At 62.1% G+C, this 55,758-nt stretch carries 60 protein-coding genes; 50 read left to right on the top strand and 10 right to left on the bottom strand.

Features of this window, described 5'->3' with window-relative positions:
* Positions 1–145 precede the first annotated feature (145 nt).
* The 11 genes from HOY34_RS15985 (at position 146) to HOY34_RS15940 (ending at position 11,614) form a co-directional block, all read left to right on the top strand.
* Positions 146–310 (top strand): hypothetical protein, encoded by a 165-nt coding sequence (locus tag HOY34_RS15985; protein WP_010335706.1) that lies wholly within the window; start codon positions 146–148, stop codon positions 308–310.
* Positions 311–506: 196 nt separating this feature from the next.
* Positions 507–1,055 (top strand): hypothetical protein, encoded by a 549-nt coding sequence (locus HOY34_RS15980; protein WP_172364613.1) that lies wholly within the window; start codon positions 507–509, stop codon positions 1,053–1,055.
* Positions 1,056–1,119: 64 nt separating this feature from the next.
* Positions 1,120–1,536 (top strand): hypothetical protein, encoded by a 417-nt coding sequence (locus HOY34_RS15975; RefSeq protein ID WP_172364611.1) that lies wholly within the window; start codon positions 1,120–1,122, stop codon positions 1,534–1,536.
* Positions 1,529–2,173, top strand: coding sequence for a DUF8835 domain-containing pootine (locus HOY34_RS15970; protein ID WP_172364610.1), 645 nt, complete (start codon positions 1,529–1,531; stop codon positions 2,171–2,173). Before HOY34_RS15975 ends, HOY34_RS15970 begins: the two co-directional genes overlap by 8 nt.
* Before the next feature lie 158 nt (positions 2,174–2,331).
* Positions 2,332–6,654 (top strand): strawberry notch family protein, encoded by a 4,323-nt coding sequence (locus HOY34_RS15965; RefSeq protein ID WP_172364608.1) that lies wholly within the window; start codon positions 2,332–2,334, stop codon positions 6,652–6,654.
* Positions 6,654–7,691 (top strand): DUF7146 domain-containing protein, encoded by a 1,038-nt coding sequence (locus HOY34_RS15960; protein WP_172364671.1) that lies wholly within the window; start codon positions 6,654–6,656, stop codon positions 7,689–7,691. The genes HOY34_RS15965 and HOY34_RS15960 overlap by 1 nt, the downstream gene beginning before the upstream one ends.
* A gap of 307 nt (positions 7,692–7,998) precedes the next feature.
* Positions 7,999–8,925 (top strand): DUF2493 domain-containing protein, encoded by a 927-nt coding sequence (locus tag HOY34_RS15955; RefSeq protein WP_172364606.1) that lies wholly within the window; start codon positions 7,999–8,001, stop codon positions 8,923–8,925.
* 151 nt (positions 8,926–9,076) lie between these two features.
* A complete protein-coding gene (locus HOY34_RS15950) occupies positions 9,077–9,517 on the top strand; it encodes a hypothetical protein (protein ID WP_172364604.1) in 441 nt (146 codons plus the stop codon).
* Between the two features lie 568 nt (positions 9,518–10,085).
* Positions 10,086–10,412: a DUF736 domain-containing protein gene (locus tag HOY34_RS15945; protein WP_172364602.1), complete on the top strand. Its 327-nt coding sequence runs from the start codon at positions 10,086–10,088 to the stop codon at positions 10,410–10,412.
* A gap of 406 nt (positions 10,413–10,818) precedes the next feature.
* A complete protein-coding gene (locus HOY34_RS22460) occupies positions 10,819–11,034 on the top strand; it encodes a transcriptional regulator domain-containing protein (RefSeq protein ID WP_082006073.1) in 216 nt (71 codons plus the stop codon).
* Positions 10,967–11,614 (top strand): DUF2285 domain-containing protein, encoded by a 648-nt coding sequence (locus tag HOY34_RS15940; RefSeq protein ID WP_253944505.1) that lies wholly within the window; start codon positions 10,967–10,969, stop codon positions 11,612–11,614. The genes HOY34_RS22460 and HOY34_RS15940 overlap by 68 nt, the downstream gene beginning before the upstream one ends.
* Positions 11,615–11,621: 7 nt before the next feature.
* Here HOY34_RS15940 and HOY34_RS15935 read toward each other — a convergent pair whose 3' ends face one another.
* Positions 11,622–11,918, bottom strand: coding sequence for a DNA -binding domain-containing protein (locus HOY34_RS15935; RefSeq protein WP_013368638.1), 297 nt, complete (start codon positions 11,916–11,918; stop codon positions 11,622–11,624).
* A gap of 461 nt (positions 11,919–12,379) precedes the next feature.
* Here HOY34_RS15935 and HOY34_RS15930 point away from each other — a divergent pair, with 461 nt between their 5' ends.
* Both HOY34_RS15930 and HOY34_RS15925 read left to right on the top strand, forming a co-directional pair.
* Positions 12,380–12,652 (top strand): helix-turn-helix transcriptional regulator, encoded by a 273-nt coding sequence (locus HOY34_RS15930; RefSeq protein WP_172364600.1) that lies wholly within the window; start codon positions 12,380–12,382, stop codon positions 12,650–12,652.
* Entirely contained in the window at positions 12,653–13,819 is a 1,167-nt protein-coding gene (locus tag HOY34_RS15925; RefSeq protein ID WP_172364598.1) for a replication initiator protein A, read from the top strand.
* 248 nt (positions 13,820–14,067) lie between these two features.
* Here the strand turns inward: HOY34_RS15925 and HOY34_RS15920 are convergent, their stop codons facing one another.
* Positions 14,068–15,126 carry an IS110 family RNA-guided transposase gene (locus HOY34_RS15920; RefSeq protein WP_172364596.1) on the bottom strand — a complete coding sequence of 353 codons (1,059 nt, stop codon included), beginning with the start codon at positions 15,124–15,126 and terminating at the stop codon, positions 14,068–14,070.
* Between the two features lie 194 nt (positions 15,127–15,320).
* Here HOY34_RS15920 and parA point away from each other — a divergent pair, with 194 nt between their 5' ends.
* The 9 genes from parA to HOY34_RS15875 all read left to right on the top strand — a co-directional run bounded on the left by parA (position 15,321) and on the right by HOY34_RS15875 (position 22,383).
* A complete protein-coding gene (gene parA / locus HOY34_RS15915) occupies positions 15,321–15,974 on the top strand; it encodes a ParA family partition ATPase (protein WP_172364594.1) in 654 nt (217 codons plus the stop codon).
* Entirely contained in the window at positions 15,971–16,225 is a 255-nt protein-coding gene (locus HOY34_RS15910; RefSeq protein WP_172364592.1) for a hypothetical protein, read from the top strand. The genes parA and HOY34_RS15910 overlap by 4 nt, the downstream gene beginning before the upstream one ends.
* Positions 16,222–16,740, top strand: coding sequence for a DUF2840 domain-containing protein (locus tag HOY34_RS15905; RefSeq protein WP_172364590.1), 519 nt, complete (start codon positions 16,222–16,224; stop codon positions 16,738–16,740). Before HOY34_RS15910 ends, HOY34_RS15905 begins: the two co-directional genes overlap by 4 nt.
* Positions 16,737–17,282, top strand: coding sequence for a S26 family signal peptidase (locus HOY34_RS15900; RefSeq protein ID WP_172364588.1), 546 nt, complete (start codon positions 16,737–16,739; stop codon positions 17,280–17,282). The genes HOY34_RS15905 and HOY34_RS15900 overlap by 4 nt, the downstream gene beginning before the upstream one ends.
* A gap of 35 nt (positions 17,283–17,317) precedes the next feature.
* A complete protein-coding gene (locus HOY34_RS15895; RefSeq protein ID WP_172364586.1) occupies positions 17,318–17,653 on the top strand; it encodes a DUF736 domain-containing protein in 336 nt (111 codons plus the stop codon).
* A gap of 4 nt (positions 17,654–17,657) precedes the next feature.
* Positions 17,658–18,368, top strand: coding sequence for a transglycosylase SLT domain-containing protein (locus HOY34_RS15890; RefSeq protein WP_172364584.1), 711 nt, complete (start codon positions 17,658–17,660; stop codon positions 18,366–18,368).
* Between the two features lie 313 nt (positions 18,369–18,681).
* Positions 18,682–20,754: a relaxase/mobilization nuclease domain-containing protein gene (locus tag HOY34_RS22455; protein ID WP_172364582.1), complete on the top strand. Its 2,073-nt coding sequence runs from the start codon at positions 18,682–18,684 to the stop codon at positions 20,752–20,754.
* Positions 20,755–21,038: 284 nt separating this feature from the next.
* On the top strand, positions 21,039–21,755 hold the full coding sequence (locus tag HOY34_RS15880) for a dimethylarginine dimethylaminohydrolase family protein (RefSeq protein ID WP_172364580.1): 717 nt from the start codon (positions 21,039–21,041) through the stop codon (positions 21,753–21,755).
* A 28-nt stretch (positions 21,756–21,783) separates the two neighbouring features.
* Positions 21,784–22,383: a TetR/AcrR family transcriptional regulator gene (locus HOY34_RS15875; RefSeq protein WP_172364578.1), complete on the top strand. Its 600-nt coding sequence runs from the start codon at positions 21,784–21,786 to the stop codon at positions 22,381–22,383.
* A 6-nt stretch (positions 22,384–22,389) separates the two neighbouring features.
* On the opposite strand, the gene HOY34_RS15870 is transcribed toward HOY34_RS15875, so the two are convergent.
* Entirely contained in the window at positions 22,390–22,989 is a 600-nt protein-coding gene (locus tag HOY34_RS15870; protein WP_172364576.1) for a TetR/AcrR family transcriptional regulator, read from the bottom strand.
* 147 nt (positions 22,990–23,136) lie between these two features.
* Between HOY34_RS15870 and HOY34_RS15865 the strand changes: the two genes are divergently transcribed.
* Positions 23,137–23,499 carry a DoxX family protein gene (locus HOY34_RS15865; RefSeq protein ID WP_172364574.1) on the top strand — a complete coding sequence of 121 codons (363 nt, stop codon included), beginning with the start codon at positions 23,137–23,139 and terminating at the stop codon, positions 23,497–23,499.
* Between the two features lie 25 nt (positions 23,500–23,524).
* On the top strand, positions 23,525–24,946 hold the full coding sequence (locus tag HOY34_RS15860; RefSeq protein ID WP_172364572.1) for an MFS transporter: 1,422 nt from the start codon (positions 23,525–23,527) through the stop codon (positions 24,944–24,946).
* Between the two features lie 69 nt (positions 24,947–25,015).
* Here HOY34_RS15860 and HOY34_RS15855 read toward each other — a convergent pair whose 3' ends face one another.
* The 4 genes from HOY34_RS15855 to pdxR form a co-directional block, all read right to left on the bottom strand.
* Positions 25,016–26,212: an MFS transporter gene (locus HOY34_RS15855; RefSeq protein WP_172364570.1), complete on the bottom strand. Its 1,197-nt coding sequence runs from the start codon at positions 26,210–26,212 to the stop codon at positions 25,016–25,018.
* Positions 26,209–27,012, bottom strand: coding sequence for a YggS family pyridoxal phosphate-dependent enzyme (locus HOY34_RS15850; protein WP_253944504.1), 804 nt, complete (start codon positions 27,010–27,012; stop codon positions 26,209–26,211). Before HOY34_RS15850 ends, HOY34_RS15855 begins: the two co-directional genes overlap by 4 nt.
* A 40-nt stretch (positions 27,013–27,052) precedes the next feature.
* Entirely contained in the window at positions 27,053–28,357 is a 1,305-nt protein-coding gene (locus HOY34_RS15845; RefSeq protein ID WP_172364566.1) for a serine hydroxymethyltransferase, read from the bottom strand.
* 131 nt (positions 28,358–28,488) lie between these two features.
* Entirely contained in the window at positions 28,489–29,982 is a 1,494-nt protein-coding gene (pdxR, locus tag HOY34_RS15840; protein WP_172364564.1) for a MocR-like pyridoxine biosynthesis transcription factor PdxR, read from the bottom strand.
* A 143-nt stretch (positions 29,983–30,125) separates the two neighbouring features.
* Between pdxR and HOY34_RS15835 the strand changes: the two genes are divergently transcribed.
* The 9 genes from HOY34_RS15835 (at position 30,126) to HOY34_RS15795 (ending at position 37,877) form a co-directional block, all read left to right on the top strand.
* Positions 30,126–31,325 carry a benzoate/H(+) symporter BenE family transporter gene (locus tag HOY34_RS15835; RefSeq protein ID WP_216654792.1) on the top strand — a complete coding sequence of 400 codons (1,200 nt, stop codon included), beginning with the start codon at positions 30,126–30,128 and terminating at the stop codon, positions 31,323–31,325.
* Positions 31,325–32,164 carry a pyridoxal kinase gene (pdxY, locus tag HOY34_RS15830; protein ID WP_172364560.1) on the top strand — a complete coding sequence of 280 codons (840 nt, stop codon included), beginning with the start codon at positions 31,325–31,327 and terminating at the stop codon, positions 32,162–32,164. Before HOY34_RS15835 ends, pdxY begins: the two co-directional genes overlap by 1 nt.
* A gap of 54 nt (positions 32,165–32,218) precedes the next feature.
* A complete protein-coding gene (locus HOY34_RS15825) occupies positions 32,219–33,214 on the top strand; it encodes a LysR family transcriptional regulator (protein ID WP_253944503.1) in 996 nt (331 codons plus the stop codon).
* Between the two features lie 91 nt (positions 33,215–33,305).
* Positions 33,306–33,698: a MerR family transcriptional regulator gene (locus HOY34_RS15820; RefSeq protein ID WP_253944502.1), complete on the top strand. Its 393-nt coding sequence runs from the start codon at positions 33,306–33,308 to the stop codon at positions 33,696–33,698.
* A 22-nt stretch (positions 33,699–33,720) separates the two neighbouring features.
* A complete protein-coding gene (locus tag HOY34_RS15815; RefSeq protein ID WP_172364558.1) occupies positions 33,721–34,917 on the top strand; it encodes an MFS transporter in 1,197 nt (398 codons plus the stop codon).
* A gap of 13 nt (positions 34,918–34,930) precedes the next feature.
* Positions 34,931–35,614, top strand: a complete 684-nt coding sequence (locus HOY34_RS21855; RefSeq protein ID WP_216654791.1) for a hypothetical protein — start codon at positions 34,931–34,933, stop codon at positions 35,612–35,614.
* A gap of 36 nt (positions 35,615–35,650) precedes the next feature.
* Positions 35,651–36,370 (top strand): cysteine hydrolase family protein, encoded by a 720-nt coding sequence (locus HOY34_RS15805; protein WP_216654790.1) that lies wholly within the window; start codon positions 35,651–35,653, stop codon positions 36,368–36,370.
* Complete coding sequence (locus HOY34_RS15800) at positions 36,363–36,896, top strand: RidA family protein (RefSeq protein WP_253944501.1); 534 nt, start codon at positions 36,363–36,365, stop codon at positions 36,894–36,896. The genes HOY34_RS15805 and HOY34_RS15800 overlap by 8 nt, the downstream gene beginning before the upstream one ends.
* Positions 36,897–36,995: 99 nt before the next feature.
* On the top strand, positions 36,996–37,877 hold the full coding sequence (locus HOY34_RS15795; protein ID WP_172364556.1) for a LysR family transcriptional regulator: 882 nt from the start codon (positions 36,996–36,998) through the stop codon (positions 37,875–37,877).
* Positions 37,878–38,076: 199 nt separating this feature from the next.
* Here HOY34_RS15795 and HOY34_RS15790 read toward each other — a convergent pair whose 3' ends face one another.
* Together HOY34_RS15790 and HOY34_RS15785 are read right to left on the bottom strand one after the other, a co-directional pair.
* Positions 38,077–39,000: a DMT family transporter gene (locus HOY34_RS15790; RefSeq protein WP_172364554.1), complete on the bottom strand. Its 924-nt coding sequence runs from the start codon at positions 38,998–39,000 to the stop codon at positions 38,077–38,079.
* On the bottom strand, positions 38,997–39,515 hold the full coding sequence (locus HOY34_RS15785; RefSeq protein WP_172364552.1) for a MarR family winged helix-turn-helix transcriptional regulator: 519 nt from the start codon (positions 39,513–39,515) through the stop codon (positions 38,997–38,999). The genes HOY34_RS15790 and HOY34_RS15785 overlap by 4 nt, the downstream gene beginning before the upstream one ends.
* A gap of 81 nt (positions 39,516–39,596) precedes the next feature.
* Here HOY34_RS15785 and HOY34_RS22450 point away from each other — a divergent pair, with 81 nt between their 5' ends.
* From HOY34_RS22450 to HOY34_RS15700, 17 genes are all read left to right on the top strand, one after another.
* Positions 39,597–40,214: a GNAT family N-acetyltransferase gene (locus HOY34_RS22450; RefSeq protein ID WP_366926973.1), complete on the top strand. Its 618-nt coding sequence runs from the start codon at positions 39,597–39,599 to the stop codon at positions 40,212–40,214.
* Between the two features lie 25 nt (positions 40,215–40,239).
* Entirely contained in the window at positions 40,240–41,178 is a 939-nt protein-coding gene (locus HOY34_RS15775; protein WP_253944500.1) for a LysR family transcriptional regulator, read from the top strand.
* Between the two features lie 80 nt (positions 41,179–41,258).
* The gene (locus HOY34_RS15770; protein WP_172364548.1) at positions 41,259–41,951 is read left to right on the top strand and encodes an aspartate/glutamate racemase family protein; all 693 of its coding nucleotides are present in this window, start codon (positions 41,259–41,261) and stop codon (positions 41,949–41,951) included.
* 192 nt (positions 41,952–42,143) lie between these two features.
* The gene (locus HOY34_RS15765; protein WP_172364546.1) at positions 42,144–44,132 is read left to right on the top strand and encodes a conjugal transfer protein TraG; all 1,989 of its coding nucleotides are present in this window, start codon (positions 42,144–42,146) and stop codon (positions 44,130–44,132) included.
* 14 nt (positions 44,133–44,146) lie between these two features.
* Positions 44,147–44,608 (top strand): ribbon-helix-helix domain-containing protein, encoded by a 462-nt coding sequence (locus HOY34_RS15760; protein ID WP_172364544.1) that lies wholly within the window; start codon positions 44,147–44,149, stop codon positions 44,606–44,608.
* 194 nt (positions 44,609–44,802) lie between these two features.
* On the top strand, positions 44,803–45,735 hold the full coding sequence (gene trbB, locus HOY34_RS15755) for a P-type conjugative transfer ATPase TrbB (RefSeq protein ID WP_436645208.1): 933 nt from the start codon (positions 44,803–44,805) through the stop codon (positions 45,733–45,735).
* Positions 45,732–46,064: a TrbC/VirB2 family type IV secretion system protein gene (locus tag HOY34_RS15750; RefSeq protein WP_172364541.1), complete on the top strand. Its 333-nt coding sequence runs from the start codon at positions 45,732–45,734 to the stop codon at positions 46,062–46,064. Before trbB ends, HOY34_RS15750 begins: the two co-directional genes overlap by 4 nt.
* Positions 46,064–46,345 (top strand): VirB3 family type IV secretion system protein, encoded by a 282-nt coding sequence (locus tag HOY34_RS15745; protein ID WP_015740165.1) that lies wholly within the window; start codon positions 46,064–46,066, stop codon positions 46,343–46,345. The genes HOY34_RS15750 and HOY34_RS15745 overlap by 1 nt, the downstream gene beginning before the upstream one ends.
* A 10-nt stretch (positions 46,346–46,355) precedes the next feature.
* The gene (gene trbE / locus HOY34_RS15740) at positions 46,356–48,812 is read left to right on the top strand and encodes a conjugal transfer protein TrbE (protein WP_172364539.1); all 2,457 of its coding nucleotides are present in this window, start codon (positions 46,356–46,358) and stop codon (positions 48,810–48,812) included.
* Positions 48,809–49,585, top strand: coding sequence for a P-type conjugative transfer protein TrbJ (gene trbJ, locus HOY34_RS15735; RefSeq protein ID WP_172364537.1), 777 nt, complete (start codon positions 48,809–48,811; stop codon positions 49,583–49,585). The genes trbE and trbJ overlap by 4 nt, the downstream gene beginning before the upstream one ends.
* A 20-nt stretch (positions 49,586–49,605) precedes the next feature.
* On the top strand, positions 49,606–49,893 hold the full coding sequence (gene trbK-alt, locus HOY34_RS15730; protein ID WP_172364536.1) for a putative entry exclusion protein TrbK-alt: 288 nt from the start codon (positions 49,606–49,608) through the stop codon (positions 49,891–49,893).
* A 3-nt stretch (positions 49,894–49,896) separates the two neighbouring features.
* Positions 49,897–51,264 (top strand): P-type conjugative transfer protein TrbL, encoded by a 1,368-nt coding sequence (gene trbL / locus HOY34_RS15725; protein ID WP_172364534.1) that lies wholly within the window; start codon positions 49,897–49,899, stop codon positions 51,262–51,264.
* Entirely contained in the window at positions 51,261–51,950 is a 690-nt protein-coding gene (gene trbF, locus HOY34_RS15720) for a conjugal transfer protein TrbF (RefSeq protein WP_172364532.1), read from the top strand. Before trbL ends, trbF begins: the two co-directional genes overlap by 4 nt.
* Complete coding sequence (gene trbG, locus HOY34_RS15715; protein ID WP_172364530.1) at positions 51,947–52,960, top strand: P-type conjugative transfer protein TrbG; 1,014 nt, start codon at positions 51,947–51,949, stop codon at positions 52,958–52,960. The genes trbF and trbG overlap by 4 nt, the downstream gene beginning before the upstream one ends.
* Positions 52,957–54,090 carry a TraB/TrbI/VirB10 family type IV secretion system protein gene (locus HOY34_RS15710; protein WP_172364528.1) on the top strand — a complete coding sequence of 378 codons (1,134 nt, stop codon included), beginning with the start codon at positions 52,957–52,959 and terminating at the stop codon, positions 54,088–54,090. Before trbG ends, HOY34_RS15710 begins: the two co-directional genes overlap by 4 nt.
* A gap of 2 nt (positions 54,091–54,092) precedes the next feature.
* Positions 54,093–54,314, top strand: a complete 222-nt coding sequence (locus HOY34_RS15705) for a DUF2274 domain-containing protein (RefSeq protein WP_172364526.1) — start codon at positions 54,093–54,095, stop codon at positions 54,312–54,314.
* Between the two features lie 127 nt (positions 54,315–54,441).
* Positions 54,442–55,182 carry a hypothetical protein gene (locus HOY34_RS15700; protein ID WP_172364524.1) on the top strand — a complete coding sequence of 247 codons (741 nt, stop codon included), beginning with the start codon at positions 54,442–54,444 and terminating at the stop codon, positions 55,180–55,182.
* A gap of 310 nt (positions 55,183–55,492) precedes the next feature.
* Here the strand turns inward: HOY34_RS15700 and HOY34_RS21850 are convergent.
* Positions 55,493–55,758 (bottom strand): hypothetical protein (locus HOY34_RS21850; protein WP_216654789.1); only part of this gene is annotated, 266 nt, incomplete at its 5' end.

The following is a 55,758-nucleotide window of genomic DNA, read 5'->3' as shown; positions in this document are numbered from 1 at the left end:
AGGGGTCGGCTTACGCGCGCGTGCCGCCCTCGGGGATTCGGAAAAAGTCCGAACGCCCTCGGGTGATTGCAGATCCGGTCAGACACTTCGGGCGCCTGTCGCGCGGGGGATGATCCCCCGCCTCCAAAGACAGGAGCCGGAACCCATGTCCTATGCAGATGCCACTGCCTTCGCCGCCAGCCTCGCCACCACGCTGATGGTTTCGATCGTTGTGTTCCAGGCCGGAGACGGCACCCACGCCGCTTGCCCCGCCGCCGAGTTCGACGGCGACGACGACATGGTGAAGCTGGAGCTGGACCCGTGGGAGTAAGGCGCGAAAGCGCCTCATCCCCGACGGCCCGAGCGCGACACTCGCGATCGGGCCTTCAGCCTTGCGATGCTTGCCCATCACAGGCAGCGGAACCGGGAACATGCCCGGTCAGAGAGGAAGAGTGCGGGCCGTTCGGCCGTGACGGGTTGAGGGTCGGAGAGAGAGGCTCGCCGGCGCCCGTCATGGAGTAATCCCGATGACCTTTGCCCGTTCCGAAACCTTCCGTTCCATCGGTCAGATTCTGGCTACTGATGTTCTGCCCGCGCTTTATCGGGCGCAAAAGCTGCCGCTGCGCATCTCGTGCCTCGGCATCGCCAGCTATGACGCCAGTGATGCGGCGAACAGCTTTGACCGCGTGATCCCGCTTGGCGAATGCCCGTCACCGGAAGAGGCCATTCAGGCGGCGACCTTGCGCCTGTCGAGCGGTGATGTTTACACGGGGCCGGACAGCTTCCCGTATTTTCAGCCGCGCATCATGCTCATTCAGGACCGCGATCAGCGCCTGGTCCTCGCCGGCGAAATCCGCGCCGACATTATCCTCTGGGAACAGCCCGTCGCATCCGATGCCGAAGCACGCAGGATCGTGACCGAGGCCAGCCGCCTGCGCGGTATGGCATTCCGGACATCAGATCCCGCAGAGGCGAGACGGCTGCGTTACCGCGCCGCTGCGCTGGAGGCACGGCTGGTCGATCCCTTCTGGCGCGATGCCGCGGCTGATCTGCTCCACCTGCCACAGGCCGCGTGACCGTTACCCATCCCCGTCATTTCGCCCGGTGCCATGCCGGGCTTTCTTGTTTCAGGAGGCTGATATGGCCGATTACCACACCCACTTTTCCTGCCTGCTCGACGTTGGGACACATGAGAATGCCGTCCGTGCCGTCGATCTCTATAAAGCCTTGCCGGACGGAAGCAGCGCCGAACATGAACCCGCCAACAGCTTCCTGCTCTCGATCCAGCCTGAGCATGACGGTACGCAGCTCTGGATACGCGACGATGACACCGGCGACCCCGAGCATGTCATCCGGTTCGTCATACACTGCGCGGCCACCCTCGGCCTGACTGGATTATGGGGACTGCAATGGGCAAACAGTTGCTCTCGACCCCGCCTGGATGGGTTCGGCGGCGGCGCGCATGTCCTCGATCTCGCAACCGGCGAGACGGTGGACTGGATCGACACCAATGGCTGGCTTTCCTCGGTTCTCGAAGGGAGAGATCCCTATGCCTGAGATCATCGAAACCCCCGTCTATCGCTTGGGCGAATTGTCCGATGCGGCGAAGGACAAGGCCCGCGCCTGGTATCGTGAGGGAGGCTTCGATTATGACTGGTACGATGCCGTCTATGAGGATTTCCAGCGTATCGCAGAAATCCTCGGGCTGAACCTCAAGACCCGCACCGTCCGGTTGATGGGCGGCGGCACACGGCAAGACCCCTGCATCTGGTTCCGCGGCTTCTCCTCGCAGGGGGACGGGGCTTGTTTTGAATGCTGGTATTCCTACCAGAAACATGGGCCGCGCCAGATTAGGGAATACGCCCCGCAGGACATCGAACTGCACCGCATCGCCGACGCCCTTCAGGCGATCCAGCGCCGCAACTTCTATCAGCTTCGCGCCGAGGCCAGCCATCGCGGCCATTATTATCACGAATACTGCATGGCGATCTCGGTCGAGCGAGACAGCCCGACCTGGCAGGACATGACCGCCGATGCCGAGGAGACGATCATCGAGGCGCTGCGCGATCTGGCTCGATGGCTCTACCGCCAGCTTGAACGCGAATATGACTATCTATCCTCGGACGAGGCGGTCGATGAAACCATCGCCGCCAATGAATACACCTTCACCGAAGCCGGTCGCCGCTTCGGATGATCCTGAGATGACACTGACAAGCGCCCCGCCGTCCGGTCGGGGCGCTTTTTTCATGCTGCGGTTTGAGAGTCAGAGGCTGGCCGGAAGGGGTTAAGTCCGGGTGGTCGAGAGAGAGCGCCGTCCGGATTTGTCCTTCCCGCTCTCCTGAGGTTCCCGACATGAACATGGTGTTTCCCGTGGCCGATGCGGTCACGCCGCTGGCGGCTGCGCCCGCGATTTTGGCTGCGGCCAGTCATTTGCTCCCCCATCTAGAACGCGGTGAGCGCGTCGATGCCGCCACCTTGCGCGGCGCGATGGAAACGGCCTTCGGCGCGTCCGACGCTACTGGCGTCTGGGACTGGAAGCTGGCCTATGAGGCCTGCGAAGTCGCCACAGTTCTCTTCCTTCGCAAATACGGAAAGGCGCTTTTCCGTAAAGCCGCTTCTCCGGCTGCACGGATTTCCGTGCTGGCAAAGATCGCGGGGCTGTTGCCCACGCAGACCCGGCGCTCCGAGGAAAGCCAGAACTTCCAGCAGTTTTCGACGCCGATCCCGCTCGGACTTGCAGCTCTGACGGCCGCCGCGATCATGCCTGATGACAGGGTTCTGGAACCCTCGGCTGGCACCGGCCTTCTGGCGATCCTGGCGCAGACCATAGGCGGTGCGCTGATCCTCAACGAACTCGCTGATACCCGAGCCGATTTACTGTCCTCGCTCTTTCCGGCCTTCGCCGTCACCCGGTTCGACGCCGCCCAGATCGACGATCATCTGGCCGCAGATGCCGTGCCGTCCGTGGTGCTGATGAACCCGCCATTCTCGGTCATGGCCAATGTCAGCGGACGTGTCGCAGATGCGGCCTACCGCCATGTTGCCTCGGCGCTGGCCCGTCTTGCTCCGGGCGGTCGGCTGGTGACGATCACCGGCGCTGGCTTTGGCCCCGAAGCTCCGGCTTGGCGGGAGGCTTTCATCCGCTTGCAGGCGCGTGGCCGTGTGGTGTTCACCGCCGCCGTCGATGGTGCGGTCTATGCAAAGCACGGCACCACGATCGACACGCGGCTGACCGTGATCGACAAACTGCCCGCCGACGATACTGGTATTTTTCCGGCCTCACCGGGCATCGCGCCTGATGTTGCCACGCTGATCGGATGGATCGAGGCGCATGTCCCGCAGCGTTCGCCAGTATCATTGCCGAAGATTGCGGTGCCCGGTTCAACCGCCGCGCCGAAGACCGTGCGAGGCTATCTGGCCCGCGCGACAGCTGCGCGGCCTGCCGCGGCTCCCGCCAACGATCCCGAGGGCGTCGAACTTGCCTATGAGACCGTGGACTGGACGCCACCGGAAGGCGCTCGCCTGTCCGACGCGATCTATGAGGAATATGCGCTGCAATCGCTGCACATTGCTGGCGCGCAGCCTCATCCGACCAAGCTGGTGCAGTCTGCCGCCATGGCCTCGGTCGCACCGCCGAAGCCGTCCTACCGGCCCATGCTGCCCGCTGACATCTGCGCGCGTCTGTCGAACGCCCAGCTTGAAACGGTGATCTATGCCGGGGAAGCCCATGCCGATCATCTCGCCGGCGCATGGACCGTGGATGAGCATTTCGACACTGTGAGCGCCGCGCCCGAGGATGCTGCCGGATCGATCCGCTTCCGCCGCGGCTTCATGCTCGGTGACGGAACCGGCGCTGGCAAGGGCCGCCAGTCCGCCGCCATCATTCTCGACAACTGGCTGCGCGGACGCCGCAAGGCGATCTGGATTTCCAAATCCGACAAGCTGATCGAGGACGCGCAGCGCGACTGGTCGGCGCTGGGCATGGAACGGTTGCTTGTCACGCCTCTGTCACGCTTTCCGCAGGGCGCAAAGATCACGCTGTCGGAAGGCATCCTTTTTACCACCTATGCCACGCTACGCTCCGACGACCGGGGCGAGAAGGTTTCCCGCGTCAAGCAGATCGTCGAATGGTTGGGGTCCGATTTCGATGGAGCCATTATATTCGACGAGAGCCATTCCATGCAGAATGCCGGTGGCGGAAAAGGCGAACGCGGCGATGTCGCCGCCTCGCAGCAGGGACGTGCGGGCCTGCGGCTCCAGCACGCGCTGCCCGATGCCCGCGTGGTTTATGTCTCGGCAACCGGGGCCACCACAGTACACAACCTTGCTTATGCACAGCGCCTCGGTCTCTGGGGCGGTGAGGATTTTCCGTTCCAGACCCGTGCCGAGTTCGTCGAGGCGATCGAAGCCGGTGGCGTGGCGGCCATGGAAGTGCTGGCCCGCGATCTGCGATCTCTCGGCCTCTATACCGCCCGCTCGCTTTCCTATGATGGCGTCGAATATGAACTGATCGAGCATCAGCTCACGGACGAACAGCGGCACATCTACGACTCATATGCTGCCGCCTTCGCCGTCATTCACGGGAATCTGGATGCGGCGATGGAAGCCGCCAACATCACCGGCAGCGAGGGAACGCTGAACCGGCAGGCCAAATCCGCCGCCCGTTCGGCCTTTGAAAGCACCAAGCAGCGCTTCTTCGGCCATCTGCTGACCTCCATGAAAACCCCGACCCTGATCCGGTCCATCGAGGCCGATCTGGAAGCGGGCCATGCCGCCGTCATCCAGATCGTTTCGACCGGCGAAGCCCTGATGGAACGGCGGCTGTCCGAGATCCCGACCGAGGAATGGAACGATATTTCCGTCGATGTCACGCCGAGGGAGTATGTCGGCTCGTATTTGCAGCATTCCTTCCCGGTGCAGCTCTATGAGCCGTTTACCGATGGCGAGGGCAACCTGTCGTCACGCCCCGTCTTCCGTGATGGTCAGCCGGTGGAATGCCGCGAAGCCGTGGCCCGGCGCGACGAGATGCTGGAGCAACTCGGTTCGCTTCCACCTGTCCCCGGTGCGCTCGACCAGATCGTGCAGCGCTTCGGCACGGATATGGTGGCCGAGGTCACAGGCCGTTCGCGCCGGATCGTGCGCAAGGGTGACGGGGCATCGGCACGTCTTGCGGTCGAGAACCGTGCGCCTTCTGCCAATCTTGCCGAGACCTCGGCCTTCATGGATGACCAGAAGCGCATCCTCGTGTTCTCGGATGCCGGTGGCACGGGGCGCAGCTATCACGCCGAACTCTCGGCGAAAAACCAGCGGCTGCGCGTACATTACCTGCTGGAGCCGGGCTGGAAGGCAGATGCCGCCATTCAGGGGCTGGGCCGCACCAACCGGACCAATCAGGCGCAGCCGCCGCTGTTCCGGCCCATCGCCACGGATGTCAAAGCCGAGAAGCGCTTCCTCTCGACCATCGCCCGCCGCCTCGACACGCTGGGCGCGATCACGCGCGGCCAGCGCCAGACCGGCGGCCAGGGGCTGTTCCGTCCCGAGGATAATCTGGAATCCGCCTATGCCCGCGACGCGTTGCGACAGCTCTATCTGCTGATCGTGCGCGGCAAGGTCGAGGGATGCTCGCTCGAACGGTTTGAATCCGCCACCGGCCTGAAGCTGATGGACAGCAATGGTGTGAAGGACGAGCTGCCGCCGATCACCACATTCCTCAACCGCCTGCTGGCGCTGACCATCGAGTTGCAGGGCATCCTGTTCTCGGCCTTCGAGCAGCTTCTGCAGGCGCGGATCGATGGGGCGATTGCATCCGGCACCTATGACATGGGGCTGGAGACGCTGAAGGCCGAAAGCTTCATCGTCACGGACCGGCAGGTGATCCACACCCATCCGGGCACAGGGGCAGAAACCCGGCTCCTGACGCTCACCGAGCGCAAGCGCAATCAGCCGGTCACGCTCGATGCAGCCCTCGCGGAACTGGATGATCCACGTGCCAAGCTGCTCATCAACGAGCGATCCGGTCGTGCGGCCGTGCAGATCTCGACCACCAGCGTCATGCTGGATGATGGTGAGATCGAACGGCGTGTGCGGCTGATCCGGCCCATGGAGGCGATGAACATTCCGGTGCGGGCGATGGGCGAGACCCACTGGATCGAGGCCGACCGTGCCGCCTTCACCGTGGCCTGGAAAGCCGAACTGGCAGAGGTGCCGGAGTTCACCGACAGCATCCTGCATATGGTGACAGGGCTACTTCTGCCGATCTGGAAACGCCTGCCGCAGGACTCCTCCCGCGTCTATCGTCTCCAGACCGACGAGGGCGAACGCATCATCGGTCGCCGGGTATCGCCGGCCTGGGCTGCCAATGCCTCGACCAGTGGCGTTACCAGCAGCCTGACACCGGATGCCGCATATGCCGCGCTGATCGAAGGCCGCACAATCCTTGATCTCGCCGAGGGGCTGCAACTGCGCCGCGTCCGGGTCATGGGCGCCAACCGGATCGAACTGACCGGCTTTACTGACGCGATGCGCGACCGGCTGCGAGCCTATGGCCTCTTCAGCGAGATCATCTCGTGGAAGCTGCGTTTCTTCGTGCCCGTCGATGCAACGGGACCGGCGATCATCGGCAAACTGCTTGACCGCTTCCCGGCCCTGCGCATCGGTGAGCGGGAGGCCGCATGATGGCGCGTCTCAACGCTTCGGAACTGGCACAGCGTCTCGGCCGACAGGCCGAGGCGGTGTGCCGCCACTATCTGTCGAATGGCCGCAAACAGGGCAATTACTGGCAGGTCGGCGATGTACGAAACACGGCGGGCCGTTCCATGTTCGTCCGGCTGCACGACAGCGTGAAAGGCATTGCCGGTAAATGGCAGGACTCGGCCACGGGTGAATATGGCGATCTGCTGGACGTGATCCGGGACTCGCTCGGTCTGATCGACTTCGCGGACGTTGCCGAAGAAGCCCAGCGGTTCCTCAGCCTGCCGCATCCTGAACCGCAGCCGCCATCCCGTCAGTCCCGAACGCCAGCACCATCGGGATCATCCGAGGCCGCACGCCGCCTCTGGCGCATGACAGAGCCGCTGATTGGCAGTATCGCAGAAGCGTATTTACGCGGACGCGGCATTACGGATTTACGCCAGACCGCAAATCTGCGCTTTCACCCCAACTGCTACTGGCGGCCCGAGGACGAGGGCCCGACCGAAACATGGCCCGCCATGATCGCCGCCGTCACCGACCTCGATGGCAGGATCACCGGCGCACACCGCACATGGCTGGCCCCTGACGGTTCCGGCAAGGCACCCGTCGATCCGCCGAGGAAGGCAATGGGCGACCTGCTCGGACATGCGGTTCGTTTCGGTGATGCGCAGGATGTCATGGCAGCGGGGGAAGGTATCGAAACCATCCTGTCGCTACGTCAGGCTCTGCCCACCATGCCGATGGTTTCCGCACTCTCGGCCGGACACCTCGCGGCCATGCTGTTCCCGCCGCAACTGCGCAGGCTCTATATCGTCCGCGACAACGATCCGGCAGGTGACAGCGCCCGCGATAGCCTGGTGGACCGGGCGCACAAGGCCGGGATCGAGGCCATCACGCTCTCGCCCATGTTGGGGGACTTCAACGAAGATCTCGCAACTTACGGGCTGGATGCCGTTCGGGCAGAGATCCGGGTGCAAATCGCTCCCGAGGACGTCAGCCGCTTCATGGCTTCAAGTGCATAGCCGGTACGGGGCCGTGATCGGGCCGTTCCGATCCTGTCATGCGCATTGGCTGCATCCTGTCATCAGCAGAGGACCGCGCCTTGGCCTTCCGAGAGGGCGATCGGCCCACAAACGCTCCGGTCAGGCAATGGCGGCGCCCGACTGATTTCCGTCGGCGGGCCAGCCCGCCTTTACAGCGCGAAACAAATCAGCCGGGCTTTGCCATCAAGGCACTCGCCAGAGGCTCGCGCTGCCAGACAGGAGCGCCCGTGGGCTTTCGTCGCCATGAAGGCCGCGACGGTCGCGGTCCAACTGACGGAAGCATCCCATGTACGCGCACGACGATTTCGAACCCGATCACAGCACGTCCCCGACCGGCCATGCGATCGAAGAACTCGAACTCTACGGCTACCGCCCCTCGGAAGACGAGGCCGATCCCCGGATCACACCCGAAGATCACGTCATCCAGGGTGCAGTCTCCGACATCTTCGACGCCCTGATTTCCACCATGGCCGACACCAGCCTCGATTTCGACCTCGACGAGATCCTCTGGTCCACCGTCAACACCTTCCACCGCGCTGTCGAGCGGATCGAGACCAAACTCGACGATAACGAGCAGGCACAGAAGCGCCTTCAGCGCGAACAGGACGGCAGCGAGGTCAAATCCGTCCAGCTCGAAACCCTGATCGGCGCGGGCCAAAGCCTGATCGAGCGCCGCGACAGCATGGAAACCTTCCGCGATACCGCCGCCGACATCTATCTACGCACCACCGGCACGCCCTGGTCGCAACGCTCCGGCTCCCGGGTCAACCATCGCCAGATGACCTCGGCCATGATCGACAGCCGCGACTTCATCGCCGCAAAACGCCGGGCCGACAATGAGGTGCTGCTGCCCGCCGGACCAAAGATCGCCTTCTCGGGCGGTGACACCACCGATCACCGGACGATCTGGGTCAAGCTCGATCAGGTCCACGCCAAGCACCCGGACATGGTCCTGATGCACGGCGGATCGCCCAAGGGCGCGGAACGTATCGCGGCCACCTGGGCCAATAACCGCAAGGTCGCACAGGTCGCGTTCAAACCCGACTGGGCAAAACATGCCAAGGCAGCACCCTTCAAGCGCAACGACCAGATGCTCGCCACGATGCCGATCGGAGTCATCATCTTCCCCGGCACGGGCATTCAGGACAACCTGGCCGACAAGGCCCGCAAGATGGGCATCCCGGTCTATCGCTTCGGGACCGGCAGCGCGTGAGCGCTGCCTTCCCACCTCATCATGTGCATGACGACAGCGCCCGCCGATCATTCCGTGTCGCCTGGACAGGCATATTCATGCTATATGTCGATGTGCGCCATGGTGGTGGTGGAAGGCGCAACCGTCCAACCTTTTGCACGGAGACACCACCATGATCGTTCTCGGAATCCTCGTTTCCATCGCAGCCATCGGCACCATGTGCTGGTTGCTGTTCAATCTCGCCGTATTCGCCCTGCCGTTCTTCATCGGTCTGAACGCAGGCATCTGGGCCTATGGCACAGGGGCTGGCTGGCTCGGCGGCATCGTCGTCGGTCTTCTCGCCGCCGGTCTGACACTGGCCGTCGGTCAGGGCCTGCTCATGCTGGTCCGCCCGATCTGGGCGCGTTTGCTCATCGCTCTGGCCTTCGTCGCTCCGGCGGGGCTGGCCGGGTTTTACGCGACGCTCGGTATCGTCAAGCACATGATGCCGTCTGAGACATGGCAGCTCATCTTCTCGGTGATCGGAGCGATTGCGGTGGGCGTGACGGCGTTCCTGCGCGTTGCAGGCATGGCGGCAGCCGGTCCAGCGGACGGGAACCTTGCACGCACCTGAACCGCAATGATCCGTTGACGGCGACCAGACGCAGATTCGGATATTCTGCCATCTTCGTCAGGAGCATGGGACAGATCACGGGCAAGCACCGGATCAGCATGAGGCACAGACGCGCCCATAGGAGCGCAGAACGGTCAGCGCCAGCGTCTGCGGATTAACCAGAACTCGGTTGGGGGCAATGCCGGTAGAACAGGCCGGGAAGAGAGATGCGCATGGCCTGAGATGGCGGGGTGACAAAAAGGCCGGTGTTACCGGTCTGGTCTTCATGATGGAGCCTCAAGGTCGCCACCGTCTCCGTTCAGCCCCCGTGTCTCGACCGCTCCAAACGGCCTCTTCAATGGCCTGATCTGGCCGAAGACCAGCGCGATGCGCTTCGACCGCTTTAGCGCAACAGCGTCGTCACAACTTTCTTCCCCTGACGGCAGAGCCGCCATTCCGCGCGGAACAAGAAAGTTTCTCCTGTGCTGTCCAGCCCCCAATGGGGGTGCGCCAGCGTTCGCCTCCGGCCGGTCGATCGCCATCGAGGCCGCAATGGTGCGGGCTCGGAAACGGAAAACGGAGACTTAAAATGGCAACCATCGGCACCTTCAAGAAGACCGGCTCGAACGAATTCACCGGCGACATCGTCACCCTCAGCGTCCAGGCCAAGGGCGTGCGCATCATCCCCGACCTGCGCGCCACCGGCGAGAACGCCCCCAGCCACCGGGTCCTGGTCGGACGCGCCGAAATCGGCGCCGCCTGGTCCAAGCGCTCCAACGAGGGCCGCGACTATCTGGGCCTCAAGCTGGACGATCCGAGCTTCAACGCCCCGATCTACGCCAACCTCTTCGATGACGAAGAAGGCGAAACCTTCTCCCTCATCTGGTCCCGCCCCAACGGTCGCCGCAGCGACTGAAGCGCGGAACAAAGGCCCCGACCGCAAGGTCGGGGCCTTTGTCATACCCGCAGGAAAGCCGTCACGCCCACCGCAACTGCTACACCCGGTTCTCCGCCCGCTCCAGCTTGGCGCGGACCTGCCCGAAATGGGCGGCCGCCTTGTCGCCCTGCGGGCCGCGCGCTCGTCTGCGCCGGAACCGCGCAGTCGCGCGTTTCCGCCATTCGGCTTGGATCACTGACACGGGAATGTCGTCAGGGTGTCTCCCATGTGATGCGCAACAGTGCTAACGAGAGATTCTTTAATGGATTGATCAGGTTAGGCGATCCACTTATCGCGTTAGATACGCTACCGCAAAACCATTCAATACCGCAGCCTTTTCAGGTCGGACGTGGCCTTGTGCCCTTCGGCTTTGGGAGGACGCGCCATGCAGAGCATAGATTGGCGTACTCCGGCGGCCTATAAACGCATTAAAGACCTTCCGCCCGCCGGTTTCGCCTGGGAATATCTTCGTCGCAACGAAGACTATCGCCGTGACGTCGAGAGACTCACGCAGAGGAGAGAACCCGCGGGAGATGAGGTTGACGCCTTTGCTTCCCGCTGGGGGGTGCGATTTCGCACACGACCCCGACGCGCAGCCTGACGGCGCACCGCCTTTCTGGTCGCCGCATTTCAATCCGCAGGCCATTATTCTGTCTCCGGTCGAGCAGAACGATGCCGATGGCGGGCGGCTTGTCGCTCTTGCACATCTCGATGGCCTGATCCTGCGCCGCGCGCCGGATGGCTGGCACGCAATCTGGCGTATCGGTGGGATGGAGCATCAATTCTGGCTGCCACAGGGCGCGATCGATGCGGCAGCTTTCTATGCTGCAATCCTGCCCATGGATGAGTTCATGGAGTTACGCGCCCATGCGGCCCGCCGCCTCTGGAGGTGCCTGACAGGCCGCTCTCCGGGGCCGGGTATTCGCTCCATGCCAGCGCAGCTTCGGCAATGGCACCTTCTGTCGCTGCGGGCGCTGGACGCACGGCTACATGGCGAAAGCTATCGCGCCGTTGCCGAAGTCCTGCTCGGCTTCCGTGGTGACAAGGAAGATTTCGAGACTGATCCGCGCAAGAACAAGGCACGTCGTCTTGTTGCCCACGGCATCAGAATGATGCGCGGGGGCTATCGGCTGCTTTTGCATTATCCGGTCAAGCCGATTCCACGATCAAAAGGCAAATGACGCAATCTCAACGATTCCTGTTTGCCGCAGCCTGTTCCAGTATTTGCCTGTAACCTTCCCGCGACAGCCATTGAGCGCGTTCCAGATGGCTCTGCCAGCATCGCCGGGTGCGCATCTCATCTGATGCCGGATCGCGGTGCAGAACTATTCGCGCCACTTCCTTCCAGTCGGCTTCTTCGGACTTGGCGTCCAGAATACGCAGATAGGTCACAAAGTGCTGCTCGTCATAGGCGGTGATGATATGGCCGGACGGAGCCAGATCATCCACATCGGGGTCAAGTTCGACGGGTGCTTTCACGGTCATTCCCCTTCTTTCAGAAGAGTTTCTGCGGTTCGCCCCCGCAATAAAACTCTCTGACTCCTGGTGATCGGGGAGTTAGTAACCGTGTTGAACGGCCCCATGGCCTTTAGCTGGAAAGCCTGTTGCATACGCCACAGGCTCCCCGACCATAGGGTCAAGGAGTGTGGTGCCGTCACGGCCGACACCAACCGTCAACAGGGGTTACTAAGCCCCGGAGCAGTGCGTCTGCTCCATCTGCATTCATAGCCGAACTGTGTGCGGATGTCTTGGGCGAATCCGCATCGGGCTCACTGAGTTGCTGAAATCTCACGTCTTTTCGCGCTGACATAGCCCCTTTCGGGGGTGCCGTCTGCGTATGTACGCAAATGCGGCACGCTACACGCCGCCGATCACTTCCCATGGTTCGCCATAGCGCGCCGCCGTCTCCGGCAGCCGCATCAACCTGACGAACCGGAGGTGATCTCATGGCCGAGCGCCGAAACGCGGACCTGCCACCGCGCATGCTGCGTACTCAGGAGGCTGCACGTTTCCTTGGTATTTCTCTTCGCACGCTGGAAAAGCACCGGACCTACGGGACCGGTCCGACCTATCGCAAAATCGGTGGCCGGGTTCTCTACACGGTCGAGGATCTTCAGGCCTGGGCCGACATCGGCGCACGCAAATCCACCAGTGACAAGGACGCCGGCACGGTCTTTCCGGCTCGCCCCCTGACTGCTGAAGAGCGGAGCAAGCTCTGAATGCGGCGCGTCGATCACCCTGACGCCCTGCGACGAGAAGGCGGTAGCGAGCGCAGCCACCTCGATCCATTTATCGTCGCAACCGGCGATGCCAGTCCGCGCGACCAGCGCGATCTGATGGAACGGCCTTTCTTCTCGCTGGCGAAGACGCCGCGCACGAAGCCCATCCTCTACAAGACCGCCGATGTCGAGGTGCAGGTGTTCGGGATGCCCGAACATGGCATGGCGACGATCTGGGATGCCGATGTGCTGATCTGGGCTGCAAGCCAGATCGTTGCCGCCGCAAACAACGGCATCAAGACATCCCGCTTCTTCCGCTTCACGCCCTATCATCTGCTGCGCGCCATCGGCCGCGACACCGGAAACCGGCAATATCTGCTGCTGAAGGCAGCGCTTGCCCGGCTGCAATCCACGGTCGTCGCCACGACGATCCGTAACGGCAAGCATTGGCGCCGCCGCCAGTTCTCCTGGATCAACGAATGGGAAGAGATGACCACGCGCGACGGTCGCGTTGAGGGCATGGAGTTTGTCCTGCCCGAGTGGTTCTACAACAGTGTCCTTGACCGTTCGCTGGTCCTGACCATCGACCCGGATTATTTCCGGCTGACCGGTGGTATCGAGCGCTGGCTCTACCGTGTTGCCCGCAAACACGCCGGACATCAGCCGCATGGCTGGCTGTTCGAGGTTGCGCACCTTTACCAGAAATCCGGCAGCATGGCCCGGCCATCGGACTTTGCACTGGACTTGCGCCGCATTGCTGCCCGCCAGCCGCTGCCCGGCTACCAGCTCAAGATCCTGCGCGAGGATCGCCGCGAACTGCTGCGAATCCGCCCCGAAAATCTATCCACAGTGCCTGTAGATAACATTGTGGATGCCGTCGGTACATCAGGCGCAAAGGGTATCGGTACATCAGGCGCAGCACTATCGGCACATCAGGCGCACGAGCCCCAGTTAAGCCTTTGTAACGAAAAGAAGAATCCGACTGCTAACTTAGAATCTAACATAGAATCTTCTTTAACTGTTTCTGTGGGTGTGAAGCACGCGCCCAGTGCCACCCGCGATCATCTTGCCAATGATCGCGCGCGTTCGCAACAAGCAGCGAAAGAACCATCCCGAGCTGTCCGTCTTCCGTGGATCCCAGGCATCGAGCCGGAGGACACGCCATGAGCGGATCATCGATATCACCCCGAGCGGCTCACGCTTCTTTCCGTGGTCGATATCAGGATCGCCACAAGCAGGGATCGGAAGGTCGGGCGGCCAAGCTAACTCGCGTCTTCGCGGTCGCAGAATGCGATGCGGACAAGATTCTGAACGTGCTCACCCGAACCCTCGTCCCCTCGGGGGACATCTCTCCGCCGCAGCGGAACTCTCAGCCTATGTCAGCCGGCCTCCATGCGGATGACAGGCAGGTGGGCTTAAACGCCGGGAGCAGGCTTCGGCGCGATTGCCAAACCGTCACCCGTTTTCCAGATGAAGGTGGTTCCCTCGACCCAGATGCGGTGCATCAGCACGGCCATCCGGCGTGCAAGCGCGGTGACGGCGCGTTTATGCCCCCGGTTCTTGACCAGCCGCATGCCCCATGCCTTGAGCGACGACCAGCGCTTCACGCGGATGAGCAGGATGTGCGCGGCCTCGTAGAGCGCCGCCCGTGCCATAGCATCGCCGCTCTTGGACACGCGCCCGGTCCGTTCAACCTCGCCAGACTGGTAGGCGCGCGGCGTCAGTCCCAGATGTGCGCCTACCGATTTGGAGCGCCGGAACCGCGACGGCACGTCGATGGTCGCACGATAGGTCAGCGCCACGATGGGCCCGACGCCGGGAACGGTCATCAGCCGGCGGCACACGTCATCGTCACGGGCGAAGTCCATCGCCACCTTTTGCAGGTTGGCGTATTCGACAGCCAGAGCACGCCTCGCGGTCAGCATTGGATTGAGCGCCCGCATCAGCATCGCACGGTCGCCGGCGAGTTCCAGAACGCGCGCCTCGAAGTTGCGTTTGGACACCACGCCCATCTTCAGACCGAAGCTGCGCAGCATTCCTCTGATCGCCAGTTCGATATCCATAAGCTTGCGAACCAGCGTCTGCCTGGCCACCAGCAGGAAGCGCAGCTCCTGTGCGGTCTGCGTCTTTACATGCACGGCGCGGAACCAGCCGGTGCGCATGATGTTGGCGATCCCCCGCGCATCGTTGCGGTCAGTTTTGTTCGGCATGGCCGACAGCGCCGCCTTGGCATGCCGGGTCTCGATACACACGACCGGCAGACCGGTATCCGCCATGCCGCCGTAAAGCCATTGCGACGGAGCACCAGCCTCAAGGCCGATCCGCTTCATTGCCATGCCGCATTGCGCGAAGAACGCAACGAGGTCGTCTGGTTCGGAAGCAACCTTCGCCTCCTTCATCACGACCCCATCAGCATCAACGATGCAGATGCTCGTCATCTCAAGGGAAACATCCAGTCCTGCGTAGTAGTCCATCTTCTCTCTCCATTCCGGTTGATGGTGGACCGGCATGAGCCGGTCAGATCACCGTTCACGGTATGGCAAGAGGCGCTTTCTCCACACGCGACGAGAACAGAAACAGTTACCCCAGCTAACTTTTCTTCTTTGACGCGCGCGCATGAAAGGCACGGTGCCAGTGCCACTTCCCGCCGACCTGGGCGGGGTACGCCATGATCGTCGCGCTCCTCAATCAGAAAGGCGGCGTGGGCAAGACCACGCTCGCGCTGCATCTCGCCGGAGCCTGGGCTGCGCAAGGCAAGCGGGTCATCCTGATCGACGCCGACCCGCAAGGCTCCGCACTCGATTGGTCCGAGCGGCGCAGCCATGAAGGGCTGCCAAGGCTGTTCACCGTCATCGGCCTTGCCCGCGATACGCTGCACAGGGAAGCGCCGGAACTGGCGCGTGACGCCGATCATGTCGTCATTGATGGTCCACCCCGTGTCGCTGGCCTGATGCGCTCTGCGCTGCTTGCAGCCGATCTGGTGCTGATCCCGGTGCAGCCATCTCCTTTCGACGGCTGGGCCTCGGCCGAGATGCTGGCGCTTCTGAACGAAGCGCGCATCTATCGACCGGAGCTGTCCGCCCGTTTTCTGCTGAACCGGTGCGGTGCGCGCACCGTCATCGCCCGCGAAACGGCAGAGACACTGGCGGACCATGATCCGCCCTTGCTGGCCACGACGATCGGCCAGCGTGTCGCCTTCGCCGAAGCCGCACAGACCGGGCGACTGGTCTCCGAGACTGATGGCGGCGAACGGGCCGCACAAGAGGTCACAGCGCTGGCGGCCGAAATCAATGGCCTCGGTATCGGGAGGATCGTGCCATGACACGGCCGCCCGTCAAATCCGGCTTCGCATCGCGTCCGGGCAATCCCGATAGCTGGGTCCGAGCCGCCGATGCGCCGGCAACCGGCAAGACGGCTACGGAGGCGTTCACCGCGCGCTTGACCATCGACATCACGCCCGAACTGCGCGGACGCATCAAGGTTGCCGCTTTCCGGCGCGGTGTCACCGTCGCCGTGATGCTGCGCGAGCTGCTGGTCCGCGAGTTTCCAGCCATCGAAGGAGATCAGCCATGACCGGCAAAACCGTGCGCGCTGCGCATGAACATCCGCCGTCGGACGGGCCAGCACCCTTCACCACAATGGTCGAACTGACCTTCCAGAAGAAGAAGGTCGAGCGATGGATCAGGTTCGGTCACAAGAGCTTGGAGCAGATCATCGACCGCCGCCGCAGTCTGATCGGTTTTGCGCCCGAAAGCATCTTCGCCTTCGTCCGTTGGGCCTCCAACGATTACGGTACCATCGTCTCGCGGCTCGACATCCTGCGCGCTGTCGGGCGTGGCGAACCGTACCAGACCGTGCCCTTCGTTCGTCCTGGCGGCGAGATCCTGCTGCGTATCGACGGCTGGCGACAAGTCCAGCGGGTGCTGGCCCTGATTGATGCCGTGGACGCGCTTGGCGTCGATCCGGCAGATGTTGCGCCGGATCATTGGCGACACGTTCACAACCGTTTGAGTGCTGGTCAGGAACCCAATCCCTACACCCCGGAGCGCCATGCCGCGTGGATCAGTCGCCGGAGGATCGCGCCGTGAGCCGCCGTCATATCCTTGCCGTGTCCATGCTGGCCGTCGGCACGCTTGTCGCCACGGCGGTTGCCGATCTGCCAACCCGGCTGATCTGGAATGCGACTGCCAGCGCGCCCATCGGCTTCTACACAATTGCTCCCGCCGATGCGCTCGAAGTTCCCGAACTGGTCGCCATCATGCCGCCCGAACCGCTGGAGCGGTTCATGGTCCAGCGCGGTTATATCGGACGCGGCGTGCCGCTGCTGAAGCGTGTCCTCGGCCTGCCGGGACAGCGCGTCTGCCGCAGCGGTGCAACCATTACCGTCGATCATGTCGAGATGGGGGACGCGCTGGAGCGCGACCGCATGGGCCGCGATCTGCCCGCCTGGCAGGGCTGCCGCATCATCGGCGACGGTGAACTCTTCCTCATGAATTGGGAAATCCGGGACAGCCTCGATGGCCGTTACTTCGGACCTGTTCCCGCCAGTTCCGTCATCGGCCGGGCGCTTCCGCTCTGGACCGATGAGGAAGGAGATGGCCGCTACGAATGGCAGGCGGCCACGCATTGAACCCACGCCGAAACCTCAACGACAGGAGATTTTTCATGCCAAAGATCGGATTGTTCACGCGCGATGAAACGGGCTTTTCCGGGCGCGTTCACACGCTCACGCTCTTCCGTGAGCTTACCATCCTGCCAGCCGAGCATTCAGACGCCGAAAATGCGCCGGGCTACCGTGTCCATCACGGAGCTGATGACGGCCCCGAGGTCGGCGCTGCATGGAAACGCACCGGCGAAAAGGCTGGTGAGTATCTCTCGGTGCTGCTCGATGATCCCGCCTTGCCGCAGCCGATCCGCGCCAATCTGTTCCGCGACGACGATGCAGGATCGTCATGGTCACTGCACTGGAGCCGCCCGCGGCCCCGCGAAGATCGGGACTGAGATCATGCGATCCCGCGCCCTTCTTCTCTTCACGGCTCTTCTGTCGGCGGGCAGCGGATTGACGCCAGCGATTGCGCAGGTTACGCCGCAACCTGCGCCTGTCACTGCGCATCCCCATGCTGCTTTCATTGCCGAGGCGTCACAGCGTTTCGGCATTCCAGAGCACTGGATTCGGGCCGTGCTGCGTGTGGAAAGCGCGGGCGATGTGCGCGCCATCTCATCGGCGGGTGCAATGGGACTGATGCAGGTCATGCCCGATACCTGGGCGGGCCTGCGCAGCCGCCATGGCCTCGGACGCGATCCCTACGATCCGCGCGACAACATCCTCGCAGGTACAGCTTATCTGCGCGAGATGTGGGACCGCTATGGCAATGTCGCGGCCATGCTTGCCGCCTACAATGCCGGTCCCGGTCGCTATGATGAGCATCTGGCGACAGGCCGCACTTTGCCCGCAGAAACACGCGCCTATGTCGCCACGCTCGCACCTGTTCTCGGGCATACGGCTGCGCCTGATGTGCCGACGATTGTGCCGCCGCCACCTGCGGATTGGCGCGAAGCTCCGCTCTTCGTTGCGCAATCCAGCGGCAATTCGGCGGCGGCCAATCAGCCGCCGAGCGACGTCCGCGCAACCGTTCCTCTGCGCGATTCCGTCGATCAGGAGCCGCAGGACGGCGGCATATTCGTGGCCCGTGCGAGCAATGGAGATGCGCCATGAGCAAGGCGTCTCCACGCGCCTTCGGTCCGCTTCCGGTGTGCAGTCAGGCAGGGGAGCGCCTGGCTGTATTCCCGGCAGGGAGGGCAAAAAGGGAAAGAAAGGCGGAGGGCAAGATAAAGGAAACCGGCACCCTGTCGGGCCGGTTTCTGGACAAGCCCTTGTCTGCACACTGTTTTGGGGCGCGGCGCACGGCACCCTGCTTTTGGGCCTCGCGTGCCGCGATATGGCGCAGAGCCTTGGCTTTGCTGGGTTTTGACCGGCACTATAGCCGAATATCTGCCTTTTGCGTGCCTAAACGGCATGGGATGCGCTCATGAGCGCCGACGATGAGAACCGCTTTCGCCCCAGGCCAGGCCGGATCAAATCCGACGTGCCAAAAGCGGGCAAGGCGAAGAGTTTTCTGACGCAGGCGAAGAAGCTGGCGCGTCAGCATAGCAACAGCCCAGGCAGATCATCGTCATTCGCATCATGGACGTCCTCGTCGCCTTCATCTGGTTCGGCCGTAAAGAGCGGGAAGGCATCGCGGGCTGGCAAAGGTCCTGGCGTCAGGCGTGGCCGCGGCGCGGCCTTTGTCCGCGCCCGAACCCTGTCGGGCGGTTGGCGTCACAGTGCGGCCAGCGTGCGCCGCGTCGTCGTCAAAACCCGGTACGTCCAGAGCGCGGGGAAGAACGGCAAAGGGGCTGCCCACCTGCGCTATATCCAACGTGATGGAACCTCGCGCGATGGCGAACGTGGCCAGCTCTATTCGGCGACCGACGATCGCGTTGATGGAGATGCTTTCCTTGATCGCGGCAAGGATGATCGACACCAGTTCCGCTTCATCGTTTCGCCCGAAGATGCCGCCGATCTTTCCGATCTCGCCGAGCACACCCGCGATCTGATGAGCCGCATCGAGGCCGACCTTGGCACGAAGCTCGATTGGGTCGCGGTCAATCACCACAATACCGGCCATCCCCATGTCCATGTCATCGTTCGGGGCAAGGACGATCTGGGCGAGAACCTGGTCATCAATGGTGACTATCTCGCCAATGGTATTCGTGAGCGGGCGAGCGAACTGACCACGCTGGAACTCGGCCCCGTGACCGAGATCGAGCAGAGCCGGAAGCTATCTGCCGAAATCGATCAGGACCGATTCACGCGCATCGACCGCGCTATGGCCGAGGAGGCCGACGAACGGTTCCTTGATCTGCGCCATGAACCGGCAGATGCACGCCGCCAGTTCAACCGCACGCTTCGCCTGCGCCGTCTCGCCAAACTGGAAAAGATGGGGTTGGCCACGCAACATGCACCCGGCGTCTGGGAGCTTGGCGCGAAGATGGAACCGGCGCTGCGTGAACTCGGTGAGCGCGGTGACATCATCCGCAACATGCACAAGGCGCTGAAGGCTGATGGGCAGGAGCGTGATCCGATGACCTTCCAGCTTCACGATGCAGCACCCGCGGCACCCATCACCGGCCGCGTCGTGGACAAATATCTCACCGACGAGATGGGCGAGAACCTGACGCTCGTGGTGGACGGCATCGACGGGCGAACGCACCATCTTCCCGGCATTGATCCGGCCCGCGTCGAAGATGCCCGGATCGGCAGCATCGTGGAAGTCGGCCCCGCCGATACAGCACAACGTCCCTCTGATCGCACCATCGCTGCGATCTCGGAGAATGGTATCTACCGACCAAGCCGCCACCTCGAACAGGCGAAGTTCGAAGGACGTGTGCCAGGCGGCGATTACGAGGGCTATGTCGATGCCCATGTCCGGCGACTGGAGGCGCTACGCCGTTCCGGGATCGCTGAGCGGATCGACGCTGACCAGTGGCGCATCCCGGAGGATTTCGAGCGCCGCGCTACCGCTTATGATGCCGGTCGCAACCGACACGCCAGCATCCGTGTCGTCTCGACCTTCGATCTGGAAAAGCAGATCGGCGCCGATGGTGCGACCTGGCTTGACCGGCGACTGGTTACACCGGACGCTTCGGACCTTACCCCGGCGGGGTTCGGGCAGCAGGTGCGAGAGGCTATGGACCAGCGCCGCGAGCATCATATCGCACAGGGCGATGCTACACGGCAGGAGAATGGGCGCATCCTCTATCGGCGCAACCTGCTCGCCAATCTGCGTGAACGGGAAGTGATCCGCGTCGGTGCAGAAATGGCCGTGAGCAAGACGCTGCCCTTCCGGGCGGCGGCGGACGGCGAGAAGATCAGCGGCAAGTTCAACGGCACCGTCCAGTTATCGAGCGGCAAGTTCGCCATCGTTGAACAGAGTCATGAGTTCACGCTGGTCCCGTGGCGGCCGGTCATCGACCGCCAGCTCGGCCGCGAGGTCATGGGCGTCGTGCAGGGCGGTACGGTGTCGTGGCAGTTGGGGCGACAACGGGGATTAGGAATTTAACACAGAAGCAGCGGCCACTAATTAATAGACAGATTGGTCGGTTAATGATATATCGCCTCCCTCCGGTCGCTAAGCGAGGCGCCGGGGGTGAGACGCAGTTACTGAGACCAAGCGAAATCCCATGATTATTATCTCCAACCCTTCTGATATCGCACCCCTGAAAGAGGTGGTTGTCGGCCCCTACAAGCGCTTTGGCTGGTGGTCTCTGATCATGGACTATCTTCGCCATCCCGATCTGGTGAGCTTCCGCTACCTGGCCAACAACTCGGTCGAGGTGCCGCGGCATGACTTGGCCGCACCTCAGCATGCCCGGTTCGTGGAGCTTTTGCGGGAGCGGCGTGATCGTGCATACGCTTGGGAATGTCCACGATGTCATGCTCCAGCTCTATCCGCGCGACATCGCCTTTGCGGTGGATGACGTGCTGTTCCTTGCGCGTTCGGGTAACCCCACACGCCGGCGTGAACAGGCTGCGCTGTTGCCGTTACTGGACCGGGTTTCGCGGGTCGAACGGCTCGATGACGGAATGATCGAAGGCGGAGACGTCATCGTCACCGACAGCGACGTCCTGGTCGGGCTGGGCGAGGCGACCAATCGGGCGGGAGTTGCGGCGCTGCGGCGCGGTTTCGAGCGTGCCGGAATTGCGCGGCGGATCGTGCCGATCGAGTTTTACGCGCGGGGTGTCGTTCATCTCGACACCAAGTTCACCATTGTCGGGCCAAGGCTGGGCTATGTCCACTCGGCCGCGCTCACGCCCGAATCACGCCGGCTGCTAGCCGACCGGTTCGAACTGATCGAAGCGTCGGAGGACGATGCGCGGTCGTTGATGATAAATACCTTCGCGCTGGCCCCCGACCGGCTTGTCATCGACACGAGAGCCGAAAGGCTTGCCGCAACCCTGCGTGAGCGTGGCATCACCCCGATCCTTGTCGATTACGCTGAAGTCACACGCTGGCCGGGGGGCTTGCGTTGCTCGACCCTGCCTCTGCGGCGCGAAGCGTAGATATCGGGACAACAGACCAGGATCATACATGGCCAGAAAACTCGATCCCGACCGTCATGCAGCCAGGCGGCAAACAGTGCTCGACGCGGCGATCCGTTGCTTTGCCGAGAAGGGGTTCCACGGCACGTCGACCGCAGAAATCTGCAAGGTGGCCGGGATGAGCCCCGGCAACCTCTTTCATTACTTCGAGTCCAAGGCGGCGATCATCGCAGCCATCGCCGAGCAGGACCGTGACGAAATCGCCGGCCTCTTTGCAGAAGCGTCAGGGGCAGATGACGTGATCGGCGCCCTAGAACAGATCGCAGAAAAGGCACTGCGCCTTGTCGCGGACCAAACCTACGGACGGCTGACGCTGGAGATCGCCGCCGAGTCGGCTCGCAGCGCCGAAGTCGCGGCTCTGTTTCAGAGGAACGATACTTTCATCATGGATGAGTTGATCCGCCTTCTGGAAAGAGGCGTTGCAGCCGGGCAGATCGATCCCCAACTCGATTGCGAGGCTGCCGCCGCCTGGCTCTACGCTCTAACGGACGGTGCGATCGCCCGCGCGATCATGGACCGAGACTCCACTGTCGAGGCTCATCTACCGATGCTGAAGCGTCTGATCCGCAGGTTCGTCGAGAAGCGATAGAAGAGATCATCCCTGCGGTTGCAGGAACCGGCTGACCATGGTGGTGATGAGCTTGCGGCTTTCCTCGAAACCAATGCCCGAGGTCATCAGCGGCAGCATGGGCGCCGCATCAAGGATGGCGACCAGCACGGCGCTGGTATGCTCGGGGTCCAGATCGGGATCGACCTCGCCACGCGCCTGGCCTGCTTTCAACGTCTCGGCCAAAAGCTGGCGCACGCCATCGGTGTTGGCCTTGAGGATGGCGTGGATTTTCTCGTTTCTGCCCGCCTCCGCCAGCAGCTCGAACAAGATGCGGCAATGGGCGAGATCGTCCCAGCCCGTCATGCTCCAGAGTTCGGATAGCAGGACGGTCGCCGTTGCCTCGCTGTCCTTGTGACCGCCGAAATGGGCATGAAGCCGGGACAGGTAATCGTCGGCCATCTGCTCGACGATCGCCTCCTTGCTCGGGAAGTAGTGGTAGAGATGGCCGGGACTCATTCCGGCCTCCTTGCAGATCATTGAGATCGACGCGCCTTGTAACCCATGGCGCATGAAGCAGCGATGCGCCGCTTCCAGGATTTCCTGCATTCTGCCTTCGTGCTGCTCGGGAACGCGCTTGCGTGCCATAGGGCCTCCAGATTCATAGTGTGATCGCTCTATTATATCTTGACGCTGGCGCGATCATAGTTAGAGTGATCGTTCAAACTATGTTGGATCGGCTGTGACGTCCAGTCTTTTGCGACAGGGCAGCTCAGACACACCTCGCGAGGCACCATGAACAAACCTCTAATCGCTATATCCTCAACACTGGCCTGGCTGCTGGCGGCCTTCTTCCTGTTCGGCGCATATGGAAATACCTTCCTCTCCGAAGAGAACGCGGCGGCCTATGCGGCCTGGGGCTATCCGGACTGGTTCCACTACATCACCGCCATCCTCGAACTGGCGGCGGCGATCCTGCTGATCCGCGCTGCAACGCGTCCCTATGGCGCGGGCCTTGGCGCGCTGGTGATGGCGGCGGCAGTGCTGACCACGCTTGTGAATGCCGACTACGGCCACGCCGTCGCGCCGAGCGTCGTCCTCGCGGTTTCGCTTCTGGTTCTTAGCCTTTCCCTGACCGTGCGGCGCAGAGCCGCCTGACTTTCCACCCCCGGAGACAATTTCCATGAAGGATCCCGTTTCACCGGCCGGCTCGGCCGAACCATCACGCATGTCCGCGGCAGAGGCGGCCACCTGGTCCGACCTGTTGTCGGGACGGCACCTTGCCATCGTGCTGGTCATGGCCAGCGGCGTGCTGCTCTATGCGATGAACCTTTACTTCACTGCCGCGCTGATGCCGTCCATCGTCACGGATATCGGCGGCCAGCAATATTACGCCTGGGTGACGACCGCCTTCGTCATCTCGGCCATCGTCGCCTCGCTCTTCGTCAGCCGCGCGCTCGAGGCGCAAGGTCCGGCTACGGCCTATCTGATCGCCTTCGTCGGGTTTGCCCTCGGTGCGGCGGGCAATGCCATCAGCCCGGCCATGGAGTTCCTGATCGCCGGCCGCGTTGTGCAGGGCCTCGGCGGCGGCCTGCTGGCCGGGCTCGGCTATGCGGTGATCCGGGCCGCGCTGCCGGAACGGCATTGGGCGCGCGCCACGGGCGTCGTCTCGGCCATGTGGGGTCTCGGCACGCTGTTCGGACCGGCGCTCGGCGGCTTGTTCGCCGAACTCGGCCTGTGGCGCTGGTCCTATGGCGGGCTGGCTGTGGTGTCACTGCTGTTCGCGGTCGTGGCGCAACGCTCCTTTGCCGGCGCGACAGGTTCGGGCAATCGCACGCCGGTGCCCGTTGCCTCGCTCATCCCACTGGTGCTGGCGACGATCGCCATCAGCCTCAGTGCTATCGTGCCGATCGGCTGGCCGACCTTCGCGGTCGTTGGGATCGGCCTTGTCCTGCTGTGGCTTTTCGTGGTGGTCGAGCGCCGGTCGCAGAATACCATCCTGCCGCGCATCACTTATAGGCGCGGCAACGCGCTGAAATGGGTCTATCTGACCGTTGCCGCACTCAGTGCCGGTGTGATGGTCGAGAATTTCATCCCGCTGTTCGGGCAGCAGCTTGCCGGTCTCAGCCCGCTGATCGCGGGGTTGCTTGGGGCCGTTCTGTCGCTCGCCTGGGTTATCGCGCAACTCTTCGTCGTCTCGGTCTCTTCGGAGGCCGCGCGCCGCCGCGCCATTCGCCTCGGACCGCTGCTGCTGACGGCCGGGCTGATCGCCTATGGCCTGTTGCAGGCCCAAGGGGCCGAAATGACCATGGTGCTGATATGGGCGGCGGTTCTTGCGGTCGCAGGTGTCGGCATCGGTCTGGCATGGCCGCTTCTCGGCGTCGCGGCCATGAGCAGCACCACCGATCCGGCCGAGGGTGGCAAGGCAGCGGCTGCGATCACCACGACGCAGCTCATCGCCTTCTCGATCACCTCGGCCTTCGCCGGCACGCTGATGGCGGCAGGTGGGGATTCGGTCGCGGACGCGGCACGCTACGTCACCTTCGGGATCGCGCTTCTGACGCTGCTCGGCATCTTCGCCGCAGGTATTGCCACCAGAAAGTGACGCGACGACGTCCGCGTTCGGGGCGGCTTCACGGGCTCTGCCTGTGATGCCGCCCTGAGGCGCCTGAGCCTACGACAGGGGCTTCAAACGCCGCATACTCCATTCCTGGAGAATGACTATGGCACAGGTCAGGATCATGAACCCGGCCGAGGCCCACAGCACCCCGCTAGGGAGTCCCCTATCCAGCAGATAGCCGAACAGGATGGGACCAAGCACGCCGCCGATATTAAACCCGGTGGAGACGATGCCGAAAACCCGTCCCTCGGCCCCGGCGGGTGCGGCCGCGCGCACCAGCATGTCGCGCGACGGCGCGATGCAGCCGGTCAGAAACCCTGCGGCCCCGAGTGTCGGGACCAGCACGAAAACCGGCATCGGGATCAGGATCACCGCGACGATCAACAGCGCAGCCAGACCGAAGACCGCCGCCCCGACGAGGCCGTGGCGGGTCGTGCGATCCGCCAGCACGCCCCCGGCCAGAACGCCGAATGCGCTGGCAAAGAGAAACGCTGTCAGGGCCAGATTAGCAGTTGGCAGGGATACATCGAATCCCTGGACCAGGGCCGAGACGGAGAATTTCTCGATTGCGCCGGTGCTGAGGTTCAGCAGCAGGAAGAACAGCGTCAGAGAGATGATCGCGCCACTCAATGAAATCCTGATCCGCGAACCGGAAGTGCTGGCCTCCTCGCGCTTTACGATTGCCGAGGTAGCGGGCACCGGCGCCCCCCGGATCGCCATCGCCACAAGGACCAACAGTCCCAGAACGGCGCTGGCGGCGAAGGCCGAGCGGATGTCCAGACTGAGCGCCAGCCAGACCAACGTCAATGGCGCCAGCGCATTGCCCAGAAATCCCGCGAACGTGTGAATCGAGAAGGCCCGGCCCATCCTTTCCGGCGCCATGCCGCGCGACAACAGTGCGTAGTCGCTGGGGTGATAAACGCCGTTGGCGATACCGGCCAAAGCCATCGCAAGGACGAGCATGGTGAAGGTCGGAAACACCACCAGTATTGCAAAGCTGGCGCTGCCGAGGGCAAGCCCGGCCATCAGGAGATTGCGCGCGCCGAACCTGTCAACGGCATAGCCGAGGGGCGCCTGCACGAGGGCGGTCACGATGTTGAATACCCCGAGCGCGATCCCGAGATCGACGAAGCTGACGCCCATGGCCGAGGGCAACAGTGGCAGCAGCGCCGGAACGGTCATGATATGGAAATGGCTGACCAGATGCGCGGCCGAAATCTGCGCCAGCAGGCCGCGTTGAGATACCGTCATGCCGGGCTTTCAGCTTCCTGCGGAGCGGCAGGAGGTATCAGTCCCGGCCAGTAATGGGCGTCGTCGGTGGGGCGCGGGCCGAAGATGGCCTGACCGACGCGCACCACATCCGCACCTTCCTCGATGGCCAGTTCGTAGTCGCCCGACATGCCCATGGACAGCCGGGTCAAGCCCGAATGAAGCTTAACGGCACGGTCGCGCAGGTCGCGCAGCAGGCGGAAGCACGGCCGCACCCGCTCAGCGTCAGAGCTGAAGACCGCCAGCGTCATCAGCCCTTGGGGCTTCAGGCGTGGATAGTCGGCCAAGCGTTCAACGAAGGGCAACAGATCATCGGGATGCAGGCCGAACTTGCTGTGCTCGCCCGATGTGTTGACCTGCACGAACACATCGAGGTCGCGGTCCAGCGCGTCAAGGCGGCGGTTCAGTTCTTCCGCCAGCCGGACGCTATCGAGAGCATGAAACTCCGATGCCAGACGGACTAGATATTTCACCTTGTTTGTCTGGAGGTGGCCGATGATGTTCCAGCGTATCGCAAGATCGCCAAGAATGGCCTGCTTGTCCCGCGCTTCCTGTAGCTTGTTTTCCCCGAAATCGGAGATGCCCGCCGCGAAAGCATGGCGCAGGATATGAGCGGGGACCGTCTTGGTAACGGGCAGAAGCCGCACATCGTCGGGCTGGCGGCCGCTGCGCCGACAGGCGGCGGCGATGCGTTCCTGCACACCTTGCAGGTTGGCGGCAAAAGCGCGGGCGGGGTTATTCCCGAAGCGCGCAATGTCTTCCGATAAAAGATCGGCATTCAACGATACTGTCATATCCGAACAGGCTCCCGCGTCATGGCAATCAGTAGGGCAGCGGAAAGCGGCCGACGAGGCCGCGCACAAGCCCATTGATCCGCTCGCGTTCAGCGTTGAGCGTCCCGCCACGGAGATTGTGCAGCGTGTCGAGGATCAGCGCGGCGATCTGCCGATATTCATCCGCACCGAAACCACGCGACGTTCCCGCGGCGCTGCCGACCCGGATGCCCGATGTTACCATGGGTTTCTCGGGATCGTTCGGGATTGCGTTCTTGTTGAGCGTAATACCGACCGATTCCAGCGCCTTTTCGGCGATATTGCCGGTGACGCCGAGAGGACGCAGATCGACCACCGCCAGATGGCAGTCGGTGCCGCCAGTGGTGATCGCCAGCCCGCCATCGGTCAGCGTTTGCGCGAGGACGCGGCAATTCTCGACGACGCGCCGCGAATAGGTCTTGAACGAGGGGTGAAGCGCCTCGCCGAACGCCACCGCCTTCGCCGCGATGACGTGCATGAGCGGGCCACCTTGTAAGCCGGGAAAGGTCGCGGAATTGATTTTCTTCGCAATCTCGGCATCATTTGTCAGGACGAACCCGCCGCGCGGTCCGCGCAACGTCTTGTGCGTGGTTGAGGTGACGACATCGGCAAAGGGTATTGGCGACGGATAGGCGTCGCCAGCTACCAAGCCCGCGAAGTGCGCCATATCGACCATCAGGATCGCGCCCACTTCGTCCGCGATCTGGCGGAAGCGGGCAAAATCCAGCGTGCGCGGATAGGCCGATCCCCCCGCAATCAGCAATTTCGGGCGATGCGCCCGCGCCAGTTCGGCAACCTGGTCCATGTCGATCAGGTGGCTTTCGGGGTCCACGCCATAGCTGACGACATTGAACCATCGGCCAGAAAGATTGACCGCAGCGCCGTGAGTCAGATGGCCGCCCGCCTTGAGGTCAAGGCCGAGGATCGTATCGCCGGGCGTCAGCAGCGCGAGAAATACCGCCTGGTTGGCCTGGCTGCCAGAGTGCGGCTGCACATTGGCATAAGTGCTTCCGAAAAGCTGGTTCAGGCGCTCGATGGCGAGGTCTTCGACGACATCGACATTGGCGCAGCCGCCATAATAGCGCCGATGCGGATAGCCTTCGGCATATTTGTTGGTGAGGATCGAGCCTTGCGCTTCGAGAACGGCGGGGCTGACAAAATTCTCCGAGGCAATCAGTTCGATGCAATCGCGTTGGCGTTCCCGTTCGTCGGCGATGGCCGAGAACACTGTGTGATCTCCATCCGACAGGCTGGCGCTTCCAACGGAGCCTTCCGAAAGGGTTTGGTTCAAGGGTTCGGCTGTCGATGTTGCCATCACTGGTCTCCTTCAAGGTTCCGGCAGGAATCGGTTCACCGCATGAGCGTCATGCGGAGGGCGCGTTGCCGGTCCCTATCATGAGAGTGGTCTGATATTTCCATCCATTTATAGGATTATATCCAGACCATTCATGCGGAAGCCTTCACTGTCTGGAGTGCGTTCGCCAGTTTCCTGACCGCAACCTTAAGCTCGCACGGCGTGTAGGCAGCAAAGCCCATCAGGAATCCGGCCTTGCCGTCACCAGCGGCATGAAGGGCGGAGAGTCCCAGCAGCTCCACGCCGACACGGCGCGCGGCATCGACGGCTAGGCGCTCGGGAATGTCACAGGTCAGAACGCACGGCATTTGCAGTCCGCCGACAGGGACACGAGGTTCGACAAAATCGGAAAGATACTTGCGGACCAGGCCGGACAACACATCTAGTCGTTGCGCATAGATTGTGCGCATTGCCCGGACATGCGCGCCAAAATGCCCGCCTTCCATGAACCGCGCCAGCGTCAATTGGGCTATGGATGCCGTGTGGCCGTCGAACAGGGTGCGAGCGACCGTCATCGGTTTCACCAGTTGCGGCGGCAGCACGGCATAGCCGATCCGCAAACCCGGAAATAGGGATTTGGTGAAGGTCCCTATATAGATGGTCCGGTCATTCGGATCGAGGCCCTGCACACATGCGGTCGGCTTGCCCGCATAATGAAACTCGCTGTCATAATCGTCCTCTATGATCCACGCCTGATGCCGGGCTGCCCATTCGATCAGCGCCAACCGGCGATCCAGCGCCAGCGTCGCGCCGGTTGGAAACTGGTGCGAGGGCGTAAGGAAAATCGCCTTGGCAGGGTGCGGATCGCTCAGGATCGGCTCAATCGTGATGCCCTGACTGTCCACGCGGATCGGCACAGATTCCAGACCGGCAGCGTCGAACGCCTTGCGGGCGCCGTAATAGGCTGGGTCTTCGATTAAGATCCGCTCGCCCGGATCGAGCAGCATATTCGCGCAGAGCGTCATCGCCTGTTGCGAACTGGTCAGCACCAGCACGCGATCGGCCGTTGCCCGCGCGCCACGTTCGAGGTTCACATAGTCCGCGATAGCCCGGCGCAACGGCTCGGTCCCCTGCGGATCACAATGCAGCAGAGCCAGTGTGCCAGTCTCCTTGAGCACCTGTCGTTCCAGCCGTTCCCAAAGCGGCAGCGGGAAACTGCGCGTGTCCGGCACTCCATGCGCAAAGGGGCGCGGCACTAGCATCTCGCGCACACCACCGCTGCGGAACATGGCGCCGCCGCGCTTGCTAAGGTTCGGGGCTTGGTTGCGCATGAGTGCATCGCGCTTAGAGCGCCGATGGCCGGGCAAGAACTCCGTCATCTGCGCGACGAAGCTACCGCTGCCGACACGACGTTCAATGAAGCCCTCGGCATGAAGCTGCGCATAGGCGGATTCAATCGTGTCACGCGAAACGCCCAGTGATGCCGCCAGTGCGCGCGAGGCTGGAAGTGGCTTGCCGGGGCCAAGTGCTCCGTCGAGGATCAGTTGGCGGATTGCCCGCTGTATTCGCGCGTGGAGCGGCATCGCTGCATGGGCCGGGTGGGCAATCCACGCCTTCACCGATTCGAGCTGAGAGTGCTTGAACAAATGGTCTGATCCTCTGGAAGTAATTGGCAGGGAATATCAGGCCATTGATCGGTTAGATGTCAAGGCATGTTCGCGGCCTCGTGCCCTGTCTTTGGAGAACCCCCGGAACCATGCCGTCCAGTCCGTCACCATCGCCCATCCGGTTGAACGATCTTACCCATCCCATCGTCGCAGGACTGATTTCCGTCATCGTCAACTATGGCGGGACGTTCATTCTTGTCTTCCAAGCCGCTCAGGTTGCGGGCCTTAGCCCGGAATTGACGGCATCCTGGGTATGGTCGGTTTCGATTGGTGTCGGGCTGACCGGGCTATTCCTGAGCTGGCGCTACCGCGAGCCGATCATCACGGCGTGGTCAACGCCAGCCGCTGCCTTTCTTGTCACGGCGCTTGCCACCACTTCCTATGCGGAAGCAGTCGGAGCCTACATCATCTCTGCCGCCGCCTTCGTTCTGCTCGGCTTGTCCGGATATTTTGAGAAGGTCATCCGGCTGATCCCGCCCGGCATCGCCTCGGGCCTGCTTGCGGGCATCCTGCTGCAATTCGGCATAGGGGCATTTGGCGGCGCCAGCGTCGATCCGGTGCTCGTTGGCCTGCTGATCCTTGCCTATGTGCTGCTCAAACGCATTTCCGCGCGCTATGCCGTGGTCGGCATCCTGGTGATCGGGCTTGTGTTTCTGCTCTTGCAGGACCGTGTTGATCTGTCCGGCCTGCAATTGAAGCTCGCCATGCCGATCTTTACCATGCCGGAGTTTACATTGAACGCGGCCTTGAGCGTCGCGCTGCCCTTGTTCCTCATCACGCTGACCGGACAGTATATGCCCGGCATGCTGGTGCTGCGGAACGACGGGTTCAAGACGAGCGCCAACCCTATCGTGACCACGACCGGCCTTGGCTCGCTTCTCATGGCTCCGTTCGGCTCACATGCGTTCAACATCGCCGCCATCACGGCCGCTATCGCCACAGGCCGGGAAGCGCATGAAGACCCCTCAAAACGATGGATCGCCGGGATCGCGGCGGGCTGCTTCTATGTGCTGGTCGGCGTGTTCGGCGTGACCCTTGCGGCGGTGTTCATGGCGTTCCCGGCTACGTTCATCACCACGCTGGCGGGCCTTGCGCTACTCGGCACCATCGGCGGCAGCCTCGCCGGAGCTATGGCGGAACCGACATCGCGTGAAGCGGCGCTCATCACGTTTCTCGCCTCGGCCGCGAACATCAACATGCTCGGTGTGGGCGGTGCGTTCTGGGGGCTGGTGATCGGCCTTGTCGCCTACATGGTGCTGAACGGGCGGTTGCCCCGCAAACGATCTGTCGAAACCGCCACCAGCGGGAGCGCGGCCGAGTGATGGCGATGCAGACATCCATCATTTCCATCCAGAGCCAGGTTGTGCATGGGCATGTCGGCAACAGCGCCGCCGTTCTGCCTATACAGGCACGCGGATTGAACGTCGCGGCGGTGCCGACAACGCTGCTGTCGAACCATCCAGGCTATGAGACGATGCGCGGGCGCGTGCTGGAGCCGGAACTGGTAGGCGATCTGTTGCGGGGCGTCGAGGAACGGGGGCTGGTCGAAACGAGCCGCTACATCGTTTCGGGATATTTAGGCTCGCGCGCCAATGGAGAGGTGGTCGCGGCGTTCGTCGAACGCGCCCGCCAGATCAATCCTGACATCACCTATATCTGCGATCCGGTCATGGGCGATTCCAATCTCGGGGTATTCGTCGCCGATCAGGTTATCGAATGTCTGCTCGACCACCTCATTCCATTGGCCGACCTCCTGACCCCCAATCAGTTCGAGCTTGGACTCATGACGCAGGGCCAACCGGAGGCTTGGCCGGAGCTAAAGACAGCGGCCGCAAAGATACAGGCGATCCGCTCGGCTCGGCTTGTTGTCACCGGCTGCCATCTGACGGACACGCCGGACGGCTCACTGGAAAACATCGTATTCGAGGACGACGCGCCCATGCGGCTGACCTCGCCGCGACTGCCCATCGTCCCTGTCGGAACGGGCGATTTATTCACCGGGCTTCTCACGGCCAATCTCGCGCAAGGTCGCAACCTCGTTGGGGCCGCAAGAAATGCCGCTGCCGTTGTCCTCAACATCCTTGGACGCACTATCGCCGCAGGCGAACACGAAATGCAGCTTGGTAGCGTCATAGACGCGCTGGTGGAGAACATCGAATGACCAGCGCACTGCTTTCCGTATTCCAACCAGCGTCCATAGTGTTCGAGCAAGGCGATGAGGAACGCGATCCCGTTTTACTACCATATCAAACGGGTAGGCAGCATGCGGCGCAGGCGTCACAAGGATCACGAACCCATGTGCCCCTTGCGGCTGTTCGACGGCCGCATTCCGATGATTGCCCTGATCCAGACATTGGCCGTCGCCGAATATCTGAGCTTCCATCGCGCTGCACAGGCGCTTGGCACCAGCCAATCCAGCGTCAGCCAGCGGATCAGGTCGCTGGAGGAATATCTTGGCGTGCTTCTCTTCGACCGCAACACGCGCGGCGTCCGGCTGACTGAAGCCGGACGCCGCTTTGTCGATCAGATCCGCGAGGCTCTGGACATCATCGACCACGCGATCATGACAACCGAAATGCACGCACGCGGAGAGGACGGCGATCTTTGCATCGGTGTCCATGCTCTCACGCCAGGCTGCACCCTCGACCGTCTGTTTGAACGGTTCCATAGTGAATATTCGGGCGTCCGCCTGCACATCGCCGAAGGCACGGCGCGCGAGGCCCAGATCATGGTGCGCGAAGGCAGACCCGATGTCGCCTTCATGGCTTGCACCCACGAAATTCCCGACCTCAATTCCCGCGTGATATGGCGCGACCGCCTAATGGTGGGACTGCCCGCCCATCATCCCTTGGCGGCCCGGCAGGATGTCGCGTGGCGACAGCTTGCGGAAGAAACCTTCCTTGTTCGCCATGGCGGCACCGGGCCACAGATGCATGACATGATCGTGACCCGCTCCGCCGGAAAATGGCTCACGCCGACGATACAGCGCGTCGATGTCGGCCGCAGCGCGCTGCTGTCGATGATCGCGGCCGGGCACGGTGTTTCGCTTTTTGTCGAGGAAGGGGCGGCGGCGAACACCGCGAATGTCGCCTTCCTGCCGATCCGTGACGAGCCGGAGACCATCCCTTTTTCTGCCGTCTGGTCGCCGAAGAACCGAGATCCGAACCTGAGTAAACTGATTACGATGGCGGGCAAGCCAGAGAGTGCATAACCCTTTGCAAGCACCAGACCGGTTCGCTCCTTGACTTTCTCAGGAGACCGCCTTAAATCTGCACCCAACGTCAGGTTTACGTGAGTGGCAAATGTCCTCCAGGATGCAAATCGGCGAGTTGGCGCAGCGTGCCAATGTCAGCCATCGCACGATCCATTATTATGAGCGCATCGGCCTTATGAAGCCTGCCGAGCGCGAGGGGGCAGGGTATCGCTACTATGATGAGACTGCTTATCAGCGACTGGAGAAGATCGCGGCGCTCAAACGATTGGGGCTCAGCCTCGACGAAATCGCGGCAGTGATAGACCTGTATTTCGAGGATGCGAGCGGCATCAAGGGTAAGGAGAAGGTGCTTGAAATCCTCGAAGCCCAGCTTGCCAAGACCAATACGCAACTTGCCGAGCTAACCGGATTCCGTCGCGATCTCGAAAGCAACATTGCTCGCATGAAATCCCTGATCGATCAGGCCCGCCAAGCGGACTAAGCAAGGCATAGGAGTGTCACACTTGCGCCCACAATCTACACCTGACGTTAAATTACACAATGAATCGATTGCCTCGTTCGGCACCCGTCACATTGTGCTGCTTCTGTTGCTCATGGCGTGCGGCTTCCTCGTCGTGGGCCAGCTCTATGTCACCATTCCCCTTGTTGCGGATGTAGCCGGTCGCTTCTCGATAGCGCCGGAACGGGCGGCTTGGATCGGATCGGCGTTCGGTTTCGCCTATGCCACCGGCTTCCTCGTGTTCGGGCCACTGTCGGATCGTTTCGGGCGACGCAGGCTGATCCTGTTCGGGCTGACGGCGACTGCGCTCGCAACCGTGGTGGTTAGTTTGGCGCAAAGCTTTGAGATGTTGCTTGCAGCGCGGGCGATGCAGGGCTTCGTCGCGGCTGCATTCCCGCCGGCGGCCCTGTCTCTGATCGCAGAGGAATTGCCGCCCGATCAACGCCCTTTCGGGGTGTCGCTGATGAGCTTCGCCTTTCTCGGGGCGGCGCCGCTGGCGCAAGTTTTCGCTGCGGGAACGGATCTCGGTCTTTCCGAGATCATGCTGCCCCTGGCGCCGATCTATCTACTTGCGGCACTTGCCCTGTTCTTCGTGACGCAGGCGAACAATACGCAGGCCGTGCGGGCTGGATCATCGCAAGGAAAGCTCGGCTCGCTTTTGCAAGACGCCGGAATCCTCGCGGCATGGGCGGCGGCCGTGACCGTGCTGTTCGGTTTCGTCTCGCTCCATGCGGGAGCGCAGAGCCTTGGGGCTGACCTTGGCGTCGATCTCCAGACCCTGCGTCTTGTCGGTCTGCCGCCACTGCTGCTGACATTCGCCGCCGCGCCGCTGACGCGCCGCAGGGGTGCTGCGTTCACGGCACGCCTCGGCCTCGTGTTCGCGGGACTGGCGCTTGTGCTGGCGGCCATCGGCACAGCTTGGGCCGTGATGGGGGCCAGCGTGGTTTTGTCGGCAGGTGTCGCCTTCGCGGTGCCCGGCCTGATCGCTACCGTGGCGGGACGCGCCACCAATGCCAATCGCGGGCTGGCGCTGGCGCTCTACACATTCAGCCTTTTCGTCGGCGCGAGCCTTGCGCCACCGATTGCACAATCGCTGGCGCAGTCAGGCCCCGCGCCGCTCTGGTTGCTGCCGGCCGGGCTGCTGCTCATGGCCGCACTCGGCATCACCGTCACCCGCAAATCCAGCTCACCATCACCATAGGAAGGAGTTCTCCATGCCCTCACGCCGAACCGCGATCGGCATCATGGCCCTCGGCCTGATCGCCGCAACGACGACCTACTCTCTGGCCCAATCCAGCAAGGGAAACACCATGACTGCTTCGACTACTACTCAGGAAATCGCATTCCCCATCAACGACCATGTGCCTGCTGGCTATCAACAGGTCGGACAACGCCCCGTTACCGTCGATGGCGAAGCGGCCAGGCTGGCCCGCTATGAGCGTGCCGACAGTCGCAATACCGGCTTCGGCGGCGAGCATTTCAGCACTGTCATCGCCGAGAATGGTCGGCTCAAGGGGTTTGCTCGCATCGATCTGGATCTGGTCGGGCGCGATTTGCCGTCACGCGAGGAAGCACAGGCCATTGCCATGGACTTTCTGCAAAAGCAGGCGCCGGACCTGCTGCCGGGAATGAAGCTGAACTGGGTCGATCCCCATGACGAACCACTGCGCGTCACGCGCAACGGCAAGACCGAAAACGTGACGCTCACCGGCATGAAGGTGAAGATGCGCAATACCGCCGACGGGCGCTGGTTCTGGGTCATCGTCGGCGCAGACCGCAAGGTCATGGTCTTCGAGCGCGACATCCACTGGATTTCTTTCCCCGGCCATCGCGGCACGGAAAAGTGGCTGCACGATTCCTGGCTAGTCGAAAACGGTCATTCGCTGCGCGCCGCATGAGGCATTGCGACAACAACTCATAATCGGGAAATCTCAGTGAACAGACGAGAACACCTCAAGCTCACGGCTGCCGCGGCTCTTGCCGCGTCGGCCTTCCCAATGTCCGCCGCTCATGCCCGTTCCAATGGCATATCCATAGATCACGCCCGTTCCGCTTTGATCTTCATCGAATTTCAGAACGAGTGGCTTGCGCCGGATGCCCCCTTGAACAGGCTGATGGAGGATCGACGCCAATTTGATGATGCGGTGCGCAACGCAGCACTCATCGTCGAGGCGGCACGGCGCACCGGCTTTCCCGTTGTTCATGCGGGTCTCTCGCTGGTCAACGATCCGGGCTATGCGCTGTTTGGCGGCGGAAAAACACAGTCGGGACTACGCGGCGCTATTCCCAAAGCAGGAACTTGGCGCGATCCGCAACGGGTGGCGTTCCCCGAACCCTTCACTCCCAGAGCGGGAGAGTTCGTGATCGCGGGCCGTTCGGGGGCGAGCGTTCTCACCAACTCCAATCTCGACGCCTTTTTGCGCAACAACAGGATCGACCAGATATTCCTTCTCGGTTTCGCCCTGCATGTATGTGTGGAATCGACCATGCGTCACGCTCATGACCTTGGATATGACGTTACCGTCATCAGCGATGCGGCGCCGGCCTTTACTGGCGAACAGCGAGATCATGTCCTCGCGCATGTGATCCATCACTTTGGGCGCGACCTCACCACAGCGCAGTTGCTGCAAGAGATCGAACGAACACATGCCTGAACTTTCGAGGCGCAGGCATCTCAAGCTCGCGGTCTCCGCGACATTCCTCGCCACCTTCGGCGTATTCCCGGTCGGTCCGCGCCACGCGCAGGCCCGCCCCAACACAGGAGCTAATCAGCAAATGAGCACGACACAGCGAATGCAGGCGGTAAATCCCGTCGAGATCAATATACCGAACATTTCTCAGGCCATGCTCGTTAAAGGCGGCGACCTGCTTTTCCTGTCCGGCCATCTTCCCTTGCGAAGCGATGGAACGATTGCAGGGCCAACTCTGGAAGACCAGCTTGAGCAGGTCTTTCTCAATCTCAAGACGACACTGGGCGCTGCCGGAGCAGGTTTCAGCAATGTCGCCCGCATCACGATCTATGTCCGCAATCTAGATGCTGCCGATCTCCCGATCATCCGCGCGGTGCGAGATCGCCATATTGATGTCACACGGCCACCAGCCAGCGCACTGATTGGGGTCGCGGAACTCTATGACCCCAACGTCAGGGTCGAGATCGACGCCATCGCCGCCGTTTCCTGATCTTTCTGACTGGATGGAGGCACTTGAGGTATGAGACGGCGGCGTCAAACAGCTTTTCGGGATGGTCTACCGTCTTCGATATTCGAAGGCAAAGTCCCTATGACCGCTTTGGTGCAGACGCTTGCTGTTGCCGAATATCTCAGCTTTCATCGTGCCGCTTTGGCACTCGGCACGAGCCAGTCGAGCGTCAGCGCACGGATAAAGTCGCTGGAGGCTGACCTTGGCGTCATCCTGTTCGACCGCAATACGCGCGGCGTCCGCCTGACCGAAGCCGGACGTCGCTTCGTCGATCAGGTCGATGACGCCATGGGCATCCTGGACCGGGCGATCAAGACCGCCGGGATGCAGGCGCGTGGTGAGGAAGGCGAGCTTCGCATTGGCGTTCATGCCCTTACGCCGGGCTGTATCCTCGACCGACTGCTGGGGCGCTTCCGCAACGCGCATCCGGGTGTCCGACTGAACATCACCGAAGGCACAGCGCGCGAGGCGCAGCTAATGGTGCGCGAAGGTCGGCTCGATCTCGCCTTCATGGCCTGCACCCACGAAATCCCCGACCTGTGTTCCCGTGTGGTGTGGTGCGACCGCCTGATGGCTGCGTTGCCGGTCGGACATCCGCTGGCGGCGCAGGCTAATGTCGAATGGCGACAGCTTTCAGGCGAAACCTTCCTCGTGCGTCATGGAGGCACTGGACCGCAGGTTCACGATCTGATCGTGCTGCGCGCGGCTGGGAAATGGCCGATGCCGACGATACAGCGCGTCGATGTCGGCCGCAGCGCGCTGCTGTCGATGATCGCGGCCGGATACGGGGTCTCGCTCTTCGTTGAGGAAGGGGTGGAGGTGAACACGACAAATGTCGCTTTTCTGCCGATCCGTGACGAACCCGAAGCAATCCCTTTTTCTGCCGTCTGGTCGCCGCGAAATCGAGAACCGGCACTCTTGAACTTGATTGCACTGGCGAAGAAGGCATCGCCACTCAAGTAAATGCTGCCTCATTTCTGAACGCTAAACGGTAGAAAATTCGCCGTAGACGAACGATTCTATGAGCTTACTTTCTTCCCATGGTGGCCTATGATCGCCAAATCGCGTGGGATGTTCTGGGAACTGAGTAGAACTGATCGGCGCTCTTGTGGTGGGGACGTGCAGAGAGGGATCCCTCAGACGACAGCAGATTTTCGCGCGCCTATCGGGCCCTGTTGCCAAAGATCACAGCACAGATGATTAGCGCCGCGCCAACCAGCATCAGGACGGTCGGAACCTCAGACAGCCAAACGTAGGCACCCGCGAGACCGAAGACCGGAACCAGTGTTAGCCACAGACCGGCGGTCCCCGCCGACAGATATTTCAGGCCAATCAGATAGAGCCAGAACGCAAGCGCATACTGGATGACACCCGAAAAGGCTGCATAGGCGACGACAGACGCAGAAAGCCTCTCAAGCGATGCTGGCTCAAGCCCCGCCATCGTCACGATAGCGAACACCGCCAAGGCAAGGGCGAGGCCGACGATCTGTTGCGCGGAGGCGAGTGTGGCCGCTGGATAATTCTGCGCCACGCGCGACGACAACACCACGTAGCTGGCGGCAAACAGAGTGGACAGGATGATAAGCAGATCGCCCCAACCGCTTGCCCGTTCTTCGTCGAAAAAGCCTTCGGCAGAGACGAGCAAAAGCCCAAATACCGCGATTGCGATACACAGCATCAAATGGCCGCCCGGTCTCTCACGCAACAGCAACCAAGCTACAAGAACGATCAGCACCGGCTCAGTCGCGCTGATAACCGATGCGCTCCCTGCCGTGGTCAGAGACAGGCCGATAAGCCCAATCGTATAGGTCAGCCCCGGTTCCAGTATGCCTATCGAAGCTGCCTTGCCCATGGCGGCTGTTCGATACCGCCATGGAAAATGCGGAATGGATAGCGCCAGCAGAGCCACAACGCTGGCGACCAGTTGGATGACCAGCAGGGTCGTCGAAGGCATGACGGCAAGCAGATCGCGCGACATGACCGTGGCGAAGCCCCAACACGCAGCCGAGCCGATCATGGCGGGAATCGCTACCCATTGCAGCCTAGGCTTTTCGCCATCGCGTTCGACCGCCGCCTCCACGCTCATGCGTAGAGCCTTTCCCACTGATCTTCGACGGGGCAGCAGGTCGGGACACATTTATCCTCATCGCACATACGGCAATAGCGGTATCCGTGCTCGGGGCGCGTCAGCAGACCACGCAGCAGCTTGTCGAGCGTTCGCCCCAGCAATTCCTCATCTTGGGCATCAAGCAGGCTCACCGCTCGATCCAGCACTGCGCCTCGTTTCCGAAGCGCAATCTTTCTCTGGGCCATCCCCTCGGACGACAGTTCGACCAGCATGGTACGGGCATCCGCGCCGGGGCGCTTTCCCACCAGTCCATCGCGCTCCAAGCGGTCGATCAATCGGACCGCGCCGCTATGACTGATGCTCAGTGCTTCCGCGACTTCTCCGATAGTCAGGCCGGGATGCGCGCCGAGCATGATGATTGCGGCGGCTGTTTCACCGGTTGTCGCAAGGGCAGAATTGACCGCCTCGCGCAGATCGTCCGCCAGAACGATGGCCAGCGCTCCTAGCATGTTCGCAACTTTGGTGTCGGCCATGGCGGCGCTCCTTCGCAAGATGCTGGCGGCGATGTCAACCAATCACCTTTGATTTTATATGACTCACTCATATAATGGGCCATGAGAATATTCAAGCAGGACGACATGATAGACCTATCGCAATGCAGCTTTTCACCCGTCACGGCCTCGAACTGGCCTCTGCTCGAAGACCTTTTCGGGCCGCACCGCGGCGCAGACAGCGGGTGCTGGTGCATGTGGTGGCGTGTGAGCCGCAGCGTCTTCAACGCGATGGGGAAGGAGCAGCGGAAAGGTGCGTTGCGGCAGTTATGCCTGAACGGCGATGAGCCTGGCGTTATCGCGATCAACGATAGTAAAGCACTTGGTTGGTGCGCTATCGCTCCTCGCAGCTCCTATCCCGTGCTGCAAAGATCCCGTGTCGCCCATCCGCTTGACGGGGCCGAGGCAGGGCGCATTTGGTTCATTTCCTGCCTCTATGTGCGCGTTGGCTTTCGACGGGCCGGATTGACAAAGCAACTTATAGACGCTGCCGTCAGACACGCTTTTGAACATGGAGCTTCTTGCGTGGAGGCTTGCCCGACGGAGGCAACCGGCACGGGTGCCGAGCGCTTTGTCGGCACAGCCGCAACTTTCTTGGCTTGCGGCTTCACAGAGATTGCTCGCCGCTCCCCAAACCGGCCGTTAGTGCGCTGCACTACGCCACTCGCGGAAGGGGCATGATACTATGCGGCGGCGGTCAGGACCCATGATTGACGTTCAAAAGCCGGTGCTGACCCTGCTTGGTGGGCGCATTCCGATGGCTGCGCTAATCCAGACACTTGCTGTTGCGGAATACCTGAGCTTCCATCGCGCGGCGCAGGCACTCGGCACCAGTCAGTCGAGCGTCAGCGCCCGAATTAAGACGCTGGAGAATGACCTTGGCGTGATCCTTTTCGACCGCAACACGCGCGGCGTCCGCCTGACTGAAGCTGGACGCCGTTTCGTCAGCCAGGTTGATGACGCCATGGGGATCCTCGACCGGGCGATCAGGACGGCCGGGATGCAGGCACGGGGTGAGGAAGGTGAACTTCGGATTGGCGTCCATGCTCTCACGGCAGGATGCTTCCTCAACCGCTTGCTGGATCAGTTCCATGTCTCGCATCCGGACGTCCATCTGCACATCACCGAAGGCACTGCGCGGGATGGGCAGCTCATGGTGCGCGAAGGCAAGCTGGATATCGCTTTCATGGCCTGCGTGAATGAAATCTCCGATCTGAATTGCCGAATCATCTGGCGCGACCGCCTGATGGCTGCGTTGCCGGTCGGACATCCGCTGGCGGCGCAGGCCAATGTCGAATGGCGACAGCTTTTAGGCGAAACCTTCCTGGTTCGTCATAGTGGCACCGGCCCGCAGGTCCATGATCTGATCGTCGCGCGATCAGCTGGGAAATGGCTGACACCGGCAATACGCCGCCTCGATGTCGGACGCAGCGCGTTACTGTCGATGATTGCTGCGGGGCATGGCATCTCGCTCTTCGTTGAGGAAAAAGCAGCGGCGAACACCGCGAATGTCGCCTTCCTGCCGATCAGTGACGAACCTGAAGCGATCCCCTTTTCTGCCGTATGGTCGCCGCGAAACCGCGAACCGGCACTCATGAATTTGATTTCGTTACTAAGTCGGCCTGTAGATTCGCTGGTTCTGTGACTGATTCAGGGCGTATGTTGTCAGAACTCAGACGCTATCAGATATCATTCGTTTGATAGCGACATCAAGAAAGTAGGAGCATGAAAACCATCGGAATCATTGGCGGCATGTCTGCCGCATCAACTCAGATTTACTATCGCGAGTTGTGTAACGGAACGCGGGAGCGCTTGGGTGGTCTTAACTCTCCTGAGCTTCTTATTCGATCCCTCAATTTTGCTGAGATTGAAGCCCTGCAGGTGGCCGGGGAATGGAGCCAGGCTGGAGAGATTTTGAACCGGGAAGCCAAGGCTCTGGAGCGTGGGGGGGCAGATTTCATCATCCTCGCCACCAATACGATGCATAAACTTGCCGAGCAGATGATGCAGGGCGTATCTATTCCGATGCTGCACATTGCCGATGCAACTGCCGCCAGCATTCAACAGAAGGGTTTGTGCTCGCCAGGGCTGATGGCGACGGCATTCACGATGGAGCAGTCCTTCTATACTGAACGAATTGCGGCCGCCGATCTCAAGCTGATCATTCCTGAAGCACCTGACAGAGCCGAAACACACCGCATTATCTACGATGAACTTTGTCGCGACATCGTAACCAAGGAGAGCGAAGCGGCCTATATAGCTATCGCCCAACGCCTCGTGGAACGTGGGGCGGATTGCCTTATCCTCGGATGCACTGAAGTCGGTATGTTGCTGAACCAAAGCAATGTGTCGGTACCGGTATTCGATACGACATTGGTGCATTGTGACGTGGCGCTGACTTTGGCGCTGGAGGAGTAGGGCAGGGTGGGGGCCGTATCCAAACCTATTTGTGACTAACCACAGTTAGCAGCGTAGAAATAGTGGCATATGAACCTATCCGATTTACCGCCGATAGTATCCGGCAGCTCTTTCTTGCCACCTTAGATGTTGCCACCTGCGCAAAGGACTATTTTCTGATCGGCTCCGTCTCTTTTGCCGATTGGAGTCTATATGCGTGGAGGCCGAATACTCTGGGGCCAGATCATTGTCGTGTTCACCATCGTCGTGGTGATGGTCTGGGCGGCGACACAATGGGTGGCTTTCCGGCTCGGCTTCCAGCCCCAGCTCGGCAATCCCTGGTTCGATGTTGCCGGATGGCCGTTCTATTATCCACCGGCCTTCTTCTGGTGGTGGTTTTCCTATGATGCCTATGCGCCCGGCATCTTTACCGAAGGCGCGTTCATCGCCACGTCCGGAGCGGTTCTTGCCATAGCTGCCGCCTTTCTCCTGTCGATCATCCGGGCACGGGAAGCCCGCAATGTCGCCACCTACGGTTCGGCGCGATGGGCCGAGGACAAGGAAATCCATGCGGCCGGATTGCTCGACCCGGATGGCGTCGTATTGGGGCGGCACAGCAAAGATTATCTGCGTCATGACGGCCCTGAGCATGTGCTGTGCTTTGCGCCAACCCGATCCGGCAAGGGTGTTGGCCTTGTGGTGCCGACGCTGCTGACCTGGCCGGGAAGCTGCATTGTCCATGACATCAAAGGTGAGAACTGGAACCTGACAGCGGGATTCCGGTCCCATCATGGCCGTGTCCTGCTGTTCGATCCGACCAATGTGCATTCCGCAGCCTATAATCCGCTGCTGGAAGTCCGGCAGGGGGAATGGGAAGTCCGCGATGTGCAGAACATCGCGGACATTCTCGTTGATCCCGAAGGCAGCCTCGACAAACGCAACCATTGGGAAAAGACCAGCCACAGCCTGCTGGTCGGTGCGATACTGCATGTTCTCTACGCCGAGAAAGAAAAGACACTGGCGGGTGTCGCCAATTTCCTGTCAGATCCCCGCCGTCCGGTCGAGGCGACCTTACGCGCGATGATGGACACGCCGCATCTGGGCGAAGCCGGTGTGCATCCCGTCATTGCCTCGTCTGCGCGGGAGCTTCTGAACAAATCCGAGAACGAACGCTCCGGCGTGCTTTCGACCGCCATGTCGTTTCTCGGTCTTTACCGAGATCCGGTTGTGGCCCGCGTGACTGAACGCTGCGATTGGCGCATTGCCGATCTGGTCGGTGCGAAGGAACCGGTCAGCCTCTATCTCGTGGTGCCACCCTCCGACATCAACCGCACCAAGCCGCTGATCCGCCTCATCCTCAATCAGGTCGGGCGGCGGCTGACCGAGGAACTGGAAACCTCCGGCAAGCGGCATCGGCTGCTGTTGATGCTGGACGAGTTCCCCGCACTGGGGCGGCTGGATTTCTTTGAATCTGCGCTGGCCTTCATGGCCGGCTACGGCCTGAAAGCGTTCCTGATCGCCCAATCGCTCAACCAGATCGAGCGCGCCTATGGGCAAAACAACGCCATTCTCGATAATTGCCATGTGCGCGTGGCCTTTGCGGCCAACGATGAACGCACCGCCAAACGGATCAGTGATGCGCTCGGTACGGCAACCGAAATGCGCGATTCCACCAACTATGCCGGCCATCGCCTCGCGCCATGGCTGGGGCACCTCATGGTGTCGCGGCAGGAAACGGCGCGGCCGCTGCTGACACCCGGCGAAATCATGCAGCTTCCACCCACCGACGAGATCGTCATGGTGGCGGGGGTGCCGCCGATCCGTGCGGCCAAGGCACGCTACTATGCCGATGCGCGGTTTCAGGAGCGGGTGATGTCGCCGCCCGATCTGCGCAAGCAGCTGGTGAAAATTACCACATCGGCGCAGGACGACTGGACAAGCCGCGTTGTTGCAGCTGCGGCCGGCAATGTCTCCGCCTCAGATACATCCGATGACGATCCGGCCAATGCAGGTATCCGGCGTGAACCGGAACTGCCCGAGCATGAGGAAATCATCTCGCCACCTCCGCCACCATCGCAGGAGTTCGATTTCCTCGATGATGAGCCGGACGTCGATGCCGCCAAGGCCCGTGCCATGCGCCAGCGTATGCGCATGGTGGCGCGGCAGGCGTCACTTGACCCAAATGACGGCATCGAGCTTTAAGAGCGGAGACAGGCATGACGACGCGCACCCGCATGAATGTCTACTTCGATCCGGCTCTGCTGAAACAGGTCGAAGCGCTGGCCTTGCGCCGCAATGTCTCGAAATCCGCAGTGATCGAGGCTGCCGTGGCATCCTTCATGTCAGGCGATACGACTGAGCGGCTGGAAGCCGCCATGTCTCGCCGCCTCGACAAACTCGGTCGCCAGTTCGACATGCTTGACGAAGATGTCGCCGTGCTGGGCGAAACCCTTTCGCTATTTGTACAATTCTGGCTGACCCTCACGCCGCCGCTGCCGGACAGTGCAAAACAATCTGCGCGCATCAAAGGAAACGAGCGCTTTGAGGGCTTCATGCAGTCCCTTGGCAAGCGTCTCGCTACCGGTGACAGGTTCCTCAAAGAAATATCGCACGACATCGCTGCGCTACACGACACCCCATTGGGCGGTAAAACCGAAGGTGACGGCGATGGGATCTAGGATTGCAACCTGTCCTATTCACCGCCATGCCCCGCCGATGGCCGCACGCGCGTAAACATCTGTTGAATCAGCCCAAAATCAGGTTCTTTTAATCGACCCCGATCCGGGGTCCGTCCTTTGCGCTCCCCGTCATGAACGGGGCCGCTATGACTGCATCACATCAGAAGCCGGAAACGATCGCCCGTGGCGCGCGGATGCTGCGCACCGCGCTTGGGGCGTCCATCGCTCGGTTTCTAGAAGATCCCGGTGTGGTCGAGGTAATGCTGAACCCAGACGGTCGTATCTGGGTCGACCGCCTGTCCGAAGGGTTGGCCGATACGGGGGAGAAGCTGTCTGCTGCCGATGGCGAGCGGATCGTGCGCCTCGTCGCCCATCATGTCGGTGCGGAGGTTCATGCCCGCAACCCGCGTGTATCGGCGGAGCTACCTGAAACCGGCGAACGGTTCGAGGGTCTATTGCCGCCCGTTGTCGCGGCACCCGCCTTCGCCATCCGCAAACCCGCCGTCGCGGTGTTCACGCTCGACGACTATGTGACCGCCGGGATCATGACCAGTCTTCAGGCGGAGGTGCTGCGCCTGAACGTCGCCACGCGCGCCAACATCCTCGTGGCAGGCGGCACCTCCACCGGCAAAACCACACTGACCAATGCACTCTTGGCCGAGGTGGCGAAGACCTCGGATCGCGTGGTCATCATTGAAGACACGCGCGAGCTGCAATGCGCCGCGCCCAATCTCGTGGCCATGCGGACCAAGGATGGCGTTGCCACGCTTTCCGATCTGGTCCGCTCATCGCTGCGCCTGCGCCCTGATCGCATCCCGGTCGGTGAGGTCCGCGGTTCCGAAGCGCTCGACCTGCTCAAAGCCTGGGGAACGGGACATCCCGGCGGCATCGGCACCATCCACGCCGGTTCCGGCATCGGCGCGCTACGCCGCCTCGAACAGCTCATCCAGGAAGCCGTCGTCACGGTTCCGCGCGCGCTGATCGCCGAGACCATCGATCTTGTTGCTGTCCTTGCCGGACGCGGATCGTCGCGCCGGTTGGTCGAACTCGCCCGCGTCGATGGGCTGGGACCAGACGACGACTACGCAATCACCCCCGCTACCACCTCGAAAGGAGATCCTTCATGATCCGCACGATTTCGCGCGGCTGCCGCCTCATGGCAACCGCCGCCGCCACTGTTTCCATCAGCCTGATGCTGGCGCCCGCCGCACACGCCTCCGGTTCCTCCATGCCGTGGGAGGCGCCACTTCAATCGATCCTTCAGTCGATTGAGGGGCCGGTTGCCAAGATCATCGCGGTGATCGTCATCATCGCCACCGGCCTCGCGCTCGCGTTCGGCGACACGTCGGGCGGTTTCCGCCGCCTGATCCAGATCGTCTTCGGCCTTAGCATCGCCTTCGCTGCAAGTTCGTTCTTCCTGTCGTTCTTCTCGTTCGGCGGCGGGGCGCTTATCTGATGGCGGGCGGCCTCGAACAGCTCGACGCGGTGCCGGGGTTTTCGATCCCGGTCCATCGGGCGCTGACCGAGCATATCCTGCTCGGCGGCGCACCGCGCTCCATCGCCATTGTGAACGGCACGCTGGCCGGGGCCGTCGGCCTCGGCCTCCGTCTCTGGCTGGTTGGCATCGCCATCTGGGCGGTCGGACACTTCCTCGCGGTATGGGCAGCCAAACGCGATCCGCTCTTTGTCGAGGTCGGGCGCAGGCATTTGCGCATCCCCGGTCATTTGTCGGTGTGAGGGCGCGCGCATGATGAACCTCACCGAGTATCGCCGCACCTCCGCTCGGCTTTCCGACTATCTGCCATGGGCAGCGCTGGTCGCTCCCGGCATTGTGCTGAACAAGGATGGCAGTTTCCAAAGGACGGCGAAGTTTCGCGGTCCGGATCTGGATTCCGCTGTCGCTGCCGAACTGGTCGCGGTCGCCGGTCGGATCAACAACGCCGTGCGCCGTCTGGGTTCGGGCTGGTCGATCTTCGTCGAGGCACAACGCTCCGAGGCCGCGACCTATCCCGACAGTCGTTTTCCAGATGCGGCTTCCGCACTGGTCGATGCCGAGCGTAAGGCCGGGTTCGAGGAAGCGGGCACACATTTCGTGTCCGGCTATTTCCTGACCTTCCTCTGGCTGCCGCCTGCGGAAGACGCGGCCCGCGCCGAAACCTGGCTCTATGAAGGCCGTGAGCAATCCGGCGTCAATCCACATGAGCTGCTGCGCGGCTTCATCGACCGCACCGACCGCGTGCTGGCGCTGCTCGACGGCTTCATGCCGGAATGCCGCTGGCTCGATGACGCTGGCACGCTGACCTACCTCCATTCCGCGATTTCCACGAACCGTCATCGCGTGCGCGTGCCCGAAGTGCCCATGCACCTCGACGCGCTGCTCGCCGATCAGCCGCTGACCGGCGGGCTGGAGCCGCGTCTTGGCGACCAGCATCTGCGCGTCCTGACCATCATCGGTTTCCCGACCGCGACCACGCCTGGCCTGCTCGATGAGATGAACCGGCTCGCGTTCCCGTATCGCTGGTCAACCCGCGCCATCCTGATGGACAAGACGGACGCGACCAAACTGCTGACCAAAATTCGCCGCCAGTGGTTTGCCAAGCGCAAATCCATCGCTGCGATCCTGAAAGAGGTGATGACCAACGAACAATCGGCGCTTGTGGACACCGATGCGTCCAACAAGGCGCTCGATGCCGATATGGCCCTGCAGGAACTCGGCGCTGACGTCGCCGGCATGGCCTATGTCACAGCGACCGTCACCGTCTGGGATGCGGATCCGCGTATTGCTGATGAAAAGCTGCGTCTGGTCGAGAAGATCATTCAGGGGCGTGACTTCACGGCCATGCCGGAAACCTTCAATGCCGTCGATGCCTGGCTTGGCTCGATCCCCGGACATGCCTACGCCAATGTCCGTCAGCCACCGATCTCGACGCTTAACCTTGCCCACATGATCCCGCTATCGGCCGTGTGGGCGGGGCCGGAACGGAACGAACACCTCGGAGCGCCCCCCTTGCTGTATGGCAAGACCGAAGGTTCGACGCCGTTCCGGCTTTCCCTTCATGTCGGTGACGTGGGCCATACCCTCGTCGTCGGCCCGACCGGCGCGGGCAAGTCCGTGCTGCTGGCGCTGATGGCGCTGCAATTCCGACGCTATGAACGCAGCCAGATCTTCGCCTTCGATTTCGGGGGATCGATCCGGGCATCCGCGCTGGCCATGGGCGGCGACTGGCATGACCTCGGCGGCGGGTTGACCGAGGGATCGGAGGTTTCCGTCTCCCTGCAACCGCTCGCGCGAATTGATGATGCCTATGAGCGGTCATGGGCTGCTGACTGGATCGCTGCAATCCTGATGCGTGAGGGCATGACCATCACGCCGGAGGTAAAGGAGCATATCTGGACGGCGCTGACCTCGCTCGCATCCGCCCCCGTCAGCGAACGCACCATCACCGGCCTTGCGGTCTTGTTGCAATCCAATGACCTGAAGCAGGCGCTACGACCTTATTGTATCGGCGGCGCCTATGGCCGGTTGCTCGATGCCGAGGCCGAACATCTCGGTCACGCCGATGTGCAAGCCTTCGAGATCGAAGGACTGGTGGGCACGGGCGCAGCACCTGCCGTGCTGGCCTATCTGTTCCATCGCATCGGCGATCGGCTAGACGGTCGGCCAACTCTCCTCATCATCGATGAGGGCTGGCTGGCGCTGGATGACGAGGGGTTCGCCAACCAACTGCGCGAATGGCTGAAGACGCTCCGCAAGAAAAACGCCAGCGTCATCTTCGCCACGCAGTCGCTCTCGGACATCGACGGCAGCAACATCGCGCCCGCCATCATCGAAAGCTGCCCGACACGGCTGCTGCTGCCGAACGAACGCGCCATCGAGCCGCAGATCACTGCGATCTATCGGCGGTTCGGCCTCAATGACCGGCAGATCGAGATCCTGGCGCGGGCAACGCCCAAGCGGGACTATTACTGCCAGTCGCGCCGCGGCAACCGCCTGTTCGAGCTGGGCCTGTCCGAAGTTGGCCTCGCGCTCTGCGCCGCATCATCCAAAACCGATCAGACCCGCATTGCCGATCTTGTCGCCGAGCATGGGCAGGACGGCTTCCTCGCCGCCTGGCTACGCGATCGCGATGTCGAATGGGCGGCAGAGCTCATCCCCGATCTGACCAATCTCATCCCCCGGCCCGAGAAGGAGTCCCAATCATGACCATTTCCCGTTCCCGTTCGCGCGCCATCTTCATGGCCGCAACCATACTGGCAGCGCCCCTCGCGCTCTCGCCCATGCTGTCCAGCCCCGCTCACGCGCAATTCGGCCGCATCGTTTATGACCCGACCAACTATGCGCAGAACCTGCTCACGGCCGCGCGCACGCTGGAGCAGATCAACAATCAGATCACTTCGCTTCAGAACGAAGCGCAGATGCTCATCAACCAGGCGAAGAACCTCGCCAGCCTGCCATATTCCTCGCTCCAGACCTTGCAGCAGAATGTGCAGCGCACGCAGCAGCTCTTGGGCCAGGCGCAGAACATCGCCTTCGACGTGCAGAAGGTCGATCAGATATTCCAGACCCAATATGGCAACGTATCGCTGTCCGCCACCGACGGCCAGCTTGTCGCCGACGCGCGGTCGCGCTGGCAAAACACGGTTGGCGGCTTGCAGGATGCCATGCGCGTGCAGGCCGGCGTTGTCGGCAATATAGACACCAACCGCGCCGAGATGTCGGCATTGGTCGGCCAGAGCCAGAACGCCACCGGCGCCTTGCAGGCTACGCAGGCGGGCAATCAGCTTCTCGCCCTCCAGTCGCAGCAGCTTTCCGACCTGATCGCGCTGATGTCGGCCAATGGCCGGTCCGAGGCGCTGATCGAGGCCGAGCGTGCCACCGCCGCCGAACAGGGCCGCGTGCAGCGTGAACGCTTCCTGACGCCGGGATCGGGCTACCAGCCCGGCAATGCCCGGATGTTCGGCAACGGCAACAACTGACCGGACAGGAGGGGCGCGACATGGACGGCAAGATGCTGGCACGACTGGGTGCGATCATATTCGTCGCCATCGCCATCACCGCCACGGTGATCGAAATGACCCGCGAGGATGAACCGCCGCAGAACCGCACGGCTCCATCGCTTCAGCCCTCTGCCGATCCGCTGCGCCAGAGCCTGCGCCGTTGCCAGCAGTTAGGAGAGGCCGCCGTGAGTGATACCGGTTGCCTCGCCACCTGGGCCGAGAACCGCGATCGCTTTCTCGGCCGGACGCCGGTGCCCGCCGCCCCGCATCAGAACGGGGGAGAGTGAACCATGGGTGGCACCGGCGTCATCGACAATTTCCTGGGCGTATTCACCAGCTATATCGACAGTGGCTTCGGTCTGCTTGGCGGGGAAGTCGCCTTCATCGCTACCACGTTGATCGTCATCGACGTAACGCTGGCGGCGTTGTTCTGGAGCTGGGGTGCTGATGACGACATCATCGCCCGGCTGGTCAAGAAGACGCTCTTCGCGGGCGTCTTCGCCTATCTGATCGGCAACTGGAACAATCTCGCCCAGATCATCTTCGACAGCTTCGCCGGCTTGGGCCTGAAAGGGTCAGGCACCAGCTTTTCTGCTGCCGATCTGCTTCGTCCCGGCAAGGTGGCGCAGACCGGCCTTGATGCCGGTCGCCCGCTGCTCGAATCCATATCCGACATGATGGGATACTGGTCGTTCTTCGAGAACTTCATCCAGATCGCCTGCCTGATGTTCGCCTGGGTGCTGGTGCTGCTCGCCTTCTTCATTCTCGCCGTGCAGCTCTTCGTCACCCTGATCGAGTTCAAGTTGACCACGCTGGCCGGTTTTGTGCTGATCCCCTTCGGCCTGTTCGGCAAGACCGCCTTCATGGCCGAGCGCGTTCTCGGCAATGTCGTTTCCTCCGGCATCAAGGTCTTGGTCCTGGCCGTCATCATCGGCATCGGCTCGACGCTGTTTTCACAGTTCACCGCAGGCTTCGGTGGCGTGACGCCGACCATCGACGACGCCATGGCGATCGTGCTGGCCGCACTTTCTCTTCTCGGCCTCGGCATATTCGGTCCCGGCATCGCTTCCGGTCTCGTTTCCGGCGGCCCGCAGCTTGGTGCAGGTGCTGCCGTTGGAACCGGCCTCGCCGCAGGCGGCATGATGCTGGCCGGGGGTGCCGCCGCTGGCATGACCGCGAAGGGCGGAGCCGCTGCGCTCTCTGGTGGAGCGGCTGCCGTGCGGGGTGGTGCCGCCGCCGCAGGTGCCGCAAGTGCCGCCTATAGTGTCGGTTCGCTTGGCCAGTCCGGCGCTGCCGGTGTCGCCTCCGGTCTGGGTGGTGTCGCCCGTGCCGCAGGCTCCGCCGCAGCATCGCCCCTGAAGCACGCGGCTTCCAAAGCCTCCGAGAGCATCAAGTCCAGCTTTTCCGATGGTGCGCGTGCCGGCTTCGGCGTCACCGGCGGCTCTTCGACGGCTGGAACAGTCGGAGGCACAAGCGAGGCCGCAAGCGCTGCACCGTCACCTGCCGCGCAGGCTGGTGGCTCTCCGGCATGGGCAAAGCAGATGCAGCGCAAGCAGACACTCAGTCACGGCACGTCGATGGCCGCCCATGCCGTGCGCTCCGGCGACAGCCATGGCGGCGGCTCCTCCATCAATCTTTCTGAAAGTGACCGCTCATGAACATCTTCAAACGTCCATCCGCCCATTACGGCAAATCACCCGAACCCGAGACGCCCTATCAGAAAGCTGCCCAGGCATGGGATGAGCGTATCGGTTCGGCTCGCGTGCAGGCAAAGAACTGGCGTATCATGGCCTTCGGCTCGCTGATCCTCTCGGCCGGTTTCGCCTCTGCCCTGGTCTGGCAATCGGCGCGTGGGACGGTCGTTCCCTGGGTGGTGCAGGTCGATAATCTCGGCCAGTCGCAGGCCGTTGCGCCCGCTGTGGCCGAATACCGTCCGACCGATCCCCAGATTGCCTTCCATCTCGGCCGCTTCATCGAGCAGACGCGCTCGATCCCGTCCGATGCCATCATCGTGCGGCAGAACTGGCTGCGCGCCTATGAGTTCACCACGGACCGGGGTGCTGCAACGCTCAATGATTATGCTCGCTCCAATGACCCGTTCACAAAGGTCGGCAGGCAGCAGATTGCAGTCGAGGTGTCCAGCGTCATCCGTGCCTCGAATGACAGCTTCCGTGTCGCCTGGACCGAGCGCCATTATGAAAATGGCCAGCTCGCCACGACCGAACGCTGGACCGCGATCCTGACCATCGTAATCCAGACGCCGCGCGATGCTGAACGCCTGCGCGCCAATCCGCTCGGCATCTACGTCAATGCAATTTCATGGTCGCGGGAGATGAGCCAATGACCCGCACAATGGTTCGTAACTCCGGCATGCCGGTTTTCCGTAAACCCGCTTTGGCGGCCTTGTTGCTGTCGGCCACCATGCTGGCCGGCTGCGCCACCAACCGTACCCCGCAGTTCAGCTATGATGCCGATGTACCCGCATTGCCCGTGGTGCCGGCAGCCGTCACCGATGACCGGCCTCGGCCTTTGCACACGCCGCCGGCATGGACTGTGGCGCGCGGCGGGACCCTTGCCGCGACGCCGACTGGCCGCGTCGAGAATGCCAATGCCGCGGCCCGTGTCGAACCGCGGCGTGAGGGCTACTACAACGCCATCCAGATTTATCCGTGGTCGGAAGGGGCGCTGTTTCAGGTCTATGCCGCACCGGGGCAGATCACGACAATCGCGTTGGAGCCGGGCGAAAGCCTGACCGGCGCGGGGCCGATTGCGGCAGGCGACACCGCCCGATGGATCATTGGTGATACCGAAAGCGGATCGGGTACAAGCCGCCGCGTCCATATCCTGGTCAAACCGACCCGTGAGGATATTTCCACCAATCTTGTCATCAGCACGGATCGCCGCGTCTATCTCATTGAGCTTCGCGCCCGCGCGGCGCTCTATATGCCCGCTGTGTCCTGGGCCTATCCCGCGCCACCAGCCGGTCAGCGTGTGACCGTTCCCGCCGCCCCCATCATCCCTGTCGAGACGGCCCGCAACTATCGCTATGGACTGACTGGCGATAGTCCGCCGTGGCGGCCTATCTCCGTCTTCGACGATGGCCGCCGTGTCTATGTCGTCTTCCCGCGCGGCATCGTGCAGGGCGAGATGCCGCCAATCTTCGTCATCGGTTCCGAGGGCGAGACGCAGATCGCCAACAGCCGCATTCGCCAGAACATCCTGATCGTGGATCGCCTGTTCGGAGCTGCCGAGTTGCGCCTTGGCAGCGGCGATCGCCAGCAGACCGTCAGGATTGTTCGCGTTGAACAAAGGCAGGCGGCCCAGCCCGCAAAGACCGGGGAGAATCCGTCATGAGCGAAGAGACGACCACCAACGCGCCTCCGATGCGTCTGAGGGCCGAGCCGCCGCGCGTCACCCGCCTGTCGCGCAAGATGCTGGCCGGTGTGGGCGCCGTCGCGCTCCTCGGCATTGGCGGCGCATTGATCTATGCGCTCCAGACCCGCGACATGAGTGGAAATGGCGAGGAACTCTATTCAACCGAGAACCGCCCCACAGCCGACGGGCTGGCCGGTCTGCCGCGCGATTATACCGGCCCCGTCCTGGGACCAGCGTTACCGGGAGACCTCGGCGGCCCGATCCTCGACGCCCAGAACAGGGGGCAGCCCGTTACGCCGCCCGCTATGGCAACACCAGCTCGCGATCCTGCCGAGGAGCGACGTCTCGCCGAGGAAGAAGCCGCACGTCTCAGCACCGTGTTCTTCCAGTCGGGGCAGAGGATAACGACAACACCGGGTTCCAATATGCCGGGCCTTGCGGGGCTTGACCTTGGCGGTCAGCCCGCAACGCAGGACCGACACACAGCATTCCTGAACGGGCCGGTGGACCGTCAGACCGCCGCCATGGATCGGATCATGGCACCAGCATCACCCTACATCCTTCAGGCAGGGGCCGTGATCCCGGCTGCTATGATTACCGGCATCCGTTCGGACCTTCCCGGCCAGATCACCGCGCAGGTCACGGAGAATGTCTATGACAGCCCGACCGGCGGCCTGCTGTTAATCCCGCAGGGAACGCGGATCATCGGTCAATATGACGCCGGTGTGCAATTCGGCCAACGCCGTGTGCTGCTGGTCTGGAACCGCCTGATCCTGCCCAATGGCCGCTCCATCGTGCTGGAGCGCCAGCCCGGCGCTGACGCTTCCGGCTATGCCGGTCTGGAAGATGGCGTCGATTACCACTGGTGGGATCTGATGAAGGCCGCGGGCCTGTCCACGCTGCTCAGCATCGGTACGGAACTGGCGACCGACGACGAGGATCGCCTGATCCGCGCTATCCGCGACGGGGCGCAGGACACGATCAACCAGGCCGGGCAGCAGATCGTCCAGCGCCAGTTGCAGGTCGCGCCAACGCTGACCATCCGGCCTGGCTATCCTGTCAGGGTCATTGTCTCCCGCGATCTCGTCCTCGAACCTTACAGGAACTGACCATGACAAAGCTGAAACTTGGGCCACTCGTTGAGGACAAACCCGTCAAAGTGACGGTGGAACTGCCCGGAGCGCTCCATCGTGATCTGATCGCCTATGCCGAGGTGTTGGCCCGCGAGAGCAGCCAGCCCGCTGCCGATCCCCTCCGGCTGATCGTGCCGATGCTGGAGCGGTTCATCGCCACCGATCGCGGGTTCGCAAAGGCGCGGCGTCTGGGGAGCTAATTCGCTTCGATGTCGTGCAAGGCACCATTTGCGTGTGCTTCTGGGAGCGAGGTCATATACACGAAGACACCGTATACGGCAGATGTGCTGTTCTGTGTACATGAGTAGGGCGGGAGGTTGAGGGGGCTTGGGGATAAATGTTTACGCCAACAAGACGGTGATTATCGACCACTCCCATCAGGAACTCGTGGATACCTCAATCGAAGGAAATCCGACAGAGGGGGCGATTGATGGGCTACGGCTTCAATACGTCTTTCGCCGGAAAACCACGAAGGGGCATGACCGTGATGGCAATCCGCTAGTTTACGCTCTCAAAGAGATGAACGGCTACCGTATGCAGCCAATGTACCACCAGATGCTGTACAAGCGCGCTGATGAGATCCTTGCAGCGTTCGTCGGCGATCTGGATGTCGATGCTCTCGTGGATGTCCCGTCGAGCAAGCCCCTATGCCGATTGTTTGCAACGCGCGTGGCGGAGGTGTCGGGATTGCCACTCGTAGAATCGAACTTTCTGCGCAAAAGGACGGTCGGTGAGGTCCTGGACGCCATTGACGCCAGCTTTCCGCAGTTCACGAAAGATCGTGATGAAAGAGCTTTCAAGGCCGAACTCGGCAAACTGAGGAGGGCAAAGCGGGACACGGATTTCCAGATGAAGGAAGTCACCAAACCGATGCGGCGCTTCTTTCAGCCGTTTACAGTAAGCGGGGATGTCTCGGCGCTGGCAGGGCAGAGGATTGCTCTTATCGACGACCTTGTGTCGTCTGGAACATCGATTATCTCTGTGGCGGAATGTCTGCGAGAGCAGGGTGCGATCGTGGAGCGTGGGGTCTGCCTGCTGAGCGACCTGAACGCGGTCCGAGCGTCATGATGATTGACATTTGGGGCCTGTTACGCTATTTCTCCACCTATCAAGACAGACCGTGCCTATGCCTCACGGTCTCAAAACATCAAGCACGGCAACGTGCAGGTCCGAGCGGCGCCCGAGGTGGCCATCCTGTAAGGGGAAAAAGCCTCACGATCAGGCATCGGCTGATCAAGTTCAGGAAGCCGTCACACTGCGAAGTGTGGCGGCTTTTCCTTTTGGTCGATGTGTGTCGATGAATTCCGGGCATCCTTGAGGCTCTTTTGGCGACCGCACGCTTGTGCGATACGCACCTGGCAGAGCCGCGCTGACCTGACTAGACAGCAATTTGGAGCGAATGTCGGTATCGGTAGTTGCGTGCCCCCGCAACCATCTCAAATTGCGATGCACCGTCGCGCAAACCAGCCGCCCCATCCGGGCGACTCTTTTGTGTCCGCAACTTCTGATTTGAGCAGGTCCCCGCAACCATCTCAACTTGCGCACCGCCCGCCCCACCGGCGGGCTTTTTGCGTTCAAGAGCAATCGTCAGAATGCCCGCAAGGTCACCGTGGACTTCGATTTGAAGCTCGCCGCTCGCCGTGT

Origin of the sequence: Pseudogemmobacter hezensis, from assembly GCF_013155295.1 — a bacterium.
Taxonomy (GTDB): domain Bacteria; phylum Pseudomonadota; class Alphaproteobacteria; order Rhodobacterales; family Rhodobacteraceae; genus Pseudogemmobacter; species Pseudogemmobacter hezensis.
This window is presented reverse-complemented; position numbering and strand designations above follow the sequence as displayed.

Excerpts from the sequence above, each read along its gene's own strand:
- HOY34_RS15895 (WP_172364586.1), top strand. The coding sequence starts at position 17,318 with ATGCCAAAGATCGGATTGTTCACGCGCGATGAAACGGGCTTTTCCGGG.
- HOY34_RS15955 (WP_172364606.1), top strand. The coding sequence starts at position 7,999 with ATGTACGCGCACGACGATTTCGAACCCGATCACAGCACGTCCCCGACC.
- HOY34_RS15775 (WP_253944500.1), top strand. The coding sequence starts at position 40,240 with ATGATTGACGTTCAAAAGCCGGTGCTGACCCTGCTTGGTGGGCGCATT.
- HOY34_RS15970 (WP_172364610.1), top strand. The coding sequence starts at position 1,529 with ATGCCTGAGATCATCGAAACCCCCGTCTATCGCTTGGGCGAATTGTCC.
- HOY34_RS15880 (WP_172364580.1), top strand. The coding sequence starts at position 21,039 with ATGACTTGGCCGCACCTCAGCATGCCCGGTTCGTGGAGCTTTTGCGGG.
- HOY34_RS15825 (WP_253944503.1), top strand. The coding sequence starts at position 32,219 with ATGAGGAACGCGATCCCGTTTTACTACCATATCAAACGGGTAGGCAGC.
- trbK-alt (WP_172364536.1), top strand. The coding sequence starts at position 49,606 with ATGGACGGCAAGATGCTGGCACGACTGGGTGCGATCATATTCGTCGCC.
- HOY34_RS15985 (WP_010335706.1), top strand. The coding sequence starts at position 146 with ATGTCCTATGCAGATGCCACTGCCTTCGCCGCCAGCCTCGCCACCACG.
- HOY34_RS15865 (WP_172364574.1), top strand. The coding sequence starts at position 23,137 with ATGAACAAACCTCTAATCGCTATATCCTCAACACTGGCCTGGCTGCTG.
- HOY34_RS15860 (WP_172364572.1), top strand. The coding sequence starts at position 23,525 with ATGAAGGATCCCGTTTCACCGGCCGGCTCGGCCGAACCATCACGCATG.
- HOY34_RS15965 (WP_172364608.1), top strand. The coding sequence starts at position 2,332 with ATGAACATGGTGTTTCCCGTGGCCGATGCGGTCACGCCGCTGGCGGCT.
- HOY34_RS15875 (WP_172364578.1), top strand. The coding sequence starts at position 21,784 with ATGGCCAGAAAACTCGATCCCGACCGTCATGCAGCCAGGCGGCAAACA.
- HOY34_RS15795 (WP_172364556.1), top strand. The coding sequence starts at position 36,996 with ATGACCGCTTTGGTGCAGACGCTTGCTGTTGCCGAATATCTCAGCTTT.
- HOY34_RS15930 (WP_172364600.1), top strand. The coding sequence starts at position 12,380 with ATGGCCGAGCGCCGAAACGCGGACCTGCCACCGCGCATGCTGCGTACT.
- HOY34_RS15845 (WP_172364566.1), bottom strand. The coding sequence starts at position 28,357 with ATGGCAACATCGACAGCCGAACCCTTGAACCAAACCCTTTCGGAAGGC.
- HOY34_RS15890 (WP_172364584.1), top strand. The coding sequence starts at position 17,658 with ATGCGATCCCGCGCCCTTCTTCTCTTCACGGCTCTTCTGTCGGCGGGC.
- HOY34_RS15800 (WP_253944501.1), top strand. The coding sequence starts at position 36,363 with ATGCCTGAACTTTCGAGGCGCAGGCATCTCAAGCTCGCGGTCTCCGCG.
- HOY34_RS15765 (WP_172364546.1), top strand. The coding sequence starts at position 42,144 with ATGCGTGGAGGCCGAATACTCTGGGGCCAGATCATTGTCGTGTTCACC.
- HOY34_RS22455 (WP_172364582.1), top strand. The coding sequence starts at position 18,682 with ATGAGCGCCGACGATGAGAACCGCTTTCGCCCCAGGCCAGGCCGGATC.
- HOY34_RS15855 (WP_172364570.1), bottom strand. The coding sequence starts at position 26,212 with ATGACGGTATCTCAACGCGGCCTGCTGGCGCAGATTTCGGCCGCGCAT.
- HOY34_RS15820 (WP_253944502.1), top strand. The coding sequence starts at position 33,306 with ATGTCCTCCAGGATGCAAATCGGCGAGTTGGCGCAGCGTGCCAATGTC.
- HOY34_RS15940 (WP_253944505.1), top strand. The coding sequence starts at position 10,967 with ATGAGGTTGACGCCTTTGCTTCCCGCTGGGGGGTGCGATTTCGCACAC.
- HOY34_RS15710 (WP_172364528.1), top strand. The coding sequence starts at position 52,957 with ATGAGCGAAGAGACGACCACCAACGCGCCTCCGATGCGTCTGAGGGCC.
- HOY34_RS15935 (WP_013368638.1), bottom strand. The coding sequence starts at position 11,918 with ATGACCGTGAAAGCACCCGTCGAACTTGACCCCGATGTGGATGATCTG.
- HOY34_RS15910 (WP_172364592.1), top strand. The coding sequence starts at position 15,971 with ATGACACGGCCGCCCGTCAAATCCGGCTTCGCATCGCGTCCGGGCAAT.
- trbG (WP_172364530.1), top strand. The coding sequence starts at position 51,947 with ATGACCCGCACAATGGTTCGTAACTCCGGCATGCCGGTTTTCCGTAAA.
- trbF (WP_172364532.1), top strand. The coding sequence starts at position 51,261 with ATGAACATCTTCAAACGTCCATCCGCCCATTACGGCAAATCACCCGAA.
- pdxY (WP_172364560.1), top strand. The coding sequence starts at position 31,325 with ATGGCGATGCAGACATCCATCATTTCCATCCAGAGCCAGGTTGTGCAT.
- HOY34_RS22460 (WP_082006073.1), top strand. The coding sequence starts at position 10,819 with ATGCAGAGCATAGATTGGCGTACTCCGGCGGCCTATAAACGCATTAAA.
- HOY34_RS21855 (WP_216654791.1), top strand. The coding sequence starts at position 34,931 with ATGCCCTCACGCCGAACCGCGATCGGCATCATGGCCCTCGGCCTGATC.
- HOY34_RS22450 (WP_366926973.1), top strand. The coding sequence starts at position 39,597 with ATGAGAATATTCAAGCAGGACGACATGATAGACCTATCGCAATGCAGC.
- trbE (WP_172364539.1), top strand. The coding sequence starts at position 46,356 with ATGATGAACCTCACCGAGTATCGCCGCACCTCCGCTCGGCTTTCCGAC.
- parA (WP_172364594.1), top strand. The coding sequence starts at position 15,321 with ATGATCGTCGCGCTCCTCAATCAGAAAGGCGGCGTGGGCAAGACCACG.
- trbL (WP_172364534.1), top strand. The coding sequence starts at position 49,897 with ATGGGTGGCACCGGCGTCATCGACAATTTCCTGGGCGTATTCACCAGC.
- HOY34_RS15950 (WP_172364604.1), top strand. The coding sequence starts at position 9,077 with ATGATCGTTCTCGGAATCCTCGTTTCCATCGCAGCCATCGGCACCATG.
- HOY34_RS15960 (WP_172364671.1), top strand. The coding sequence starts at position 6,654 with ATGGCGCGTCTCAACGCTTCGGAACTGGCACAGCGTCTCGGCCGACAG.
- HOY34_RS15870 (WP_172364576.1), bottom strand. The coding sequence starts at position 22,989 with ATGGCACGCAAGCGCGTTCCCGAGCAGCACGAAGGCAGAATGCAGGAA.
- HOY34_RS15750 (WP_172364541.1), top strand. The coding sequence starts at position 45,732 with ATGATCCGCACGATTTCGCGCGGCTGCCGCCTCATGGCAACCGCCGCC.
- HOY34_RS15945 (WP_172364602.1), top strand. The coding sequence starts at position 10,086 with ATGGCAACCATCGGCACCTTCAAGAAGACCGGCTCGAACGAATTCACC.
- HOY34_RS15925 (WP_172364598.1), top strand. The coding sequence starts at position 12,653 with ATGCGGCGCGTCGATCACCCTGACGCCCTGCGACGAGAAGGCGGTAGC.
- HOY34_RS15785 (WP_172364552.1), bottom strand. The coding sequence starts at position 39,515 with ATGGCCGACACCAAAGTTGCGAACATGCTAGGAGCGCTGGCCATCGTT.
- HOY34_RS15705 (WP_172364526.1), top strand. The coding sequence starts at position 54,093 with ATGACAAAGCTGAAACTTGGGCCACTCGTTGAGGACAAACCCGTCAAA.
- HOY34_RS15920 (WP_172364596.1), bottom strand. The coding sequence starts at position 15,126 with ATGGACTACTACGCAGGACTGGATGTTTCCCTTGAGATGACGAGCATC.
- HOY34_RS15905 (WP_172364590.1), top strand. The coding sequence starts at position 16,222 with ATGACCGGCAAAACCGTGCGCGCTGCGCATGAACATCCGCCGTCGGAC.
- trbJ (WP_172364537.1), top strand. The coding sequence starts at position 48,809 with ATGACCATTTCCCGTTCCCGTTCGCGCGCCATCTTCATGGCCGCAACC.
- HOY34_RS15770 (WP_172364548.1), top strand. The coding sequence starts at position 41,259 with ATGAAAACCATCGGAATCATTGGCGGCATGTCTGCCGCATCAACTCAG.
- HOY34_RS15975 (WP_172364611.1), top strand. The coding sequence starts at position 1,120 with ATGGCCGATTACCACACCCACTTTTCCTGCCTGCTCGACGTTGGGACA.
- HOY34_RS15745 (WP_015740165.1), top strand. The coding sequence starts at position 46,064 with ATGGCGGGCGGCCTCGAACAGCTCGACGCGGTGCCGGGGTTTTCGATC.
- HOY34_RS15980 (WP_172364613.1), top strand. The coding sequence starts at position 507 with ATGACCTTTGCCCGTTCCGAAACCTTCCGTTCCATCGGTCAGATTCTG.
- HOY34_RS15790 (WP_172364554.1), bottom strand. The coding sequence starts at position 39,000 with ATGAGCGTGGAGGCGGCGGTCGAACGCGATGGCGAAAAGCCTAGGCTG.
- trbB (WP_436645208.1), top strand. The coding sequence starts at position 44,803 with ATGCTGCGCACCGCGCTTGGGGCGTCCATCGCTCGGTTTCTAGAAGAT.
- HOY34_RS15760 (WP_172364544.1), top strand. The coding sequence starts at position 44,147 with ATGACGACGCGCACCCGCATGAATGTCTACTTCGATCCGGCTCTGCTG.